At 69.8% G+C, this 56876-nt stretch carries 51 protein-coding genes and 3 pseudogenes (1 of these 54 running past the window's edge); 30 read left to right on the top strand and 24 right to left on the bottom strand.

The genetic code is table 11. The annotated features are described in order from the left end of the window. Nucleotides 1-83 carry the 3' end of an SDR family NAD(P)-dependent oxidoreductase gene (locus tag VE614_RS26700; RefSeq protein ID WP_324942362.1) on the top strand. The gene continues 682 nt to the left of window position 1, outside the view, so only the last 83 of its 765 coding nucleotides appear in the window; its start codon lies off the left edge, out of view; its stop codon occupies nt 81-83. A gap of 51 nt (nt 84-134) precedes the next feature. Here VE614_RS26700 and VE614_RS26695 read toward each other — a convergent pair whose 3' ends face one another. From VE614_RS26695 to VE614_RS26680, 4 genes are all read right to left on the bottom strand, one after another. After that, nucleotides 135-1370 carry an amidohydrolase family protein gene (locus tag VE614_RS26695; RefSeq protein ID WP_324942359.1) on the bottom strand — a complete coding sequence of 412 codons (1236 nt, stop codon included), beginning with the start codon at nt 1368-1370 and terminating at the stop codon, nt 135-137. 6 nt (nt 1371-1376) lie between these two features. Continuing rightward, complete coding sequence (locus VE614_RS26690; RefSeq protein ID WP_324942356.1) at nt 1377-2528, bottom strand: MAB_1171c family putative transporter; 1152 nt, start codon at nt 2526-2528, stop codon at nt 1377-1379. 2 nt (nt 2529-2530) lie between these two features. Next, a complete protein-coding gene (locus VE614_RS26685; protein ID WP_324942353.1) occupies nt 2531-2920 on the bottom strand; it encodes a hypothetical protein in 390 nt (129 codons plus the stop codon). Between the two features lie 220 nt (nt 2921-3140). Further along, a complete protein-coding gene (locus VE614_RS26680; RefSeq protein WP_324942350.1) occupies nt 3141-3602 on the bottom strand; it encodes a helix-turn-helix transcriptional regulator in 462 nt (153 codons plus the stop codon). Nucleotides 3603-4166: 564 nt separating this feature from the next. On the opposite strand from VE614_RS26680, the gene VE614_RS26675 reads away from it, so the two are divergent. The 22 genes from VE614_RS26675 (at nt 4167) to VE614_RS26570 (ending at nt 23062) form a co-directional block, all read left to right on the top strand. Further along, nucleotides 4167-4703 carry a GntR family transcriptional regulator gene (locus VE614_RS26675; RefSeq protein ID WP_324942347.1) on the top strand — a complete coding sequence of 179 codons (537 nt, stop codon included), beginning with the start codon at nt 4167-4169 and terminating at the stop codon, nt 4701-4703. A gap of 532 nt (nt 4704-5235) precedes the next feature. Continuing rightward, nucleotides 5236-5385 carry a hypothetical protein gene (locus VE614_RS26670; protein ID WP_324942344.1) on the top strand — a complete coding sequence of 50 codons (150 nt, stop codon included), beginning with the start codon at nt 5236-5238 and terminating at the stop codon, nt 5383-5385. A gap of 213 nt (nt 5386-5598) precedes the next feature. Continuing rightward, entirely contained in the window at nt 5599-6441 is an 843-nt protein-coding gene (locus tag VE614_RS26665) for a phosphotransferase (RefSeq protein ID WP_324942340.1), read from the top strand. A 22-nt stretch (nt 6442-6463) separates the two neighbouring features. Continuing rightward, the gene (locus VE614_RS26660) at nt 6464-7360 is read left to right on the top strand and encodes a T3SS effector HopA1 family protein (RefSeq protein WP_324942337.1); all 897 of its coding nucleotides are present in this window, start codon (nt 6464-6466) and stop codon (nt 7358-7360) included. Next, on the top strand, nt 7357-8046 hold the full coding sequence (locus VE614_RS26655) for a flavoprotein (protein ID WP_324942334.1): 690 nt from the start codon (nt 7357-7359) through the stop codon (nt 8044-8046). Before VE614_RS26660 ends, VE614_RS26655 begins: the two co-directional genes overlap by 4 nt. After that, nucleotides 7982-8563, top strand: a complete 582-nt coding sequence (locus VE614_RS26650) for a GNAT family protein (RefSeq protein WP_324942331.1) — start codon at nt 7982-7984, stop codon at nt 8561-8563. Before VE614_RS26655 ends, VE614_RS26650 begins: the two co-directional genes overlap by 65 nt. Continuing rightward, nucleotides 8560-9015: an ester cyclase gene (locus VE614_RS26645; RefSeq protein ID WP_161255698.1), complete on the top strand. Its 456-nt coding sequence runs from the start codon at nt 8560-8562 to the stop codon at nt 9013-9015. The genes VE614_RS26650 and VE614_RS26645 overlap by 4 nt, the downstream gene beginning before the upstream one ends. Next, nucleotides 9012-9941 (top strand): ketoacyl-ACP synthase III, encoded by a 930-nt coding sequence (locus VE614_RS26640; protein ID WP_324942325.1) that lies wholly within the window; start codon nt 9012-9014, stop codon nt 9939-9941. The genes VE614_RS26645 and VE614_RS26640 overlap by 4 nt, the downstream gene beginning before the upstream one ends. Before the next feature lie 11 nt (nt 9942-9952). Next, entirely contained in the window at nt 9953-11029 is a 1077-nt protein-coding gene (locus VE614_RS26635) for a medium chain dehydrogenase/reductase family protein (protein ID WP_324942322.1), read from the top strand. A 7-nt stretch (nt 11030-11036) separates the two neighbouring features. Further along, complete coding sequence (locus VE614_RS26630) at nt 11037-11867, top strand: class I SAM-dependent methyltransferase (protein WP_324942318.1); 831 nt, start codon at nt 11037-11039, stop codon at nt 11865-11867. Further along, entirely contained in the window at nt 11864-12397 is a 534-nt protein-coding gene (locus VE614_RS26625) for a DUF6624 domain-containing protein (protein ID WP_324942315.1), read from the top strand. Before VE614_RS26630 ends, VE614_RS26625 begins: the two co-directional genes overlap by 4 nt. Beyond that, nucleotides 12394-13521: a glycosyltransferase gene (locus tag VE614_RS26620; protein ID WP_324942312.1), complete on the top strand. Its 1128-nt coding sequence runs from the start codon at nt 12394-12396 to the stop codon at nt 13519-13521. Before VE614_RS26625 ends, VE614_RS26620 begins: the two co-directional genes overlap by 4 nt. Nucleotides 13522-13526: 5 nt before the next feature. Beyond that, entirely contained in the window at nt 13527-14390 is an 864-nt protein-coding gene (locus VE614_RS26615; RefSeq protein WP_324942309.1) for a phytanoyl-CoA dioxygenase family protein, read from the top strand. After that, nucleotides 14383-15384: an LLM class flavin-dependent oxidoreductase gene (locus VE614_RS26610; RefSeq protein WP_324942306.1), complete on the top strand. Its 1002-nt coding sequence runs from the start codon at nt 14383-14385 to the stop codon at nt 15382-15384. The genes VE614_RS26615 and VE614_RS26610 overlap by 8 nt, the downstream gene beginning before the upstream one ends. A gap of 125 nt (nt 15385-15509) precedes the next feature. Then, entirely contained in the window at nt 15510-16838 is a 1329-nt protein-coding gene (locus tag VE614_RS26605) for a hypothetical protein (RefSeq protein ID WP_324942303.1), read from the top strand. Further along, on the top strand, nt 16835-17905 hold the full coding sequence (locus tag VE614_RS26600) for a glucose-1-phosphate thymidylyltransferase (RefSeq protein WP_324942299.1): 1071 nt from the start codon (nt 16835-16837) through the stop codon (nt 17903-17905). Before VE614_RS26605 ends, VE614_RS26600 begins: the two co-directional genes overlap by 4 nt. Further along, on the top strand, nt 17902-18879 hold the full coding sequence (rfbB, locus tag VE614_RS26595; protein WP_324942296.1) for a dTDP-glucose 4,6-dehydratase: 978 nt from the start codon (nt 17902-17904) through the stop codon (nt 18877-18879). Before VE614_RS26600 ends, rfbB begins: the two co-directional genes overlap by 4 nt. Beyond that, nucleotides 18876-19778, top strand: coding sequence for a dTDP-4-dehydrorhamnose reductase (gene rfbD, locus VE614_RS26590; RefSeq protein WP_324942293.1), 903 nt, complete (start codon nt 18876-18878; stop codon nt 19776-19778). The genes rfbB and rfbD overlap by 4 nt, the downstream gene beginning before the upstream one ends. Next, entirely contained in the window at nt 19738-20379 is a 642-nt protein-coding gene (locus VE614_RS26585; protein WP_324942291.1) for a dTDP-4-dehydrorhamnose 3,5-epimerase family protein, read from the top strand. The genes rfbD and VE614_RS26585 overlap by 41 nt, the downstream gene beginning before the upstream one ends. Further along, nucleotides 20376-21569: a class I SAM-dependent methyltransferase gene (locus VE614_RS26580; protein ID WP_324942288.1), complete on the top strand. Its 1194-nt coding sequence runs from the start codon at nt 20376-20378 to the stop codon at nt 21567-21569. Before VE614_RS26585 ends, VE614_RS26580 begins: the two co-directional genes overlap by 4 nt. An 18-nt stretch (nt 21570-21587) precedes the next feature. Then, nucleotides 21588-22814, top strand: coding sequence for a cytochrome P450 (locus VE614_RS26575; protein ID WP_324942286.1), 1227 nt, complete (start codon nt 21588-21590; stop codon nt 22812-22814). Then, the gene (locus tag VE614_RS26570) at nt 22811-23062 is read left to right on the top strand and encodes a hypothetical protein (protein WP_324942283.1); all 252 of its coding nucleotides are present in this window, start codon (nt 22811-22813) and stop codon (nt 23060-23062) included. Before VE614_RS26575 ends, VE614_RS26570 begins: the two co-directional genes overlap by 4 nt. A 344-nt stretch (nt 23063-23406) precedes the next feature. Here the strand turns inward: VE614_RS26570 and VE614_RS26565 are convergent, their stop codons facing one another. Both VE614_RS26565 and VE614_RS26560 read right to left on the bottom strand, forming a co-directional pair. Continuing rightward, the gene (locus VE614_RS26565) at nt 23407-25854 is read right to left on the bottom strand and encodes a SpoIIE family protein phosphatase (protein WP_324942438.1); all 2448 of its coding nucleotides are present in this window, start codon (nt 25852-25854) and stop codon (nt 23407-23409) included. Between the two features lie 438 nt (nt 25855-26292). Then, nucleotides 26293-28947, bottom strand: coding sequence for an RICIN domain-containing protein (locus VE614_RS26560; RefSeq protein WP_324942280.1), 2655 nt, complete (start codon nt 28945-28947; stop codon nt 26293-26295). Nucleotides 28948-29259: 312 nt separating this feature from the next. Here VE614_RS26560 and VE614_RS26555 point away from each other — a divergent pair, with 312 nt between their 5' ends. Continuing rightward, the gene (locus VE614_RS26555; RefSeq protein WP_324942277.1) at nt 29260-29658 is read left to right on the top strand and encodes a cellulose binding domain-containing protein; all 399 of its coding nucleotides are present in this window, start codon (nt 29260-29262) and stop codon (nt 29656-29658) included. Between the two features lie 135 nt (nt 29659-29793). On the opposite strand, the gene VE614_RS26550 is transcribed toward VE614_RS26555, so the two are convergent. The 8 genes and pseudogenes from VE614_RS26550 to VE614_RS26515 all read right to left on the bottom strand — a co-directional run bounded on the left by VE614_RS26550 (nt 29794) and on the right by VE614_RS26515 (nt 40334). Beyond that, nucleotides 29794-31305, bottom strand: coding sequence for a glycoside hydrolase family 43 protein (locus VE614_RS26550; RefSeq protein WP_324942274.1), 1512 nt, complete (start codon nt 31303-31305; stop codon nt 29794-29796). Nucleotides 31306-31345: 40 nt separating this feature from the next. Beyond that, the gene (locus tag VE614_RS26545) at nt 31346-31528 is read right to left on the bottom strand and encodes a hypothetical protein (protein WP_324942271.1); all 183 of its coding nucleotides are present in this window, start codon (nt 31526-31528) and stop codon (nt 31346-31348) included. Nucleotides 31529-31634: 106 nt separating this feature from the next. Next, nucleotides 31635-33281 carry a glycoside hydrolase family 27 protein gene (locus VE614_RS26540; RefSeq protein ID WP_324942268.1) on the bottom strand — a complete coding sequence of 549 codons (1647 nt, stop codon included), beginning with the start codon at nt 33279-33281 and terminating at the stop codon, nt 31635-31637. 86 nt (nt 33282-33367) lie between these two features. After that, complete coding sequence (locus VE614_RS26535; RefSeq protein WP_414719656.1) at nt 33368-34789, bottom strand: non-reducing end alpha-L-arabinofuranosidase family hydrolase; 1422 nt, start codon at nt 34787-34789, stop codon at nt 33368-33370. A gap of 155 nt (nt 34790-34944) precedes the next feature. Next, nucleotides 34945-37251, bottom strand: coding sequence for a beta-L-arabinofuranosidase domain-containing protein (locus VE614_RS26530; RefSeq protein ID WP_324942261.1), 2307 nt, complete (start codon nt 37249-37251; stop codon nt 34945-34947). Between the two features lie 76 nt (nt 37252-37327). Beyond that, a pseudogene (locus VE614_RS33810) lies at nt 37328-37585 on the bottom strand (RICIN domain-containing protein); the annotation flags it as partial. 72 nt (nt 37586-37657) lie between these two features. Further along, complete coding sequence (locus tag VE614_RS26520) at nt 37658-38425, bottom strand: hypothetical protein (protein WP_324942258.1); 768 nt, start codon at nt 38423-38425, stop codon at nt 37658-37660. Between the two features lie 214 nt (nt 38426-38639). Then, nucleotides 38640-40334, bottom strand: coding sequence for a carbamoyltransferase N-terminal domain-containing protein (locus VE614_RS26515; RefSeq protein WP_324942255.1), 1695 nt, complete (start codon nt 40332-40334; stop codon nt 38640-38642). A 396-nt stretch (nt 40335-40730) separates the two neighbouring features. Between VE614_RS26515 and VE614_RS26510 the strand changes: the two genes are divergently transcribed. After that, nucleotides 40731-41747, top strand: coding sequence for a class I SAM-dependent methyltransferase (locus tag VE614_RS26510; RefSeq protein WP_324942253.1), 1017 nt, complete (start codon nt 40731-40733; stop codon nt 41745-41747). 37 nt (nt 41748-41784) lie between these two features. On the opposite strand, the gene VE614_RS26505 is transcribed toward VE614_RS26510, so the two are convergent. Beyond that, nucleotides 41785-43107 carry an NAD(P)/FAD-dependent oxidoreductase gene (locus VE614_RS26505; protein ID WP_324942250.1) on the bottom strand — a complete coding sequence of 441 codons (1323 nt, stop codon included), beginning with the start codon at nt 43105-43107 and terminating at the stop codon, nt 41785-41787. Between the two features lie 69 nt (nt 43108-43176). After that, complete coding sequence (locus tag VE614_RS26500) at nt 43177-44574, bottom strand: pyridoxal-dependent decarboxylase (RefSeq protein ID WP_324942247.1); 1398 nt, start codon at nt 44572-44574, stop codon at nt 43177-43179. Nucleotides 44575-44924: 350 nt separating this feature from the next. Between VE614_RS26500 and VE614_RS26495 the strand changes: the two genes are divergently transcribed. The 3 genes from VE614_RS26495 (at nt 44925) to VE614_RS26485 (ending at nt 47644) form a co-directional block, all read left to right on the top strand. Beyond that, entirely contained in the window at nt 44925-45722 is a 798-nt protein-coding gene (locus VE614_RS26495) for a phenylalanine 4-monooxygenase (RefSeq protein WP_324942244.1), read from the top strand. A 108-nt stretch (nt 45723-45830) separates the two neighbouring features. After that, nucleotides 45831-46910, top strand: coding sequence for a methyltransferase (locus VE614_RS26490; protein ID WP_324942241.1), 1080 nt, complete (start codon nt 45831-45833; stop codon nt 46908-46910). A gap of 194 nt (nt 46911-47104) precedes the next feature. Further along, nucleotides 47105-47644 carry an EF-hand domain-containing protein gene (locus VE614_RS26485; protein ID WP_324942238.1) on the top strand — a complete coding sequence of 180 codons (540 nt, stop codon included), beginning with the start codon at nt 47105-47107 and terminating at the stop codon, nt 47642-47644. A 657-nt stretch (nt 47645-48301) separates the two neighbouring features. Here the strand turns inward: VE614_RS26485 and VE614_RS26480 are convergent. The 6 genes from VE614_RS26480 to VE614_RS26455 form a co-directional block, all read right to left on the bottom strand. Next, a complete protein-coding gene (locus tag VE614_RS26480) occupies nt 48302-49282 on the bottom strand; it encodes a YihY/virulence factor BrkB family protein (RefSeq protein WP_324942434.1) in 981 nt (326 codons plus the stop codon). 316 nt (nt 49283-49598) lie between these two features. Beyond that, entirely contained in the window at nt 49599-50639 is a 1041-nt protein-coding gene (locus VE614_RS26475; RefSeq protein ID WP_324942235.1) for an acyl-CoA desaturase, read from the bottom strand. 310 nt (nt 50640-50949) lie between these two features. After that, on the bottom strand, nt 50950-51099 hold the full coding sequence (locus tag VE614_RS26470; protein WP_324942232.1) for a hypothetical protein: 150 nt from the start codon (nt 51097-51099) through the stop codon (nt 50950-50952). Nucleotides 51100-51543: 444 nt separating this feature from the next. Then, nucleotides 51544-53268, bottom strand: coding sequence for a SpoIIE family protein phosphatase (locus VE614_RS26465; protein ID WP_324942229.1), 1725 nt, complete (start codon nt 53266-53268; stop codon nt 51544-51546). 316 nt (nt 53269-53584) lie between these two features. After that, nucleotides 53585-54475 carry a YihY/virulence factor BrkB family protein gene (locus tag VE614_RS26460; RefSeq protein WP_324942226.1) on the bottom strand — a complete coding sequence of 297 codons (891 nt, stop codon included), beginning with the start codon at nt 54473-54475 and terminating at the stop codon, nt 53585-53587. A gap of 123 nt (nt 54476-54598) precedes the next feature. Further along, the gene (locus VE614_RS26455) at nt 54599-54772 is read right to left on the bottom strand and encodes a CsbD family protein (protein WP_324942223.1); all 174 of its coding nucleotides are present in this window, start codon (nt 54770-54772) and stop codon (nt 54599-54601) included. A 137-nt stretch (nt 54773-54909) separates the two neighbouring features. Here VE614_RS26455 and VE614_RS26450 point away from each other — a divergent pair, with 137 nt between their 5' ends. After that, nucleotides 54910-55080, top strand: a complete 171-nt coding sequence (locus tag VE614_RS26450; protein ID WP_324942219.1) for a hydrophobic protein — start codon at nt 54910-54912, stop codon at nt 55078-55080. 223 nt (nt 55081-55303) lie between these two features. Further along, on the top strand, nt 55304-56641 hold the full coding sequence (locus VE614_RS26445) for a PP2C family protein-serine/threonine phosphatase (RefSeq protein WP_324942432.1): 1338 nt from the start codon (nt 55304-55306) through the stop codon (nt 56639-56641). A 5-nt stretch (nt 56642-56646) separates the two neighbouring features. On the opposite strand, the pseudogene VE614_RS26440 reads toward VE614_RS26445, so the two are convergent. After that, nucleotides 56647-56757, bottom strand: a pseudogene (locus tag VE614_RS26440) (shikimate kinase); the annotation flags it as partial. After that, a pseudogene (locus VE614_RS26435) lies at nt 56757-56876 on the bottom strand (chorismate synthase); the annotation flags it as partial. The pseudogenes VE614_RS26435 and VE614_RS26440, both read right to left, overlap by 1 nt.

Here is a 56876-nt window from a genome sequence, read left to right as displayed (position 1 = left end):
CCCTGCACATCGCGACGAACCCGATGCTCAACGCAGAAACGATCCGTCTGGACGGTGCCGTCCGGATGGGATCGACCCGATAGCAGGCGGGCAACGGCACGGAGAGGGTCGGGGCCCCGGTCCGGTCCCCTCTCTCAACAGCGCGGTGCCGCCCGGGGCGGGACAGGGGCGTCCGACGCCGCTCCCGGGGGTACGTGCAGGCGACCGGCCGCCATGACGAGTCGGACGGCACGCAGAGCCTGGAGATCGTCGAACGGATCGCCGCCCACGACGAGGAGATCGGCGCGGTACCCGGGCGCGATCAGCCCGGTGTCGTGGCCGATGCCCACGGCGTCAGCGGCTCCGCACGTGGCCAGGTCGACGACCTCGGTGGCGGAGAAGCCGATGTGCTCGAAGAACTCGAGACTCGAAACGAAGTCGTCGAAGACGGCACCGGACACGCCCGCGTCCGTGCCGGCGATGAGGCGTACCCCCTGTTGGCTCATCCGGCGAAGGCCGGTGAACATCTCCTCGGCCCGCTCGGCGCCGAAACGTTCGGCGAAGCCGCGCCAGTCGGGGCTGGCCGCCGGGCACACCCGAATCCCCTTGGCCGCGATCTCGGCGACCAGGTCCTCCCGTACGTCGAAGCCGTCCTTGGTGATCCAGGTGCAGTGCTCCAGCGTGTCCACACCGGCGGCCACCGCCGCGGCGATGCCCGCGGTGCCGTGGGCGTGAGCGGCGACGGGCAGCCCGGCCCGCTTCGCCTCCTCGACCACGACGAGCAGTTCCTCGGTGGTGAACTGGGCCTCCCAGATGGGAGGACCGCCTTTGGTGATGCCTCCGCCGGTGGCCATCACCTTGATGACGTCCACGCCGCTCTCGGCGTTGCGGCGGGCCAAGTCCCGGATGGCGCTCTTCCCGTCGACCTCGCCGCCGAGGAACCAGCAGTGTCCACCCGGCCTGGTGAGGGGAGTGCCCGCGGCCAGGATGCGCGGCGCGGGGGTGGTGCCGGCCGCGAAGGCGTCGCGCAGTCGCAGCGTGAGTCCGTTGCGGTCGCCCAGGTCGCGCACCGTGGTGACGCCGGTGTTCAGCGCCCGCATCGCCCTGTCGGCCATGGCGGGCAGCAGATCGGCGTCCTCCGCCTCGCCGAGCGTGGACACCGGGTCCGTTCCGGCGTCGAATGCCAGATGGACATGGCAGTCGATCAGGCCGGGAAGCAGGGTGGCGTCCGGGTGCGCGATGCGGGGAACGTCCTCGGATGCCCTGCGCTCGACCTCCGCGCGGGGCCCGACGTCGGTGATGACGCCCTGCCGGACCAGGACCGCTCCGTCGACGACATGCCGGCCGAGGGGGCCGGTCACCACCCGGCCCGCAGTGATGAGGGCATCCATCAGAGGTCAACTCCCGTTGTGCGTGAACGTCCGTGGGGCGGCTTTCAGGGCGTCGGAGAGTGCCGTGAGCTGACGCAGGTCGTCCTCGAAGTCGTCACTGCCGGGCAGGACCACGGGGACCGCCTGGGAGGGCGCGGGGTCACCGGCGGCGTACGCGCTCAGGGCCGCGGGCAGGTGCCGTGCGGCCACGTCGAGTCCGACCTCGTCCAAGGGCTCCTGCTGCGCCGCCAGTTGCGCGATGTACGGGCTCACCCGCACCAGGCCGTCCCGGCACTCGATGACGCGCCGGTAGCAGCGGCGGTGCACCCCGGTGAGCCGCAGGGCGTCGCGCCAGGTGCCGGTCGGCGCCTTGCCGAGGGAATCCTCGGGAAACGTCTGGTGCAGCGCGGCCCACAGCGGAGTCAGGCGGTGGTAGGTGCGGTAGCGGTGGTACCACAGGCGCGCGCTCGCCCACTTGACCGCCATCGGCGGGTAGATCAGCCCCAGGACGAAGAGGGGGATCGCCAGGTCGAGCACGAGCTTGGCGCCCATGAGCACGGGTGAAGGAACCTCACTGCCGAGCCGGCGGACCACGTTGAGCGCGGCGCGGACGGAACCGGCCATCACCATGCCGGCCAGTGCGACGGCCACGATCCGCAGCCCCGTGGCCAACGGGGCGGTGGCCGAGCGGAGGTGACGCACCGTCCACCACAGGCTCATGGTGAGCGCGTAGATGAGGTAGAGCCCGGCCGCCAGGTAGAAGACGAAGACTCCGGTCAGCTGCATGTTCGCCGTGGCGTACACATGGCCGCGTTCGCCCCGCGGCGTCGCCACCATCGCCAGAGTGATGACGACGACGGTGACTCCCAGCGGGATCAGTTCCCTCCGGGCGCGCCTGCTTCCGGTGTCGCGGTCCGCCGCGGACTGGAGGAAGAACCAGCTCAGGCAGTAGAGAGCGATGAGCAGGAAGACGTTCTGCAGCAGCTTGGCGGTTCCGGTTCCGATGAGCGCGTCGAGCCATCGCGCGCCGCCCTTCGTACCCAGGGGGAAGGACAGGGACGCGCAGACGATGCACAGGGTCAATGCATGGAGCAGCTTGTCGGAGGGGGCTTTGACGAGCTGGCTGATCTTCCAGACCAGGGTCAGGCACAGGACGGCCCCGAGTACGAAGGACAGCACCGTCACATCCACCCTCGCCGGTCCACCAGGGCCGACTGCACCAGATCCGTCATGGGGTCCGCCGACTTCCGCGGGCTGACGAGATCGAGCACGGACGCCCACTCCAGGATGATGGTGGCGACGAGCTCGGCCTCGCGCTCACGTTCCTCGTCGTACGACGTGCGCCGCAGCGCGCTCATGATGACCTTCAGGGAGATGTCGGGCAGCATGTTCTGCCAGAACTCCTGGTCCGTCTCATCACTTTGGTGGCCGGCCAGGATGTGGCCCACTTCGTGCAGGATGATGTGATCTTGGTGGGCTTTGCTCGTCTCGCTCTGGAAGAAGATGTAGTCGGCCTTCTTCGTGGCGATCCAGAGGCCGAACGGGCCGGGGACCGGCAGCGAGTAGGGCATCAGATGAATGGGCCGGCCACGGTGTTCCCCCAGCAGCCGACAGAGGACATGCACCTGCAAGGGTGGCCGGATGCCCAGGGAGCGGAGAGTGCGCTTGCAGTGCCGTCGTAATTCTCGCTCTTTCAAGGAACCTCTCCGCCGACACACGCGCGTCCTGTCTGGTGTTCACCGTGGAGTCAACATCCGGCGGCGCGCGGGATGCCAGCAGGAATCTGGCCATTCACTCCTGACTTCGCCCCTGACCGTCGAGACGCTCGGCCTGCTCCAGCCGGTAGACGATGTCGAGGAGGTCCATGACCTGTTTGCGGTGCTCCGGGGAGAGCTGCCCCGCCCGCATCGCCATCAGCCTGACGTCATCGCCGTCGGACGCCTGCTCCAGCCGAGCCTGCTCCGCGGCGAGGAGCTCCAGCTGGGCCGTCATGCGAGCGGTCGTCTGATCCTCGAAGAAGTAGGCGGCGGGCACGCCGAAGAAGTCGGCCAGCGCCTCGAGGTGCTTGAGGCTGGGGTTGGTCTTCTTGCCCTTGCGCAACTGCCAGATATAGCTTTGGGAGATGGAGACGCCGGTCTCCCGGATGGCCGCAGCGACCCGCTCGTTGCTGTACTCGTGGCTCGCGTCGGGGCGGACGGTCGCGAAGAGTTGGTTGAGCTTGTCGGCGAGGCTATCGCCCGCAACCTGTGACATGGCACCCACTCCGCCGCAACTGCGGCTTCCACTCTGGTGAATTCGTGTGTCTGGGAGTGTCCTCAAGAAGGGTGAGGCCCGTCAACTCCACGGATACGGATGCGTCAGCCAAGCCCTGCGCCACGGCGTGCGCCGAGCGCCGGCCGGCCCGGTCGTCGTGGTACGAGAATCCCTGTGCGGTTGGAGCCGTGCGGCACGCCGCAATCGCGCCCTGGAACCCGAGGCCGGTCTCCCCGAGTGGGGACGAGGGAGGCCGGACGGCAGCGGTGAGTCCTGTGTCGCCGTTCAGTATGGTTCCTCAACTGGTCATCGAACTAGGCCCATTTGAGACGCTGATCAGGTGGAGTAGGGTGCCGCAACGTCCGGATCTTCCACTGTCGTGAAGACCGTTGACATCTGTATCTGGTACGTGAGTTGATGCTGGGGCATCGCACGAATCATGCCTCGGGTCGCGACTGACTCATCGCGGCGGTGCGAGGCAGGGCCTGCGCCCCGGGGGAAGACGCCTGGTGGCTCGTCTCCTGGTGAGGGCCCCGGGGGAACGGCGTGAGAGGGAAGGTGCGGATGAAATCGACACTGGGGCAGACCGAGGCCAAGGCGGGACACCTTCGACGTACCGATAGGAAAGTGCCACCTGCGTTACGCACGGACGGGGCGCCGAGTTCTTGCCGTGACTCCCCGTCCCTCACGCACCAGGCCGACCCGTTCGCATCGAACGCGGAATTGCCGGTATACGTCAAAATAAAGAACAGACTGCGGTGGGAAATCCTGACCGGTACGTACGTGGAAGGGAGTCATCTTCCATCGGCGGGTGAGCTGGGGAACACCTACGGGGCGAACAAGAACACGATACTTCGGGCCCTGCGCATGCTGCGCAGTGAGGGAATGATTGATTTCGGCCGGGGGCGAGGAGCGGTCGTCACCCACTCGGCACGCCCCGTGGATCTGGCCGATATCTCTGAACAGCTCCAAGCGGTGGTCAACCTTGCGGACGCCTCGGGCATACCCCGCTCAATGATCATCTCTGCCGTACAGCGCATACCGCGGGCGACGTCCGCGCGCGCCGTGGTGGGCCACGGGGTCCGCGCCGCCCTCACCTGACCTCGGGGGCGGCTCGACCGTAACTCCGTGGTCCGCGGCGCCGCATGTCTCCGGTGCGGACGCAGTCAGCGATCCGTACCAGTCCTTCCTGATGCCCGTCGGGTGTCGGTGACCAGTTGGTTGCCGGGACCCGGCGGGCATCGCTGCGTTCTCCCGGGAGTTGTCGGCGGGGCCCGCGGATCGCCGGTCCGGGGAAATGACGACTGGGGCTAATACAGAGGGTGAGAAAAGTGCTAGTGGAGCCAGACCGTTTTCCTGGCGGCGGGGGTCGTGAAAGTCCGGAAAACCGGCTGCCCGAGGGTGGGTTCTCGCAGGTCGGGAGATCCGGTACGGGCATCCGGACTCAAGTCCGGAGCGGCTCACGGAACGTGCTGGGAACAGGATCGCACTTGAATCGCGAGAGGCGTACGACCAAAGATGGTCGAGGCAAGCGCGGATCGTTCGAATGACGCCGGGTTTGTTTCTGCAAGAGTTCTCATCGCACTCCGCGCGTTCTGTGCTAAACGCGCGAAATCTAAGAAGGAGTTCTCCTATGAGCGCCACCGAGATCGTGGTCGAGGATGTTCTGGCCGAGCTGCTGGACGGCGACGACGTCGCGGCCCTGACCGAGCTGGAGACGGACCCGTCGCTCATGCCGACCGCCGTCGGCTCGATCATCTACACCGTCATGATCCACTGCTGATTCTGAGTCAGTGGTAGGTGGTCGGCAGGCGACAGGAACCAACGCTGCCGCTTGCCGACAACACCGTTCAACCAGTACGAGGCGGCGGTCCCTGCCCATTGCCTGGAGGGGGGCCGCCCCTTGCACAGCGAACAACTGCCCGGAACGAACCCCGGAACGCAGCTGTCCAGCACTACGCCCGCATGCTACCTGTATCTCTGGAGGCCACGCGTCATGACGGTCACCGAATCCTCGGTTCCCCTGTCCGAGGAAGAGGTCGTGCGCTGGGCCGCCGGCGTCGAGGTATCTCCAGGGGCCTCGCTCTCCCCTCAGGTCGCATCCGCTGGAAGCGGGCGTCCCGTCCTGACCGAGGTCCCTGGTCCTCGTTTCGACGCACGCGTCCGAGACGGTAGCGTGACGGGCCATCATCTACGCCACGTCGGCCGGGCGTTGGCGGTGCTCCACGCGGCGGAGCCGCCGGGCGACAGCCCCGTTGTCCTGGAGTCCCTGCCCTGGGAGCCCCTTCCCCTGCGGGTCTGGGCGGGACTGACCGGCGCGCAGCGCCAGTTGACCGGAACGCTCCACCGCGAAGAGGTGCTGCGGAACCGGGGCCGTACCGTCCAGGCTGACCTGATGGCGGGGGACGTCTGGTGCCACGGCGACGCCAGGACGAACAACATCGTCGTGGCGGGCGACACCCCGATGTTCATCGACTGGGAGTGCTCGGGGCTCGGCCGCCCCGAGGCGGACCTGGGCTCCCTGTGCGGCTCGCTGATGTTCGATGAGCTCAATCCGATGGATGCCCCCGCGGGAGCCGAGGCCCAGGCGGAACTCCGGGCGTCGCTGGGCCGGGCGACGGGGCACATACGGGTCGTCCTGGCGGCCTACCGGTCCCACAGTGATCGGCGGCTCGACCCGGCGCTACTCGGAGGCGCCGTGGGCGGCAGCCTGCTGTCCCGTGCGTTGATGCGTGCCTCGCAGACCCGCCTGGACCGGGTCGTCACGGTTCTCGCCGGCATCGGCCGCGGACTGCTGCTCGACCCCGCACGCTGGAGGGCCATCGATGCACACGCCTGAACCGACGCGGACGCCTGAACCGATGGGCACGCCTGAACCGACGCACCCGCACGACGCCGACAGGCTCGCCCGCATCCGCCGTACCGTCGGCCGGTTGCTGGACGAGGACGCACACCGGGGCATGTCCGAAACCCTGCGCGAAAGCCTCGCCGACCGGATCTACCGGACGGTCCACGCGGTACCGGGCCGACGCGGCGACGTGTTCGCCTCGGACCGGGTGGCCTACGCCGCCATGGTCGCCGAGGCCGAGCGGCGGCTCGGCGACCTGACCCATGACCGCACCGGCTTCACCCTCGTCTCGCGCGACGCCGGGCGGACCGTCGTGTCCTGCCCCGACGGCGTCGACGTGGCGCTCGACGAGCGTCACGTACGCATCTCCGCCGCGGGTGACGTGACGGTCACCGCCAGTGGGCTCTCCACCCAGGTGGGTGCCCGCTGGGTGTACTGGACACCGCCCCAGTCCGGCGACGCCATGGACGCGCGGGTCTATCTGCACGCCCGGCCCGACGACGCGCTCGACGCGTGGTCCGGCGCCGTCCGCACCCTGCACGGCGCCGGCATCGAGTTCGCGGCCAAGGTCGGCGGATCGGCCGCGATGCTCGACCGGACGGACTGCGTCGTCCTGTACTGCGCGGCGGACGACCTGGCGCGGGTCGCCTCGGCGGCCGCGGCGAACTGCGCGGACCCGGTCGAGTCCGTACCCGGATTCAGTGTGGCGCTGTACGCCGGTGTCGGTGTCGCGCTCACCCCCGAGGCGGACACGGGCGCAGTGGCCATGAGCATCGGCTACTACTGGGCCCGGACCCTGGTCGAGGCGTGGGACGCCAACGGCACCCCGGGTCTGGACGCGGTGCTCACGCGGCTGGCCCGGTCCTGGGAGCGGACGCGGCGGCAGCTGCGGGTTCCGGAGGCGGTATGACTGCCGGGCCTGCCCTTCCCCCGCCCGGGCGCCGGTCCAGACCGCCCGGAATCGAACGCATTCTGCTGATCGGCACCGGAGCGATCGGTGTGTCTCAAGTTCCGTCCTTCATCGGTCTGTTGAAGTTCGACTACGGCTTTGACGTCGCCGTGTGCCTGACCGCGGCCGGACGCGACTTCGTCTCCCCGCGGGCCCTGGCCACCCTGACGGGACGGCCGGTGGTGCCGCCCGTCTGGCCCGCCGAGAGTGGCCCCGAGCACGTGGAGTGGGCCGAGTGGGCCCAGGGAGTCATCGTCTGGCCCGCCACATTGGACTTCTTGTCCCGGTGCGCGTTCGGCCTGGCCGACAGCCTGCCTGCCGCCATCGTCCTCTCCACCACGGCCCCGGTGGTCTTCGCGCCGTCCGTCGCGGCCGGCGCGGCTCAGGGCGGGCCGCTCCGCCGCGCCCTGCGGATCCTCCGGCAGGACGGGCACGGGGTCGTCGGGCCGGTCATCGGGCACGCGGTGTCCACCGGGGAGCTGTCGCCGGGGGCATGCGCGCCCCCGGAAGCCGTCGTCGCAGAGCTGATGGCACGCCTCCGCCCAGCAACGTCCGTAACTGCCACAGAGGAGAGTGTGATCGATGTCCGGCACCCCATCCCGTCTGCTGCCGAGCGAGCTGAAGGCACGCCCCACGACGCCGGCTGACCAGCCCCTGGTCGACGAGATCTTTTCCGACGAGCGGCTCGCCGCGATGGGCGAGACCGCCTTCCCGCAAGGCTACGAGCAGGCCCGGGGGCAGCTGCTGACCCTGATGGAGCAGGGGGTGATGAAGGGCTGGTTCATCGAGCTGCCGGGGTTCGGCGTACTGTCCGCGCAGTTCTACGCGCCGACCGGCTTCGACGGCACCTGGAGCGGCGACACGGTCACCGCCCCGGGCGTCGAGACACTCGGCCGCCGAGGCATCGGCACCGCCTGCATGGCGGTGGCCCTCGACGCGCTCTTCGCCGACGAGTCTGTACAGCGCCTCTCCGGGCAGGTCGCGGTCATCAACCCCGCCGCCCTGGCCGTGTGCGACCGGATGGGCTTCACCAGGGAGGGCCTGGCCCGCTCCCACATGGTGACGCCCGCGGGCGAGCGGGTCGACGCCGTGATGATGGGTCTGCTCCGCGCGGAATGGGCCGGCGCGGCCGCCGTGGAACAGCAGCTCCTGGCGGCGTCATGAGCGCCGCCGTCTCCACCGGCGCGGCGGGCGGCATCGTCACCGGCATGCTGCACGAGATCTGGACGCTGGGCCACTTCGAGGCGGTGTCCCGCTTCATCCACCCGGACTACACGATGCTGGACGAGCGGGCCGAGGTCAGGCTGCGCGGCCGGGAGGCGTTCACCGAGACGGTCGCCGCGTTCCGGGGCCTGTTCGACGAGCCCCGGATGAACGTCAGCCACCTGATCTCCGGCCAGGACATGGTGGCGTACCGGTGGGAGTTGACCGGCCGCATCTCCGACGCCAAGCTCCTGACCCCCGCGCTCCAGGCGATCGAGCGGCACGTCCCGGACATACGGCTGATCAGTCATCGGGGACTGAGCATCGCCCACCTCGAGGACGGAATGATCCTCGAGGAGTGGACCGAGGCCGACAGCACCGCCATGAGCCAGCAGCTGGGGTGGTGGACATGACCGCGACGGGCGTCGTGTCGCTGGGTCTGCACCTGCCCGGCACCCCCGTGGGCAACGGGAGCATCGCGGCGGCCAGCGGGGCGGATCCGGCGTGGATGGAGGACCGGATCGGCATCCGGGCGCGGCACCACGCGCCCCGGCCGCAGACGGCGACGGACCTCGCCGTCGGAGCCGCCGAGAACGCGCTGGCGGGCGAAGGGGTCACCCCCGACCTCATCGTCGTGGCCACGGTGACCGCCGAGCGCCCCGTACCCTCCACCGCCTGCTTCGTCCAGGACCGCCTCGGACTGGCGGGCGTACCGGCCTTCGACGTGAACGCGGCCTGCTCGGGTTTCGTCTACGCCCTCTCCTGTGCCTACGGGATGACGCTGGCGGGCCACTTCCGTACCCCGCTGGTGATCGGCGCGGACACCTTCACCCATGTCGTCGACCCCACCGACCGGCGTACCGCGCCCCTGTTCGGCGACGGCGCCGGGGCGGTCCAACTCGGCCCCGTCCCGGACGGCTACGGAATCCTCGCGGTCGAACTGTGGGCGGAGGGCTCCCAGGCCATGTACGCGACCGTCCCCCGCGAGGGCTGGTTCACCATGGACGGGCGGAGCGTCTCCGGCGTCGTCATGGACATGGGCCCCAAGATTCTGCAGGGCGCGCTGGACCGGGCCGGGGTACGGCTCGACCAACTGGACCGCGTCATCGTGCACCAGGCCAACCCGCGCCTGGTGCGGCGGCTCGCGGACCACGTCGGGCTGGACGAGAGCACGGCACCGGCCTACGGGTCGGTCACCGGCAACACGGCGTCCGCGTCGATCCCCGTCGCGCTCGCCATGGCCGACCGTGAACGGCCCTTCCGCCGGGGGGATCTCGTGGCGCTGGTGGCTGTGGGCGCCGGCATGACAGCGGGCGCCGCAGTGCTGCGCTGGTACTAAGAGGAGCGAAAGTGAACGTCCTAGTCGCAGGTGGCGGGAGCAGTACGCCGCCCGCGGGCTGCGAGCAGGTGGCCGACATCGAGGTGCGCGGCGAGCGCGTGCGGTTCGGCCTTGCGAAGCGGCCCGACACGGCCTTCGACCGGGCCGCCGACCACAATCGCGCGTACGTGCTCATCCGGGTGCGCGCGTTCTCGCTCGGCGAGGGCCTTCCCGGGTCGCCGGAGTCCGGCCCCGCAGCGTCACGGTGGGTGGAGTTCGGGTCCGACTTCGTCGCCGACGTCCTCGCCGTGGGGTCCGCCGTCACCGCCCTGGCGCCGGGGGACCGGGTCGTTCCCGTGCTGCGGTGGCCACCCGTACGGCCCGACCCCGTGTCGGCCCTGGAGAATCCCGGTCGGGCGTCACGACAGGTGCAGCGCGTCCACCACGCCCGGCTGCTGCGCCTGCCGTCCGGCCTCGGTGACGCCGAGGCAGCGTGCCTGCCGACCGCGGGCGCCACCGCGTACGCCATGGTGCGGCGTGCCGCCGTTGCGCCTGGCGACTCGGTGCTGGTCACGGCGGCCGGTTCGGCGACGTCCCTGGCCGCTGTCCAGGCGGCCCGGCTCGCCGGCGCCCAGGTGTACGCCCTGTCGCGAAGTGGCGCGGCGGCCACCGTGCTGGAGAAGCTGGGCGTCACCCGGTCCTTCTCCTCCGCCGAGCCGGAAGACCTGGCGGAGTGCGCGGAGCTGGCTCGGCGCCTTCGGGGCTTCGACGTGATCATCGACCCGCTGTGGCGCAGCAACTTCCGGACCGCCGTGAAGTTCCTGGGGTTCTCCGGCCGGTACGTCGCGGGACACGACCCCTCGGGAGAGGACGTGGCCGCGGACTGGGCCGCGGCCACGGGAAGCCTCGTGGCGAAGAACGCGTCGTTCGCCGGGCAGCGCCTGGGCACCCGCGACGATCTCCAGGCGGCCGTCGACGACTTGACGGCCGGCCGGCTGGAGATGCCCGTCGACGCACACTTCCGGGGAGCCGACGTCGGCCCCTTCGTTCTCAGCAGCCTCGATCCGCACCGGACCGGCGGGGTCATCTATGCCTTCACGGAGGAGTGAGAAAGACATGGCGGACATTTCCAAGGACCTCTTCGGCCCGTTCGCGGGAATCGGCGCACTCGATCTGCCGAACACGAAGCTCGTCGACCCCTTCGACGGAATTCTGGGCATGTTCTACACGAAGATCGTCAACCAGGCCGAACAGGACAACGCGTGGTTCGCCGAACAGGCGGTGCCCGCCGGTCCGGGCAGGGTGCTCGACCTGTGCTGCGGCGGTGGCCGGTCGGCGGTCGAACTCGCCCGCGCAGGACACGAGGTCACCGCCGTGGACATCTCGCCCATACAGCTGGCCGCGGCCCAGAAGCGGGCCGCGGAGTTCGGCGTCACCGACCGGATGACCTTCGTACACGCGGATGTGACCACCCTCGACCTCGACCGGGTCTTCGACGCGGTGGTGATCGGCGGGCTGAGCGTGACGCTGTTCGACGGCGAAGCGCGCACGGCTCTGCTGCGCGCGGTGACACGTCATCTCGTCCCGGGCGGGCGGTTGTTGTTCGACCACGCCCCGGCCCAGCCGGACGAGCAGGAGTCCGAGAAGGTGTTCACGGTGCCGATCCGGCTGCGTGAGCGCTCCGGCTTCGTGTTGGTCGGGATGTTGCGCCGGCCCGCCGACCGGACCCAGTTCACCAACATGAGCGCCGAGTTGACGGACGGCGAAGGGCGTACCACGCGCCATCTGACCGGATTCAGGTTCTGGATCGACAGCACCGAGAGCGTCACGGCGGAACTGGGCCGGCACGGTCTGACCGTGGCCGCGGCCCACCGGGACCCGGAAGCCCGCGACACCACGTCGCCCGCCACCATGCGGGAATTCATCGTCGCCGAGACACTCCGGTGACCGCCGACCCCGCCCTCGCCGCACGGTTGCGGGAATGCGCCGTGCGCGACCAGGAGCTGGCCAAGGTCCCGGGCAAGACGGCACAGGACGTCGACCGCTGGATGCGGGTCGCGGCCGACAACGAGCGCTTCCTGTGGGACGTCCTGCAAGCCCACGGCTGGCCGGGCCACACCCTCGTCGGCGAGCAGGGATCCGCCGACGCGATGGTCATCGTCCAGCACGCCACGCGTGACCGGAAGCTCCAGCGCTTCGCCCTCGGCTGTCTCGTCGAAGCCGTCGACGCCGGTGACGCGGACCCCGCACATGTCGCCTACCTGACCGACCGCATCCACCTGCACGCCAAAGTGCCCCTGCGCTACGGCACCCAGTACACCCGTAACGAGCGGGGGCAGTACCGGCGGCTGCCGGTGGAGGACCCGGAAACGCTCGACGACCGCCGCCGGCGGGTGGGACTGGAGCCGCTGGACGTCTTCGAGCGGCGGCTCGTCGAGGTCGCCGGCGGGGAAGACGTCTTGGAGGAGCGCCCGTGAAGCCCTTGCGGATCATGGCCACCCCGAGCCCGGCCGTCGGCCACTTCTTCCCCATGGTGCCGATGCTGTGGGCCCTGCGCAGTGCCGGGCACGACGTACGGGTCGTGGTGCCGGCGTTCTTCGTGAACACGGTGCTGCAGGCCGGGCTGGCCGCCGTCGCCACCGCTCCGGTGTCGGAGGAACAGGCCCTCGACGCGCGCGACGACATTGACGACGACCACACGACCGGCACGTACCGGCGACTCGCGCGCATCGCGAACGCCATGGCGGGGGACGTCGAAAGGATCGTCGACGGGTGGCGGCCGCACCTGGTGATCTCCGACCCGATGGACTTCACCGGGCGGCGCGCCGCGGCCGAACACGGGCTGGCCCACGCGGAGCACTGGATCGGCGGATTCCTGCCGACGGAACCCCGGACGAGCGCCGCACGGCATGTCTTCGGCGCGTGGCACGAGGCGTGGCCGGGGATGGGATCGGTGCCGGACGTGGTGATCGACCCGTGTCCGCCGGGGTTCCAGAGCGCCGGTGCGCCGTCCGGGATACGTACGCGCTACGTCCCGTACAACGGGCCCTCGGCGGTGCCGGCCTGGCTGACGGACAGGGACCGGCCCCGGCGGGTGCTGATCACGCTGGGCACCATCGTGTCGCAGGGGCCCGAGGCCCACCAGTTGCTGGAGCGGACGCTCGACGCGACGGCACGGCCGGACGTCGAGGTGGTGGTGGCGGCCCGCCCGGGGACCGTGCCGCAGGAGCTCGCCCAGCGGGCGAAAGCGGTGCGGTGGCTGCCCATCGGACTGGCCGTGCAGCACTGCGACCTGATCGTCCACCACGGCGGATCGGGCACCACGATGGCCGCGCTGGCGCACGGAGTCCCGCAGGTGGTCTGCCCCTCGGTCCTGGACCAGACGGACAACGCACGGCGGCTCGAAGAGCTGGGGGCGGGGCGACTGGTCCCCGTGCCCGCGGCCCTGGCGGGTGACGGAGAGCTCGTCCGGGCCGTCGAGGACGTTCTCGGCGACCCCCGGTACGCGAAGTCGGCGGCCGTCCTGCGGGACGAGAACGACGCGGCGCCGGCCCCCGCCCGCGCCGCCGAACAGCTGCTGCGCACCATGGGTGAAAGGTGAAAGCAATGCCGACGCTGACACAGCGACAGACCGAGGGGTTCGAGAAGAACGGCTTCTTCTTTCCCGTGGAAGCCCTTACGGAGAGTGAGGCCGCCGAGCTGCGGGACACCGTGCTCCAGCACCTGGCCGATTGCCGGCGCCTGGGTGGCGCGCGGGCCGCACTCGCCTTCGGGCCGAAGGTCCATCTGCTGGCGCGGTGGGCGCACCGCCTGGTGCGGCACCCGGCGCTGCTGGAGATCGCCGAGAGCATGCTCGGCCCCGACATCCTGGTGTGGGCAACCCAGATCTTCGTCAAGGAACCCGGCGGCGCGACCGACCTCGCCTGGCACCAGGACGCGCTCACCTACGACCTGGACTCCGACGGCCGGCTGGCGGCCTTCCGGGTCTGGCTCGCCCTGACACCCACGTCCGTGGAGAACGGCACCCTGCGCTTCGCCGCGGGAACGCACCGCGACGGCATACGCACGCACCGCAGGACGTCCGGACTCAAGGGCATGATGCGCGGCGACGAAGCCGCCTTCGGCGAGTCGGAGTTCGAACGGCACGACGTGGTGCTGAGGCCGGGACAGTGCTCGCTGCACAACATGCTGGTGGTGCACGGATCCGGTCTGAACAGGACCGACGAGACCCGGGTGGCCTTCGCCATCGACTACCTGGCGCCCTCGGTGCGCCCCAGCCGCGGCCAGGACTCGGCGCTGCTGGTCCAGGGGGAGGACACCCACGGGCACTTCGTCCTCGAACAGGCCCCGCAGGACGACCTGGGCGACGAGGCCCTGGCCCTGTGCAGCGACGCCGTCCGGATGCGCATGGTCCGTCTCCAGGCGGCGGAGGAGGAGCGCAAGAAGTCGGGGGCCCTGACCCATGGCTGACCCGGCCGACCGGCCGCGCGGGGGGCGGGTGGGCGTCTACTACCCGCTCCAGCCGCGCGCCCCCCGGCAGCTCGCACCCTTCGCCCGGCTCGCCGCCCAGCAGGCGAATCGGCTCTGGATGGGCCAGTCCCTCACCCTGGACACCCACCAGACACTCGCCTACCTGCTCGGACAGGGCATCAGCCCGGCCCTCGGCGTGGGCCTGTCCCTCATGCCGCTGGCCCACCCCTACCAGGCGGCGGTCGCGGCCCGGTCGCTGGCGGCGCTGTCGGGCAAACCGCTCACCGCGGTCTTCGGCACCGGTACGCCGGCGTTCCAGCGGGCGTTGAACGGCGTGCCCTACGACAGCCCGTTGAAGGCCGCGCGGGAGTACCTCACCACGGTCTCTCGGCTGCTCAAGGGTGCGCCCGGGGAGGAGCGGGAAGCGGACGCCACCGCCGCCACCCGGCTCGACCCCTCGCTGGCCGACGTCCCCGCGGTGGAGACGGGTCTTGGCGTGCTCCGGTCCGGGATGGCCCGGCTGGCGGCGGAGCACGCGGACGTGGCGCTCACCTGGATGACCCCGCTGTCGTACGTACGGGACACCCTGCTGCCGGTGCTCGGCGGAGGGGAACCGGGCCCCCGTGTGGTCAGTGTCGTCCACGTCGTCGTACGGCGGCCCGGCCGGGACGTGGCGCGTGCCGTCCGGCTGGCCACCGGCAGCCATCTGAGCAGCCCTCATTACCAGGGGGCACTGGCCGCGGCGGGGCTGTCGCTGACCGGAAACGATCAGGACATCGCCCGGAAGCTCGTCGATCACGGTGTGGTACTTGTGGGTACTGCTGACGAAATCGCTTCAAATGTCGGCAAGTACTGGGCCGTTGGCATCGACGAGGTGGTGCTCAACCCCTGTGTGCTCGTGGCAGAAGGCCCTGCGGAAGCTCTGCGGGACCTGCTGGAGATCACCGCGGCGTGCCGGGTGGCGGCGGAGCCTCGGATGGAGGAAACACCGTGAGCGACGCGAAATTGATCACCGGGGGAGGGGCGAGCATCGGCGCGGCCGCACGGGCGCCGTGGAAGGCACTGGGCAGGGGTGAGGCTGGAACGGCGATTCCCAGCCAAGATGACAGCGCCGTCGGCGTGGGCGTGATCCTCTTCCTGTCCGCCGTGGAAATCGTCCTGGTCGACCTGATGCTGTCCGCCCCGTGGGCCCGCGTGGTGGCGCTGGCCGCCGGGCTCGCCGCCGCCTACCTGATGACCGGCTTCGCCGTCGCGCTGAGGGCCTACCCGCACCGGGTGGGGGGCGGGGTGCTCACGGTTTCCTACGGGGCCTCCTTCCACGCGCGCGTGCCGCTCAGCCTGATCGAGGAGGTGGTCGTGCGGCGCACCGTCTCCGACCAGCAGCGGACGGCCGCGATCAACGAGGGCGTGTTATCGGTCCCGGTCATGTCCACCACCAACCTGGTGCTGAAACTGCACGAGCCCGCCCGGCTCGAAGCGGGCAAGACCGTCGGAGAGGTGCGGGAGATCCGCATTCACGTGACCGACCCCGCCGCCGCCGTGACCTCGATCCGCAACGCACTGGAGGGCAACGAGCAAGCACAGGAGCAGGAGACCGCCCGGCCGCCGGCCAAGGCCCCCGGCCAGGTGCCGACGTGGCTGCGCCGCCTGCGGTGGGCCGGACTCCTCGTGCTGCTGATCGAGATCGTGCTGGTGACGACCGGGCTGCTGGACTGGCGCATCGCCGCCGGCATCCTCGTGGTCACCGAAGGCACCCTGTCCGTGCTGGGCCTGGTCTTCGGCGTTGCGTTCATCAGCCAGTACCGCGGGCTCCGGCGGACCGGCCTCGGGCGGCGGGCCGCCCTCGGCGAGGCGTTCTACTCCCTGATGCCGCCGCCGATCGCGGAGATGGTGCGCCACGAGGTCTCCGTATGGGGAATCCTCGCCCGGGCCGTCACCTTCCGTACCCAGGCCGGGCCCGGCGACACCCCCCTGGGCCGGGTCGGCTTCGCCTGGCAGTCCGGTGCCCTGGCGGTCCTGCTCGCGGCGGGCGGGGTATCGCTGCTCACCCTGGCAGGGGTGAGCGCGCTCACCATCGCCGGGACCATCGCCCTGCTGTACGCGGCCGCCGCGGCTGCCGCCTTCGCCGTGGCGGGCAGGGTGCGACCGCACACCCTGGGCCGGGACGACGTCGTCCTGCGCTGGGGCCTGCACCACAGCACGCGGATCCCTCTCACGGCCGTCAGCCGGGTCCGGGCGGCGGAGCAGCCCGACCACCGGCCGGCCGAGGACGCATTCCGCGTACCGGGCCGGGCGTCGGGCGCCCTCGAACTCCATCTCGGTGAACCGGTCGAGGTGCCCGCCCGCATGGGCGTCCTGCGGCCGGTCACCACCATCGTGGTGCCCCTCGCGGACCCCGCGGCCGCCCACGCCCTCATCGAGGCCCATCAGGTTGAGGAGGCACAGTGAAGGCCCTTGTCCTCGCAGGCGGATCCGGCACCCGCATGCGTCCCATCACGCACACGTCCGCCAAACAACTCGTCCCCGTCGCCGGCAAACCGGTGCTGTTCTACGGGCTGGAAGCCATCGCCGCGGCCGGCATCACCGACGTCGGTGTGATCGTCGGGGACACGGCCGACGCCATCACCGCCGCCATCGGCGACGGATCTCTCTTCGGTCTGCACTTCACGTACATCCACCAGGACCGTCCGCTGGGGCTGGCCCACGCGGTCGCCGTGGCCAGGGACTTCCTCGCCGACGACGACTTCGTGATGTATCTGGGCGACAATTTCCTGCTCGGCGGCATCACCGAGGTCGTCGACGACTTCCGTACGTGCGGAGACCGCGATGCGCAGATCCTGCTGAGCCGGGTGGCCGATCCGGCCGCCTTCGGCGTGGCCGAACTGGACGAGACCGGCCGCGTCGTCGGGCTGGAGGAGAAACCACGGCATCCGAAGAGCGAGCTGGCGCTGGCAGGGATCTACCTGTTCACACCGCTCATCCACGAGGCCGTGGAATCGATCCGGCCGTCCGCGCGCGGAGAACTGGAGATCACCGACGCCATCCAGTGGCTCATCGACCACGGCAGGAGGGTTCACTCGTCCGTCATCTCCGGCTACTGGAAGGACACCGGGAACGTGCCGGACATGCTGGAGGCCAACCGTTCCGTCCTGGAGACCGTCGACGCCGTCCAGGAGGGATACGTGGACGAGGCCAGCACGGTCATCGGCCGCGTCCGGATCGAGGCCGGGGCCAAGGTCATCGCCAGCCGGGTCGTCGGCCCCGCCGTCATCGGACCGGGAACCGAGGTCATCGGCTCCTACATCGGCCCGTACACCTCCGTCTCCGAGGACTGCCGCGTCGAGGACAGCGAGATCAGTTACTCCATCGTGCTCCGGGGCTGCCTGGTGACAGGCGTGCGGCGGATCGAGGAGTCACTGATCGGCCGGGACGTGGAGGTCGGGAGGTCCCCGCGCACGCCCGCGGTGCACCGGCTCGTCCTGGGCGACAACAGCAGAGTGCAGATACCGTCATGACGCCGCCCAGGATCCTGGTGACCGGGGGCGCCGGCTTCATCGGCTCCCACTACACGCGCACGTTGCTGCGGGACCCGGCCGCGTGCGTCACCGTGCTGGACGCGCTGACCTACGCGGGCAACCGGGACAACCTCCAGCCGGCGGAAGCCCACCGGGGGTTCCGGTTCGTCCACGGAGACATACGCGATGTCGCCATCGTGGACCGGCTGGTGGCCGAGAGCGACCAGATCGTCCACTTCGCGGCCGAGTCGCACGTGGACCGGTCGATCGCCGACGGCAGGGACTTCACCGAGACCAACGTCGTCGGCACCCAAACACTGCTCGACGCGGCGCGGCGCCATGGTGTGGAACGCTTCGTGCACATCTCCACCGACGAGGTGTACGGCTCCCTCCCGTCGGGCGCGGCGAGCGAGACCGCCCCGCTGCGGCCCTCGTCCCCGTACTCCGCGTCCAAGGCCGCGTCCGACCTGATGGCGCTCGCGTACCACCGCACCTACGGGCTGGATGTACGCGTCACCCGCTGCAGCAACAACTACGGCACCCACCAGTACCCCGAGAAGCTCATTCCCCGTTTCGTCACCCGCCTGTTGAGCGGCCGCACGGTTCCGCTGTTCGGGGACGGCAGCCACGTGCGGGACTGGCTGCACGTCGAGGACCACGTCCGCGGCATCGAACTGGTGCGCACCCAAGGTGCTCCCGGCGAGATCTACAACATCGGGGGTGGCACCGCCCTGACCAACAAGGAACTCACCGGGCGGCTTCTGGAGTGCTGCGGCTACGGCTGGGAGATGGTCGACCAGGTGCCGGACCGCAGGGGACACGACCAGCGGTACGCCGTCGACGACGGCAAGATCCGGGCCGAGCTGGGCTACCGGACGGCCAGGGACCTCACCACCGCGCTGGAGGAGACGGTGCGCTGGTACCGCGATCACCCGCACTGGTGGAAGCCGCTCACGGAAGCAGCCGCCCGATGAGCCGGCTGGTGACCGGGGCGGGCGGGATGCTGGGCCGGCACCTCGTCCGCCACTGCGAGGACGAGCACGTGGTCGCACTCGACCGCCGGGACCTGGACATCAGGGACGCGGACGCGGTGGACGGGGCGATCGCGCACCACCGGCCCCGGGTGGTCATCAACTGCGCGGCCTGGACGGCCACCGACGCCGCGGAGAAGGACCCCGACCCGGCGTGGCGCGTCAATGCGACGGGCACGCGCAACCTCGCTCGGGCGTGCCGCCGGAACGGGGCGATCCTTCTGCAGTTGTCCAGCGACTACGTCTTCTCCGGCCTCTCCCGCACCCCGTACCCCGAGGACGCTCCGACGGATCCGATCAACACGTACGGGCGCACCAAGGCCGCCGCGGAGAGCGCGGTGCTGGACACGCTCCCCGACACCGGGTACGTGGTGCGCGCGGCCTGGCTGTACGGCGTCGGCGGCCGCAACTTCGTGGACACGATGATCGGCCTGGAGCGCACGCGCGAGAGCGTGCGGGTCGTCAACGACCAGACGGGCCAGCCCACCTGGGCCGACGACCTGGCCGGACTCCTCACCCGCCTCGCCGGCGCCGCCGAGGCCGGCACCGCCCCGCCGGGCATCTACCACGGCACCAGCAGCGGGGAGGTCTCGTGGCACGGTCTCGCCCAGGAGGTCTTCCGGCTCCTGGGCGCGGACCCCTCGCGGGTGCTGCCCGTCACCAGCGGCGAATTCGGGCTCCCGGCCGCACGCCCCGGCTACAGCGCGCTGGGCCACGGCCGCTGGGACCAGGCGGGGATCCCTCCGCTGCGGCACTGGCGCAGCGCCCTGCACGCCGCTTTCCCCCTCCTTCAGGAGGCCCATGCGCAGAAAGGAAGAACGCGTGAATCCATCGGGAATTGAGGGCCTTCGGATCGAGAGGTCTTCCGTCCACCCGGACGACAGGGGCAGCCTCCGCGAATGGTTCCGCGCCTCGCGTTTCCGGGAGTTGACCGGACATGCCCCTTCCGTCGCCCAGGCGAATTGCACGGTCTCCAGGCGCGGCAGTATCCGGGGCATCCATTTCGCCGCCCCGGGCCAGGCCAAGAGCGTCGCGTGTGTGCACGGGGCGGTGCTCGACGTGGCCGTCGACATCCGGACCGGCTCTCCCACGTACGGGCAGTGGCACGCGGTGCGGCTGGACAGCGAGAGCCCGGCGACCGTCCATCTGTCCGAGGACCTCGGCCACGCGTTCATGGCGCTCAGCGACAACGCCGTCGTCGTCTACCTGTCCTCCACCGAGTATGAGCCGGGGCGGGCGCGCGCCATCAATCCGCTCGATCCGTGGCTGGGCATCGACTGGCCCCTGACGCCTGTCCTGTCCGATCAGGACCGCTTCGCCCCCACCCTCGCCGAGGCACGGGCGCAGGGGCTGCTGCCGACCGGGACACCGGGTGCCGGGACGCTCACGACCGGGTCACTCACCACCGGGTCACTCACCACCGGGATATGGAGGCCGGCATGACCGACATGACAGACGCCCTCATCGAAGCGGCGGACCGCGGCCGGGCCGACGTGGCCGCGACGGTGGAAGCGGCCGGCCTGCGTACCGTGGCCGCGACCCTGATCAACGAGGTGCTGTTCCGCGCGCACCTCGACGAGCTCGCCGCGGCGGAGGGCGCCGGGGAGGGTTCCGTCGTCATCACGCTGACGCACGGTGGCCAGGAGACGTCCGTACTCGTCTCCGTGGGACCCAAGGGCGTGGAGATCGCCAGGGCCGCCCACCCTGCCGACCTTCCCCCGACGGTGATCGTCCAGGACGTGTGCGAGACGGCGCTCGCCCTGTACGGGCCGCGTGAGCGCGTGTCCTCGGCCGGCCGGGAAATCCGCTGGCCGAGTCCGCGCACGATGGTTCCCCGACTGGTAAACGGCCCGGCCGTCCCCCGTCTTTTCCATGCGGTGGTGCAGCGTGTCGTGCAGGTGCTCGACCGCGACCAGCCGGCCCGTCTGACGGAACTCGCGGTCCGGCACGGTACGGACAAATGGAGTTTCCTGCACCAGTACACGCAGCACTACCAGCGCCATTTCGGTCCCCTGCGTGACCGGCGCCTGAAAATATGCGAGATCGGCGTCGGCGGATACGGCGACACCGAAGCGGGCGGCGGCTCGCTGAGCATGTGGAAGGAATTCTTTCCGCGCGGACTCGTGTATGGCGTGGACATCGCCGACAAGCGGGCGCTCGACCGGCCCCGCATCACCACGATCCAGGCGGACCAGTCCGACCCCGAAGCGCTCCGCTCGATGGCCGAAAAATACGGCCCCTTCGACATCGTCATCGACGACGGCAGTCATATGAGCCCGCATGTCATCACCACTTTCAAGACGCTCTTCCCCCGTCTCGCCGAGGACGGCATCTATGTCGTCGAGGATCTTCACGGATCGTACTGGCCGCAGCTCTTCGAGGGATCGGAAGACGATCTGAACGCTCCCGAGTTCACCGTGGGATTCCTCAAGAAAATGGTGGACGGGCTCAATCACGAAGAATTTCTCAGGAGCGAGACGCGGGTTCCCAAGCCGACCGACCGGTCGATCAAGGGAATTCACTTCTACCACAATCTCGCTTTTATCGACAAAGGTCGGAACGAGGAGGGAAGCCCGATCGCCTCTGTGCTGCGCGAGGCTCCGGGACTTCTCGGAGTCGAAGGCCTCCGGTGAATCGAAGGGATGAGGCACGTGACGGCAGCACAGGTTTCCCCGCTGTTCTCCCGGGAATGGGAGAGCGATCCCAAGCCCACCTACCGGCAACTGCACGCCGACGGCTCCATCCACCGGATCACGCTGCCGAGCGGATCGCAGGCATGGCTCGTGACGCGGTACGAGGACGCCGTGGCGGCACTGGCGAACCCTTCGCTGATCAAGGACCCGCTCCGGTTCGGCAAGCGCTCCCGCGGCATCCTCTCCCGATTGCCCGACCGGCTTCGGACGGTGTTGTTCCGCAACATCCTGGAGATGGACCCGCCCGAGCACACCCGGGTACGAAGGCTGGTGGCGCGTCCCTTCAGTGCCGCCCGCATCGGCCGCAGGCTGGCGGACGTGGAGAGCCGTGCGGTCGCGATGGTGGACGCGCTGGCCTCGCGCGAGCCCGTGGACATCGTGAGCGCGTTCTGCTCCCCGTACCCCTTGCGCATCGTCTGCGACCTGCTCGGGGTGCCGGACAGCGAGGAGAGCCGACTGCGGGTGCAGCGCTGGGCCCGGGTGCTCAACGCCGGCCACGCCGCCGACGGCGACGCGTACGTCCAGTGCGCGCAGGAGGCCATGGAACACCTGGAGGACCTGGTCGCCCTCAAACGACGCGAGCCCGGCGACGACCTGGCCAGCGCCATGGTCGCCTCCCAGGACGAGGAGGACGGCCTGAGCCTGGAGGAGATCATCGGCACGCTCTTCATGCTGATCCTCGCGGGGCACGAGTCGACCGCCCACCTGCTGAGCATGTCGCTGCTCGAACTGGCCCTGAACCCGGAGCTGCGCCGGGACCTGGCCGACCACCCCGAGCTGCTCCCCAACGCCGCGGAGGAGCTGCTGCGTTACACCTCCCCGGTCAAGCTCGCACCCTGGCGGTACGCCGCCCACGACCTGGAGCTCGCCGGTACGGACATCCGCGAGGGCGAGGGCGTGATGGTGGGGGTGGCGGCGGCGAACATGGACCCGGACACCTTCCCCGACCCGGGGCGCCTGGACGTCCGCAGGGCGGAAGCGGCCCGGCACCTCTCCTTCGGGCGGGGAATCCACTTCTGCCTGGGCGCGCAGCTGGCGAAGATGGAGACGGTCGCGGCGCTGCGCGCCGTACTGGCCCGCTTCCCGGACTTCTCGCCCGCCGTACCGGCGGACTCCATCGAATGGCAGCGCGGCGCGATGATCAGAGGACCGCTGGCCCTTCCCTTGATCTTCGAAGGCCGGTGACGGCGTTGACCCGCGGCCGCCGAGACGGAACGTCCGACCACGGCCCCGGCGCAGAGCCGGCTCTGCGCCCCGCCCTCACCGAGCCCTTCCGCGGCTCGCCCGCCGCCCACTGGGGCGACGGAGTCGCCGGGATCACAGTGCCCGCGGCCAAGCCGGCCGGCTGGATGAACGCCACTCAGGTCGAACGGGCGCTGGAGCAGAGCGAGGAGCTCGTGCCGAACCGACGTACGGCCGTGACGCTCATGTGACGCTCCGGGCGCCTGCCGGCCCTCATTCGGGACCCGAAAGCCTCTCTGGCCTGCTGCTCTACCGCCTACGTCCAGGGCAACATGTTTCCGATGACGCATCACGTGGAGTGCGTGGCGATTTTGGAGCCTGCAGTAAAGGGCCTCTGACCTGCTACTTCTCTCATTTCCCGGGCTCTGGGCGGGTCGCGCCGACATGTTTCCGTGGCTGCACGACGTAGACCTTTCCGCCAGGCGGACCACGAACGCCGACGTGAGCTACGGCGCCCTCACCGCCCGGCAACCGAATGCCGGCTACCAGATCAACGGCTACTCGGCCCATGACGACCGACTCATCGCCGACCGGCTCACCTCCCCCTGGGGAGGGTCTGCGCGCACCAGATCGTCTTGCCGTTCGTGGTGTGCCGGGTGCCCCACCCCTGGGTGAGCTGGGCGACGAGCAACAGGCCCCGGCCGCCCTCGTCGAAGGCGCGCGCCCGGCGCAGGTGCGGAGCGGTGCTGCTGGTGTCGGAGACCTCGCAGATCAGGGAGGTGTCGCGAATCAGCCGCAGCTTGATCGGCGGCTCGCCGTATCTGATGGCATTGGTGACCAGCTCACTGACGACCAGCTCGGTGACGAACGACGCCTCCTCCAGGCCCCAGGCCTCCACCTGGTCGATGGCGAACTTCCTGGCGTGCGGCACCTGCGCGGTGTCGGGCTCGACGTCCCAGTCGGCGACGTGGTGGGGATCCAGCGCGTGAGTGCGAGCGAGCAGCAGGGCGGCGTCGTCGGTACGGCGATCAGGGAGCATGGCGTCGATCACCGTGCCGCACAGGGCCTCCAGCGAGGTGGCCGGGTGGTGCAGGGCTCGCTGCAGTTCGGCGATCCGCTGGTCGACGTCGCGCTCGCGGCTTTCCACCAGTCCGTCGGTGTAGAGGGCGAGCAGGCTGCCCTCCGGCAGTTCGAGCTCGGTGGCCTCGAAGGGCAGCCCACCGATGCCGAGCGGCGGTCCCGGATGGACGGGTACAGGGGTTCTGGTGCCCTCCGGGGAGATGACCAGCGGCAGCGGATGGCCGGCGCTCGCCAGCGAGAGGCGGCGGGAGACCGGGTCGTAGACGGCGTACAGGCAGGTGGCCCCGGTCTCGCCGGTCGGCTGGAAGGGGCTGGCGGGCTGCAGGTCGCTGGCCAGGTGGAGGACCAAATCGTCCAGGTGGGTCAGCAGCTCTTCCGGCGGCAGGTCCACGTCGGCGAGGGTACGGACCGCCGTACGCAGCCGGCCCATGCTGGCCGAGGCGTGCAGGCCGTGACCGACGACATCACCCACGACCAGGGCGACCCGGGCGCCGGACAGCGGAATGACGTCGAACCAGTCACCACCCACTTCCGCGCCGGTCCCGCCGGGCAGGTAGCGGGAGGCCACCTCGACCGCCTCCTGGCTCGGCAGGCGCTGCGGCAGCAGGCTGCGTTGCAGGGTCAGCGCGGTCGTGCGCTCGCGCGAGTACCGGCGGGCGTTGTCGATGGCGACTGCCGCCTTGGCGGTCAGCTCTTCGGCGAGGATCAGGTCGTCGGCGGTGAAGGCCTCGGGCCGGTCGAGGCGGGAGAACGCGACGACGCCGAGCAGCGCGCCGCGCGCCAGGAGCGGCACGGTGATCCGGCCGGTCAGCCCGTCCTCGGCGATGGACTCGTCGATCACCGGGTTGCCAGGTGGCCAGTGGGCCGGGTCGGCGGCGAGCCCGGGCCCGAAGGCCCACTCGCCGCCCTCGCCGGGCTCAGCGGCGAGCTCAACCGTGGACCTGCCGGTGGCCATGCAGCGGGCGGCGACGGAACCGGGAGCATGCGTGACCGGTGTCGTGGGCCCCGGAGCCCGGTCGGCGTCCTCCTTCGCGCTGTGCTGGGCGGCACGGCTGAGCCCGAGCGTCTTGCCGGGGGTGCACGCGGACACTGAGGGCGGTTCCTCTCCGCGCAGCACCTCGTCGAAGAGATCCACGCTGACGAGGTCGACGAATCCCGGCACGGGGGTCGTGGCCAGTTCCTGGGCGGTGCCGATCACGTCGAGTGTCCGGCCGATGCCGCCGCTGGCCTCGTTGAGAATGAGCAGGCGCTGCCGAGCCCAGTACTCGGCGCTCATGTCGAATCCCCAGTTGGCGACCGCCAGGACCCTGCCCTCGCCGTCCCGGACGGGCCATATGCTGGTGGCCCAGGCGTTGGCGTAGTTGCTGCCGCGCGGGCGGAAGACGGTGATGAGACGCGCGGGCTCGCCCGTCCTCGCCACTTCGGCGAGCTTGTCGGTGTAGGGCTTGTCGTCCCTTTCGGGAAACAGTGTGCGGTCGAATTCGGGAAGCACCTCGCGGTACTTCTTGCCGAGCACTTGCTCCTCGGAGTGCGCGATCACCCGGCCCGAGGAGGCGTTGATCCACAGGAACCGCAGCTCAGGGTCGTAGGCGCCCAGAGCGAAGGGGCACTGCTCGAAGGCCCGGTCGGCGATCACCGGGCGGCGTCCCCAGCGCTGGGCGGTCACCACGTGACCCAGCGCCCGCCCGTCGGGGCCGAACAGCGGGTGAGCCGTCACCACGGCGTCCACCGTGGAGCCGTCCCGGTGGCGCAGGGGGACGAATCCCGTGGGGTCGGGGCCGGTCCCGTAGCCCTCGGGGAAGCCGGGTGGCGGGGGATCGACCAGCAGGTCGGTCACAGGGCGGCCGACGGTGTCCTGCGCCGTCCAGCCCAGCAGCAGGCGGCACCCCTCGCTCCAGCCCGTCACCATGCCGTCCGGGCCCACCACCACAGCGGCAGTGGGCGCGTCCTGCTTGCCGGCCATCTCCACGCGCCACGCCTCCGTCCGGACAGCCGTGCCCGTCAGGGCTGGTTTCCAGCGGCTGCTTCCAGCCTAGATCGGGTTCCGCTCCACGGCGCTCCGGCCGGTGATTCGGGGTGCCGGGTGCTACGTGCCGGAGCGACCGGGGCCGGGGGCCGGGGTCGGCGCGTCTCGAAGGACGGGGGCGACTCGTCCGCGAGCGGGTGGCGTGCCGCTCGACGAGGTCCAGCCTGCCCGGCCGCCTCCTGCAGGATCGCGAAGAACATCACCGGGGCGCAGAAGGCAGGCCCTGCCGGCCGGTGCGGAAGGCCGCGCTGCTCAGGCGCTCGCCGGCGGGCGTGAACTGGTGCAGGAACTCGTGTCAGGACGTATCGGGCGAGGTCCCTCAGCCATGGCGGGGCCGCAGGCCGGGGTGCCCGCGGCCCCGCTCGGGCGTCGGGGTCAGGACGGGTCGCCGTACTGGAGGCCGCGCCCGTTGGTGCCGACGTAGACGCGGCCGTAGGTGTCGGGGTCGCCGGTGATGACGCCGACGCCGCCGATGGCGCCCCACTGGTGTGCCTTGTCGTTGACGCGGAGCCAGGTGGCGCCCTTGTCGGTGGAGCGGAAGACTCCGGTGACGTCCTTGACGGTGCCGATCAGGTACAGGGCCTGGTAGCTGGTGCCCGGCTTGGCTTTGCCGAAGCCGAGGGCGGAGGCGGACCGCACCGTCTTGAGCGTGGTGAAGGTGCGGCCGCCGTCGGTGGAGTGCAGCAGCCCCTTGCCACCGCCTGCGATCCACAGGTCCCCGGCGATGCCGGGGACGGCCTTGAGCCGGCCGTCGGCGGGCAGGTTGTCGGCGCGGGCGGTGAACGTCGCGCCACCGTCGGTGCTGGCGTAGAGCGTGCCGCCGGACAGCGAGTAGAAGGTTCTGGCCGAGGAGCGGTCGGCGACGACCACGGCGCCGGTGCCCAGACCGCTGACCTTCGACCAGCTCGCCCCCTTGTCGGTCGAGCGGTACGGGGCCTGACCGGCTTGGGTCCAGACGATGGCGGAGCCGTCCGCCGCGAGCGCGACATGGCCGTCCTGGGCACTGGCCACCGGCTCTGCCTTGAAGCCGTTCCAGCTGCGGCCGCCGTCGGTGGAGTAGGCGCCGTCCTGCGCCCCGCCCCGGCCGACGCGGACCATCATCGAGGGTTTGGACTGGGCGAAGTCGATGTCGGTGCTGTTGGTCATCATCGGGTTCTTCAGCCGCCCGGCGGGCACCCTGGCCAGGGAACCGTGGAGGAAACCGCCCTGGTCGCCCATGGCGGTGATGACGGTGGCGCCGCCGGGCGGGGCGATCGCGTCCATCAGCGCGGTCTCCTCCAGTCCGCGGGCTCCCACGGTCCAGTGGCTGGTGCCGCCGCTGTCGGAGGCATTGGCGTCCTTGCTGCGCCAGATGCCGTTGCCGGTGCCGTACAGCACATGCCCGGAGTTGAAGGGATCGATGGCCAGGGCGGTCATCCAGTGCCCGGTGTGGGTGCCGAGGTAAGGAGCGGCGGAGGCGTTGCGCACCGATTTGTCGGCCAGTGCCTTCCAGGTCGTGCCGCCGTCGGTGCTGCGGTAGATCTCGTCCTCGGGCCACCAGCGGCCGAGGGTGGTGACCATCACCGTGGAGGGCTTGCGCGGGTCGACGGCCAGACCGGAGAACCCGTAGCTGCCCTGGGACGGGGAGATGTTCTTCCACGCCCCGCGGTCCGGCGTGTACTTCCACACCGAGCCCGCCGTCACGCCGTTGGGTCCGAGGTTGTTGGTGTACGTCAGGTACAGGGAGCCGTCACCGGAGAGCACGCCGTGCTGCGGCAGCTGGCCGGTGGGCTGCCCGGAGACGGCCTGCCACGTGCCGCCGCCGTCGCTGGAGCGGTACAGGGAGGTGGACCGGTCGGCGACGCCGACGTAGATCGTCTTGCTGCCGGCCGGGCCGTACGTCACGAAGGAGATGCCGGCGCCGCTGCTCGCCCCGTCCTTGACGGGGAACGAGGAGACCTGGCGCCAGGTCTTGCCGTAGTCGGTGCTGCGCCACAGGCCGTTCTTGCGGGTGCCGAGGAGCAGGGTGCCGTGGTTCGCGGGGTCGATCACGAGCCGCTCGCCCGCCCCGCGGCCGTCCTCGTTGCCGCCCAGTTTGAAGGGCAGATCGGTGCGCTGGAAGGTGCGGCCCCGGTCGGTGGAGCGCAGGATCGCGCCGTTGCCCGCCCACTGGTTGGTGTAGGTGCCCGCCGCGAGGTAGAGCCGCCTGGGGTCGACGGGGTCGGTCGCGATTGCATCGATGCCCAGCAGGTTCCAGTCCTGCTCGCCGAGCCAGTCGGTCAGCGGGATCCACTGCTCGGCCCCGGTGTCCCAGCGGTAGGCGCCGCCCATGTCGGTGCGTGCGTACAGCAGGCCCTTCTCGCGCGGGTTGAACACCAGCCCGGTGACATAACCGCCGCCCACCACCTGGGCGTTCTTCCACACATACGGTCCGGCGGCAGCCGTGGTCTGCGCCCCGCCGGTCCCGGACACCCGGGTCTCGGGCGTCTTCACCAGCTTCCACTGCTGGTCGGTGCTGCCCCGGCTCGGATACTGAATGACCGCCGCGCCCTGGGCCGTGGAGCCACCGGAGATATCCAGGACCTGGCCGCTCCTGCGGGAGGTCAAGGTGACGGCGTCGGAACCGCTCACCTCGTCGATCCGCCACTCCTGCGAGGTGGCGGAACTGTCGGTCTGCTGCTCCGCGGCGGCCCCCTGGGCGGTCGAGTTGCCCACGATGCCCAGCACTTTGCCGCTGTTGCGGTTGACGAGCTCGTAGTAGCCGTCCCCGGCGGGCTTCAGCCGCCACTGCTGGTTGGCACTGTTCTGGTCGGTCCACTGCTGGATACGGGTGCCGTCGGCGGTGGAGAAGCCGTTGACGTCCAGCACCTTGCCGCTGCGCACGGAAACCAGCCGGTAGTAGGCATCGCCGTCGACCGTCGCGGCCTGTGAGTCCTCCTGCGCGTACAGGAGGTACGGCACGAGTACGGCGGGCACGCCGAGCAGCAGACCGGTGGCGGTCCAGCGGCGGCGGTGACGCCCGCGGCGCCCGCCGGTCGTGGGGTTGGTCATGGGGAGGCGTTCTCCTTGCATACTGTTCAACAGTGGAAAGCCGGATCCCGGCCACCGGAACTGGCCGGATCCGCTTCCTTGTTGTCACAGACTCCGCGCCGGGTTGCCGCGAGCCGGGAACTCTTTCAGGTCACCTCGTGGCGCGGTAGGCAGGCGGAGGCGCTGAGGGGGCGTCCCTGAGCCGGGAGTGGCCCTGAGGAGCACGCATGAGACAACAGGTTCTGGTCCTCCACCTCTCCATGTCGGCGCTCGACCGCGACATGGAGAGGTGGTCCCGCTACGACGGGATCGGCGGGCCCGTCCGCTGATCCGGTGCCGGAACCGCGCCCGAGCGGCCCCGGATCAGTAGCCGCAGACAAACTTCGAACGCCTCTCGTGGCGTGGCCGGCACCGCACTGGGCCGCGGCCAGGAACACCCCGCTCACGGCCTCCGGCACTGCTGCCGCGCCCCCCGGATGCGCCGCGATCGACGGCTGGTCCCTTGTCTTCACCCCGCCCGACGGCCAGACCGTCACCTCCGGCTGGAACGCGGACTGCTCTCCCGCCTCCGGCCGGGTGACGGCCAGGAACACTTCCCACAACGCCACCATCGCTCCGGGCGCGTCGGTCGCCAGCGGCTTCCAGGCGGCCCACACCGGCGATTGCGCCCCGCCGAGCTCCTGCACCCTCAACGGCATTGCCTGTGCTGTCACGGGGAGCGCATCGAAGTGACCAGGTGGTTCGGTCGGAGACATCAAAGCCGGACGGCACGCAGGCGTCCGGCGCCGGTCACATCACGTCTTGAGGCGGGTGGTGCCGGAAACCGGTGGTGGTGACGCGCTGCGGCTCATCCAGGGGGTGGCCGGTTCAGCGGTCCAGGGGCTCGTAGTCGAACCAGTCGAAGTGGACGGTGCCTTCGGCGGCGTACATGCCGATGACCCGGCCGGTGAAGCCGCCGGCGACCTCGGTCGACAGGTAGCGGCCGTCGAGGGTCGCGAGCTCAGTGAACGTGCCGTCGGATTGTTCGACGCCGAGGGAGACCGTGTCGGGTCCGGTGCACGGTCCGTGCGGAGGCGGTGGGTCCGTGATGGTGACGGCGAGGACCAGTGGCCCGGCGGGTACGGAGCGTTCGGCCACGACCGCGCGCAGGGAGCCGACGCGCACGATCACCCGTACGTCCGTCCCGGATGCCTCGATCGCGTAGTGGTGTCGCTCGTCCAGCCGGACGGCGAGGCCGCCGCGTCCCTGCTCCGGGTCGACCAGGGTGCGTGCCCGGCAGGTGAGGTGCTGCTGGCGGCGGCCGGTGAACACCGCGTCAGGCTCGTCCAGGGAGCCGCCCCGCGCGCGGAGCGTCAGCCATCCGGGGCGCTCCTTGGTGGTGCAGAGCTCGGTGGGGCGGTCCCGCACGGAGATCCAGGTCGGCCCGAGTGCGCTGAGCTCGAAGTCCTCGCGCCCTTCCTCGACGGGGGCGGGGGAGAGCGGCCACGGGAGCGTGGAGAGGTCCGTGGTGACCTCGCCGACGACGGGCCAGTCGTCCTCCCAGGTCACGGGTGTCAGAAAGGTCTCCCGGCCGAGCACGTGCCAGCCGGGCGTGCCGCCGCGCGGCCGTACGCCGAGGAAGACCATCCACCACGAGCCGTCGGGGCCCTGTACCAGGTCGGCGTGGCCGGTGTTCTGCACGGGGTGGTCGGTGCCGCGGTGGGTGAGGATCGGGTTGGCCGGGCACGGCTCGAACGGTCCGTTGGGCGTACGGCCGCGGGCGATCGACACGCCGTGGCCGCGTTCGGTGCCGCCCTCGGCGATTAGCAGGTACCAGTAGGCGCCGATCCGGTACAGGTGCGGAGCCTCCGGGGCCTTCGCGCCGGGGCCGCCGGACCAGAGCTTGTGCGGTGCGCCGTACGTCTGTCCGGTGGACGGGTCGATACGGACCTGCGCGACCCCGGCGACGGTGCACCAGCAGATACCGTCCTCGTCCCAGGCCAGGTCGGGATCGATACCGGGCACGCCCGGCGCGGGGATCGGATCCGACCACGGTCCGGCCGGGTCGGTCGCCGTGACGATCAGGTTGCCGCCGCCCTCGCTGCAGTTGGTGACGATCAGCCAGAAACGGCCGTCGTGATGGCGCAGCGTAGGGGCGTAGATCCCACCGGATGACGGCATGCCGGCCGGCAGACGCAACTGCTCCGGCCGGTCCAGTACGTTGCCGATCTGCCGCCAGCGCACCAGGTCACGGCTGTGGAAGAGGGGTACGCCGGGGAAGTACTCGAAGCTGGAGCAGGCGAGGTAGTAGTCGTCGCCGACCCGGCAGATGCTCGGGTCGGGGTGGAACCCGGGGAGCACGGGGTTGGCGGCGGGGGCGGGCCGGTTCTGAGCGGGCACTCTCGGTTCTCCTTTCGTCGGGTGGGCGGCAGGGCGGCGCTCAGGGAGCGTCCGACTCCGTGCGGGTGATGCGGAGCAGCGCCGCGGACGGCGCGGTGGGCAGGGTCAGGGTGAGGCCGGCCGTGTCCGGGTTCCAGGCGGCAACGGCCTGATGTGCGGCGGGGTGCAGCGGCAGGCTGCTGGAGGCCGCGGTGCAGACCGTGGAGATGCCCGCTTCCTCCACGGTCTGCCGTTCGCGCTCGAAGTCCCGGTCCCGGTGCAGGAGGGGCAGTCCCCGCAGCTTGATCCGCTGTCGTGGGACTGCCCTCTTCCGCCCGGACGTCTGCCGGTTACGGGAGCGTGGTCCACTTCTGGTTGTTCTGGCCGTTGCAGGTCCACAGGACGACCGGGGTCCCGTTGGCGGTTCCGGCCCCGTTGGCGTCGAGGCACAGCCCGGCACGGACGTTGCGGATCGACCCGTCGGAACCGACGGTCCACTTCTGGTTGTTCTGGCCGTTGCAGGGCCAGATGATGACCGGCGTGCCATTGGTGGTGCCCTGGTTGGAGGCGTCCAGGCACTTGTCGCCGTAGACGCGGATCTCGCCGCCGGCCCAGGTGGTCCACAGCTGGTTGGCGGCCTTGTGGCAGTCCCAGATCAGCGTCTTGGTCCCGGCCGCCGTGGCGGCACCGTCCACGTCCAGGCAGCGGCCGGATCCGGTACCGCGCAGGCGTGCGGTGGTGGAGGCCAGGGCGCTGCCGCCGGTCACCTTGAACACGGCGACACCGTGCGCGGGGACGCTGGCCGAAATCTGCCCGGAGGTAGTCGACGTGCCGCCGGTCCACAGGTCGGTGAGGGTGAACGAGCCCCCGGAACGGCCTACTTGTGCGGCCGTGGTGGTGACGGTCGCGGTGTTGCTGCCTCGGTTGAACAGGCCGACCGCGACGGAGCCGTCGGACAGGGGCTTGGCGAACACCTCGGTGTCGCCGTCGTCGCGGACCCGGCGTCCGCCCGCGCCCAGCGAGTCCTGGTTGACCGCGAGCAGGCGCGGGTTGCGCAGGATGGCGCTCACGTCGGCGGACATGGTGCGGATGTCGTTGCCGGCCATGAGCGGCGCACTCATGAGTGCCCACAGGGCGAAGTGGGAGCGGGACTCGGTCAGGGACAGGCCGGGGCGGCCGACGACCAGCATGTCGGGGTCGTTCCAGTGTCCGGGACCCGACTGCGCGGCCAGGGGCGCGGTGACGTCCAGGACGTTGCCGACGCCCATCGGGTAGCTGTTGGTGTTGTTGTTCTGCCAGATGTCGAGCAGGTCCTCGGTCGTCCGCCACAGGTCGGCGACCTCGCCCCAGTTGTATTTGTCGCCGGTGGGGGAGTGGAAGCTGTTGGGGTTGATGCTGTAGACGATCGGACGGCCGGTGGCGCGCAGGGCGTCACGCATGAGGGTGAACTGTGCGATCTGCTCGCTGAGGGTGCCGCTGCCGGAGCACCAGTCGTACTTGAGGTAGTCCACGCCCCAGGAGGCGAACGTGGTGGCGTCCTGCCTCTCGTGGCCCTTGCTGCCCGTGGAGCCGGGGTAGGTGCCCACGCCCTGGGCGCACGTCTTCTCGTTCGGGGCCTGGTAGATGCCGAACTTCAGGCCCTTGCTGTGGATGTAGTCGCCGAGCGCCTTCATGCCGCTGGGGAACTTGGTGGGGTTGGCCCGCAGGTTGCCGGCCGCGTCACGCTGGGGGTCGAACCAGCAGTCGTCGACCACCACGTACCGGTATCCGGCGTCCCGCATACCCGAGGACACCATCGCGTCGGCGGCCTCGCGGACCTGCGCCTCGGTGATCCCGCACCCGAAGCTGTTCCAGCTGTTCCAGCCCAGCGGAGGGGTGAGCGCGGGGCTGCCCGGTGCGGCCCCGGCGTTCGTGCCGACGGAGGCGGTGACGGTGGCGGTGAGCGTCAGTGCGGTGGCTGTGAGGAGACGCAGCAGTCGTCTGTGTATGGGAACCATGGGAGGTCCTTCCTGGGAGGCGGAGCGGAAGCTGCTTTGCTTCCCCAAGGGGCGAGTTCACGAGCCTGTGATCATGTGCGCGCAGGTCAGCGTTGCAGGGTGAGCAGGCCCGGCCGGTACGGCAGCTTCAGGTAGTCGGTGCCGTTCGAGTTGGGGTCCCTGCCCTGGTAGAGGAACTGCAGGTTGCAGGGGTCGATGGTCATGGTCTGGTCGGGGTTGCTGCGGACCAGGTCACCGTGGCTGATGTCGTTGGTCCAGGTGGCACCGCTGTTGGCCTTGCCCGCGAAGGGGTTGCTCTCGGTGGCGGCCTGCGGGGTCCACGGACCGTTCAGGCCGGAGGCCGTGAACGAGCGGAAGAAGCGCTGCTCAGTCGCACCCCGAGCCTCAACGATCATGAGGTACTGGTTCTGGCCCTGGACCTTGTAGACCTCCGGCGCCTCGAACAGGTTCTTCTCCGTGTCGCTCATGACCGTCGTGTACGACGAGCCGAAGCTGCTCGGGAAGTTCCCGATCGGCATGGTCGACTTGAAGATGCCGCCCTTGTCATTGGCGAAGAACAGGTACATGTTCTGGTCGTCGGCGATCACGGTCGGGTCGATCGGGCCGCCGGTGGGGAGGCTGCCGGTGAACAGCTCCTGCGGCGCGGACCAGCCGTTGGGGTTGGTGGGGTCGCTCGACGTGCGGTAGGTGAAGGGCCAGGCGGTACCCCACCCGTTCGAGACCAGCACCCATATCTTCTTGGGCGCGAAGTAGAAGAGTTTGGGCGCCACCGCGGATCCGCTGATCCTGGTCTGGCCGGCCGAGGCCATGTCCGACCAGTTCGTGAAGGGCCGGAACGTCATCGCGCCCCACGACGATCCGTCAGAGACGGTCGCGTAGACCAGGTGCTGGCCGTTGTACGTCACGGTGGTGAAGTCCTTGAGCGCCACCCAGCCGTTCGCCGGCTGCGCCAGCGGACCGGTCGACGTCCATCGGTATGTCGACGGAAGGGGACACGAGTTGGGCGTCCCGGACAGGCCGGTCCACTTCTGGTTGTTGCCGCCGTTGCAGTTCCAGAGCTGCACCGCCGTGCCGTTGGCCGTAGCACCGCCGCTGACGTCCAGACACAGCCCGGACTCCACGGCGACGATCGTGCCGTCGGCGTTCACCCGCCACTTCTGGTTCGTACCGCCGTTGCAGGACCAGATCACCGGCCGGGTACCGGCCGTGGTCGCGTGGCCCGGGACATCCAGGCACTTGTTGCCGTAGACCGTCAGCTGGTTGTTGTCCGTCAGCGTCCACTGCTGGTTGGTCCCGCGGTGGCAGTCCCAGATCTGCAGGTTCGTGCCGTCGGTCTGGGCGGCACCCGGTACATCGAGACACCGGTTGGAACCGACACCGCGCACGGCGCCGGTGGTGGCCGCCTGAGCCGGATTGGCGACGAGCGTCGCCGCCGACGCGACCAGGGCCGCGAGCACCACGGACAGATGTCTGCGGCTGAATCGTAGTCTGCGCAATGCGGGCCTCATTCGTTGAGTGAGCGTTTCCGTACGGCCTCGGCAGAGGCTGTTCGGACTGTCGATGTGCTACACCTCCACCTCTTTTGTTCTCGATATCGAACGAAGGTCGAGAGATCGAGCATGGTGGAGGATGGAGAGCGACCAGGATGTGCTTCCGCGGAGGTCTAGTTCCTCACGACGCGCCACCGGTTGTCGGCAGTGCCGTCGTCCGAGTCCTGGACTGCGAACGCACCCACAGCGGTGGAGTTGTTCGCGATGGCGAGCAACTTGCCGCTGTTCTCGTTGCGGATCTTGTAGGTTCCGTCTGCCTGGTCGACCAGCGTCCATCGGTGGTCGGCGGTGCCGTTGTCCGACCACTGCAGGACGGTCGCGCCGGCTGCCGTGGACATGCCCTGGACGCCGAGCACCTTGCCGCTGTGAGCATTGCGGAAGCGGACCGCGTTTCCGTCGGTGATCATGTGCCAGTCGTGGTCGGCGGTGCCGTTGTCCGACCACTGCAGAGCGCGGCCACCGTCGGCCGTGGACATGTTCTGGATGCCCAGCACGAGACCGCTGCCCACGTTGACCAGACGGAAGGTGCCGCTGGCGTTCCAGTAGACGGTGTAGTTGTGGCCGTGCGCGTCGTGGAACGGGCCCAGGTTGACGGTGGAGCCGTTGGCGGTGGCAGTGAAGGCGAGCGAACTGCTGCTGGTTCGTGTGATCGAGGCCGTGTTCAGCGTCGGGAGGGAGCTGAGCGAGGAGTCACCGTAGTTGCCGGACAGGACCACCGGGCCGTAGGTGATCGCGGCGACGTTCGCGTTGTCGTTGGCCGCTCGCATGACGATCCGCATGGGCAGGCGGACGGTGACCGTGTCGCCGGAGACCCACGAGCGACTCAGGGTCGCGTAGCCGCCGGGGGTGGTGCTGACGTTCTGCGCGACGCCGTTGACGCTGATGGTGGCCCCGGTGGTCCAGCCCGGGATGCGGATGCGCATCGCCCAGGTTCCGCTGACGTTGCCGGTGACCTGCAGGGTCGTGGTGTCGCTGACGGGGTACGACGTGGTCTGGGTGACCGTGATTCCGCGCTCCGACCAGGTGAGCACCGAGGGCACGAACAGGTTCACGATCAGCGTGTTGTCACTGCGGAAATAGATGGAGTCCATCAGCCTGGTGTGCATCTCCAGGCCCGTGCCCTGGCAGCACCAGAAGGTGCCGTAGTCGGTGCTCCAGGTGCCGCCGCCCCACGCCGGGCCCACCCCGCGTCGGCCTCCCGGGTTGAGCGGAGTGAAGTAGGTGACGTGGCCGTGGTCGTCGGCCGGGTTCTGCTGGCCGATCATCTGGTTGAGCCACGCCCGCTCGTAGTAGTCGAACAGCGCGACCCGGTTCGGGTCCAGCGCGAACAGCTCCCGGGTGAGGGTGAGCATGTTGAAGGTGTTGCAGCTTTCGCACGTGTCCTTGTTCAGGTAGCCGGCGATGGCGTTCGGGGCGCGGAAGTGCTCCGCCTGGCTGTTGCCGCCGATGGCGTAGGTGTGCGCGTTGACGGTGAGGTTCCAGGCGTTGGTGGCGATGTCCCGGTACCGGGTCGTGCCGGTGGCCTTGTACTCCCGGGCGGCCCCGATCCACTTGGGCACCTGGGTATTGGCGTGCAGTCCACCCAGCTGGTCCTGGCCGGACGCCAGGGGGTCGAACACCGCGGCGTGGTCGAACCGCTGGGCGACGGTGAGCCACCGCGCGTCGCCTGTCTGCTGGTAGAGGTCGGTCAGCACGGTGTTCATGCCGCCGAACTCGGTCTGCAGCATGGCCTGCATCTGCTGGCCGCTCAGCCTGCCGGTGCGCCGGTCGACCCATCCGGCCAGGGCGAGCAGCACGTCACGGGCCTGTGTGCTGCCGATGTGACGCCACACGTCCAGCAGGCCGGCGAGGGTCTTGTGGATGGTGTAGTACGGCACATTGCCGTTGCTCAGGGTCCGCTGCTCGAGAGCGGTGAAGTCGGACTCGGGGTAGCCGGAGAGGTACCCGGCGTTGAAACCGGCGGCGCCGTTGTTGGCCTGGCATTTCGCTAGCTCCGCGACCATGTAGGTGGCCTTGTCCCGGCAGACGGTGTCCCCGGTCACGGCGTACAGCTGTGCCCAGGCCGTGAGGAAGTGCCCTTGGATGTGGGTGCGGAAGGGGAAGTTCGGTGCGTCCCAGCCGCCGGTGGCGGCGGCGCCGTTGGTGGAGAGCCGGTGGTTGGCGCGGAAGTTGTACAGCAGCCGGTCGACATCGACGAACCGCAGATAGTTCCGCGTTCGGTTCTGGTTGTCCAGCCACCGGCTTGCGGTGAGCCGGACCTGGCCGAGTTCGAAGGGGTGCGCCAAGACCCCTATGTCGGCCCTTGCGGGAGGAACGGCCGCCTGCGCGGGAGATGCGCCCATGAAGGATCCCGTGGCAGATGCGGCGACCGTGGCCCCGGCTACTTGCAGCAGGCGCCGTCTGCTGACGAAGGAAGACATCTTGCACCTTTCGATGACGAGAGAGCGATTGCTTGGTCGTTGACACCTTGGTGCGGTTGACCAGGACGAAGTCGCCCCCGGCCTGCGGGCGCAACTGCCACTGCTGGCTCGTCCGGCCGTCGGCGGTCATCTGTACGACCGCCGCGCCGTCCGCCGTCGAGGACCGCCTTGTCGAGCACCTTGCCGCTGCGGACACAGGCGATGGTGTGGTAGCCGTCCCTGTGGACTGGAAGGCCCACTGCTGGTTCGACGCGCCGGTGTCGGGCCACCGGTTGACGGCGGCGCCATCCGCGTTCGACGCACGGTGGACGTCGGCGACCGTGCCGTTGCGCACGCTGACGCACGTGTGGACCCTGGTGGGCGCCCTGGTGTGCCGTTCGGGTTGTAGGTGCAGAGGCCGACCCGGTCACCGCGGTGTCCGCCCCAGGTGAGCTGGTAGGTGCCGCCGAACGAGGGAAAGACGCTTCCGCCGAGGCTGCAGGAGAACCGGCTGACCCTGTCGACGTCCCAAGCTGTTCATCCGGTTCCGGTTCAACTCCGGTCCGGTCCGGGTGACATCGTCGACCGCGCCGCCGAGCGTGCGCCGGATGCAGTCCCAGTCGCTGAAGTCGCCCGGGAGGATGGGATTGACGTAGGTGCCGTCGCCCTGGTCGCCCCATGTGCCGGCCGGAGGTACGCCCGCCGCCGCTCTGCTCGGGGGCAGCAGGCCCGGCAGCACGGGCGCCCCGGCGCCGACCGCGGCGAGCCGGCCGAGCTGTCGGCTGGTGATGTCCAAGAACCGTCCTTTTCCAGAAGTCATCGCGTGGACGGGCGGTTTCCCCACGCGAAACACCGCCTGGACCTCAAGGGCGTCGAGGTCCGGTGTCCAGGCGGTGGGGTTGGGGAAGGGCTCGCGCCTGGAAAGCGCGCGGTTCGGGGCATGGGGGGTGGGTTCCTTCCGGAGGCGGGACCGCTCTCGCACGCGATGACCGATATTCCGAACGTAGGTCGAATTGCCGGACGGGGTCGGCGCCGAACGTAAAGGGTTTCCCGTGCGGAAGTCAATGTGTGTGACAGTGCGGCTTCTTCGATATCCGGGCGGCGCGAAATGCACCGAACGGTACTCGTCGGAAACATTGACGGAACCACGGCCCAAACCTATCTTCTGCTCGAAGTTCCGCAGGTTGTTCGCCATGTCGAACAATCGCACCCTCGTCACGGCGATCGGCCCAGCGGACCGGCCGACACCACCAACTGGACGGGGAACACGATCGGTTTCGCCCGGAGCACTGACCGGGTGAACTGGACGTTCCTCCGGCGCCGTCGGCCTGGAGTCCTGTCGCTGCCGGAGCCCGCGCCGGGCCGGGGACGGCAGCGACAGGTGGGCAGTCGGGCAGTGTTGCGCACAGTCACCGGCGGGAGTACAGACGCCCGTCCGACCAGAGCAGGTCCGCGCGGCCCCAGCGGGCCGCCGCGCGTACATCGGGGAAGAACCCGCACCCCTTGTCGTTGGCACTGGTGTTGCACAGCACCGGTACGCCGCTGAGCCGCTCGTACTCCGTGAGCACCGTCGCCAGCAGCGGGTTGTCGCGCTCGGTCACGGTCTGCAGCCGGGCCGTGCCGTCGAGGTGGACGACGGCCGGGATCTTTTCGTGCCACCCGGGGCGCACCGCGTGATCGAAGAGCATGTACGGGTCCGGACAGCCGGGGGAGAAGATCCCGGGTGCCCGGTGTTCCAGGCAGATGGGGGCGACCGGACGGTAGTCGGCGCGGTCCTTGATGACGTTGAGCCGGTCCTTCGTCTTGGGGTCGGTGGCCGGGGCGAGGATGCTGCGGGCGCCGAGCGCGCGGGGCCCCAGCTCGGCCCGGCCGTTGAGGACCACGACCGGCTCCGCGGTCTCGTGGAGCACCTTGGCGAGCCCGGCGGCGTCGCATGGCTCCCATGTCCACCCCGGCACGTCGGTCACCGGCAGCAGCCGGGGGCCGCGGAACACGTCCCAGTCCAGGGCGGTTCTGCTCTCCTGACACACCATTTCCGCGACCGCCGTGCCGATCGCGGCGCCGGAGTCGTTCGGAAATGGCGGAATCCATACCTCGCGGAAGAGACCGCTGGACCTGATCAGACTGTTCCACTTGATGTTGAGGGCGCACCCGCCCGACAGGCACAGATTAGGGCTGCGTACGTCAGGCGCGAGTTCCGCCACGCGCTCGCGCAGCGCGGTCAGCAGCCTGGCGCCGAGATAGCCCTGGAACGTTGCGATGAAGTCGGCGTCCGAGCCGCCCGGCCATACCGCGGCACGGTGGTCGCGGCACCACTCGGCCAACTCGATCCCGGTGTCGAACGTGAGTGGAATGCGGTCCAGTCGGGTGGCGAAAACTCGGTACAGGTCCGGCTCGTCCCGTCCCAGGGCGGCATACGCCATCGCCTTGCCGGCCACATCGAGGTTCCGGGGTACTGCGGCGTTGCTGACCTCCTGTGCGTCCTGTCGCGCCGCCGCCGCCGCCGCGGAGCGGAACGGGTCCCACTGGGCGCAGTAGTCGGCGAAGGCGTTTCCGTAGACGGGGAAGAGGGGCCCCAGGCTCCGGACCCGGAACGGGGCGGTGTCCACCCGGTACAGCCGGGGGACGGTGCCGCCGTCCCAGACCATCGCCAGTGCGGACTCGCCGCGGGCGGCGAACGGGCTGGTGCAGTAGGCGCCGAGCACATGCTGCGTCACGTGATGGTAGCTGGCGTACCGGACGACGCTGTCGCCCAGCGGCATGCCGTCGAACTCGTAGCGGCTCAGTGCCGGCCCGGCGGGGCCGTCCTCCTCGCTGTACGGCGCGACCTCGAGCGCCAAGGGCCGCCCGTGGTTCGTGACTTCCCGCAGCACCGGTGCGGGCTCGCCCGGTGCCGCCATCCACCCGTCGACGACGAAGGCATCGATGTCGCGCAGTCTCACGCCCTGCCCGGCCAGGACTTCCTCGACGACCTCCAACCGATCCAGCGGCTGGAAGCGCGGATTGCCGTCCAGTTTCTCCATCTCGATGCTGCACAACAACGTGCCGTCCTCGATGACGGCAACCCCGCCGTCATGGGTGAGCTTCAGCCCGCAGATCAGCATTGCTTACAGTCTCTCTTCTCTGAGGTGTTTCGTCTGAGCATGCACGCCTCATCGGCGAGGAGGCGGGTCACGGGATGGTCAGGCCTCACTCAAGAACGGGTCACGAATTCCCCGTTTTCCGAGAATCTGGGCAGCGGGCCGCTTCAGGGTGCTGAACTGCGATGACATGATGAGCGGGAGCCTGTAGCGGTGTGCCCGTGAGCAGGTACTTAAAGTTTCGGAACTGCCGGATTCGTCCGACTGGCCGAATACCGTGACCCGGATTTCGTGCTGTTCCGAGCCCATTTCTGTGGCGGTTGAAGGGCCTGGTTTAGGCTGCCCGGCAGGCTCCGGGAAACCCTGGCGCTTTCTGGTACGGCACTTCGAATCCGACAGCAGGAAGGTGTGGGACCCGACATGACGACAAGCGACGTCGCAAGCCTCTACGAGGAATTTCCCTTCCCGTCCCCGGCCGAGGACGCTCCGCTCATGGACATGATCGCCGACCAACTCCCCTTCGTTCTGCGCGACTCGGAACTGGAGGGCTGGGAGGTGCTCGACGCCGGGTGCGGAACCGGCTCCATCCTGCTGGCACTCGCCCGGCGTTACCCCCGGGCCCGGTTCACGGGGGTGGACGCCTGCCGCCGCTCCATCGAGATCGCGCGGCGGAGCGCCGAGTGGTACGGGATCACCAACGTCGAACTCGTGCACGGCAGCATGCCCGAACTGGATCTGCGGCGCCGGTTCGACCTCGTGGTCTGCTGCGGAGTCCTGCACCATCTCCCCTCGCCGCGGGCCGGGTTGCAGTGGCTCACCGAGCACATGGCGGACGACGGATTGATCCATCTGTGGCTGTACGACGCGGTCGGTGAACACAGCCGGATGCTGGACCGGGAGCTCGTGCAACTGCTCACGCCGTCCGGCAGCCACCAGGACGGGCTCGCCACCATCCGTGACCTCGGACTCGAACTGTCCCTCGCGGACTATGGCTTCCCCGTCGGCTGGACCGGTACCCCGCTCAGCGCGGCCGAACAGGACGTCGCGGACGCCGACGCCTACCTCAACCCTGTTGTCCTGCCGATGCGCTTCGCCGACATGCCCGAGTTGTTCGCGGGCCTGCCCGTGACCTGGCTGGCCGCGGACCGGGTCTACCACCCGGGCGGCATCGGCCTCGTCGATCTCGCGGGCAAACGAGCGGAAACCGACGGTGGCGCAGTGTTCGTACGCCCCGAGGACCTCGTCGACCGACCGGCCCTGCGGGACCGCATCCGCGAGCTGGGGAACCTCGACCGTTTGCGGCTGATCGAGTTGCGGCTGCGGCCGACCGGCTTCGAGGTCATCGCGGGTCGGGGCGCCGGACTCGACCGCTGCGTACCCCGTATCGCGGGCAATCTGCTGCCGTTCGGCGACGGACCGGGGCCCGGCGTCCGCTGAGCGCCGAGCACTCGGATCGGGCTCGCTCCGCGCCGCATCAGACATGAGGAGTGGCGACGGGGTCTTCCAGCAGAGCGCGAGTGTGGGCGGCGGCCCGCATGCCGGTTTCGACGGCGCCGTCCATCCACAGGGCGTTGAAGCTGGTGGAGGTGTCGCCTCCGGCGAAGGCGATGCGGCCTTCGGGGGCGCTGATGGCGGGCCCGTGTGTGGTGAGCCAGCCGGGGCGGTAGGCGATCCAGGTGCCGCGCGCGTAAGGGTCGTGGTTCCAGTCGTGGCTGTGCACCGCTGTGACACGGGCCGCGGGCGCGTAGGCGGCCAGGGCCTTTTGTGCCCCGCCCAGCGTGTACAGGTCGGGGGAGGCCACGGGGTCGCCGAAGCCGGTGAGCAGGCTGCCCTGGTCGGTGACCCTTTCGGTGCGGATCCACTGGAATCCGTCCGGGCTGCCTGCGGCGAAGAAGTGCGGCTCGGGCAGTCCCTCGGCCAGCAGCCAGACCTTGGCGAAGTGACCGGCGTGCCCCTGGGAGGTGACGGCCTGCTTCGCGGGGTGCAGGGCCGGGTGGAAGTCGATGCCCCGCCAGCAGTTCAGCGGAGTGGCGACGATCGCGGTGCGAGCGAGGAATCGCTCGGCGGCCTCGGTGATGACCTCCACGTGGTCGGCGGTCCGGGTGGCACGGCGAACGGGTGAGGAGAGGTGGACCTCGGCGCCGGCGTCGGCGATGAGGGCGTCCAGGAGGGCCTTCGTCCCGTCACGGAAGCTGTCGAGGACATCGAGGGCCAGCGTCTGCTGCGCGAACGGGGTGTAGCGGGTGGCGATCTCGCCGAGGAGGTACAGGGCGGAGATCTCGTCGGCGGGGGCCCCGTAGTGCACCGACGCCTGTTGACTGAGGGTGGCGAGCGCTGGGGCGGACAGGCCGAGCGTGGTCAGGTACTGCCGGACCGACACGTCGAGGGGACGGGTGCGGTCGGGGTCGTGGAGGTGGGGGTGGGCGGCCTGGGCGGTTTCGGTGATGCGCCGGACGGCCTCATCGATTTCGGCGCCGTAGCCGGGAGGCAGGGCCTGCGGGTCGGTGTGGCGAACACCGTCGACGACCAGGCTGCTGACGGTCGTGCTGGGGCTCTGGACGACGGGCAGTCGATAGCGATCGGCTTCGGCGTAGATGTGGCGGAAGGTGTCACGGCGGCCCAGCCACATGCCGCCGAGGTCGACAGGTGTGCCGGTGTCGGGGAAGGTGCTGGTCCAGGTGCGTCCCCCGAGGCGGTCGCGCGCTTCCAGCAGCACCACGGAGTGCCCTGCTGTCCCCAGTTCGCGGGCGGCGGTGGCGCCGGAGATGCCACCGCCGATGATGATCACGTCGTGCATGCGTGCTCCTGAAGGGTCGGCCGAGGTTCAGGCGTGCGGTGCGAAGCGGCTCGGTTGCCTCGCCGGGGGTCAGGGTGCGGCCTCGGCGGCCACCGCGGCGGTGATCCGGTCCCAGGCCAGTCGCACATGCCGCTGCTCCGTGCACGGCGCGCCGATGGCCATGCGCAGCAGGACCCGGCCGCCGGCCTTGGTGTGGGTGAGGTACAGGTCGCCGGAGTCGTTGAGCCGTTGCATCACCCGCAGGGTGGCGGCGTCCGCCTCGGTGTCGGGCAGCTGAGGCCACAGCGGGCGGAAGCAGACCAGGCCCAGCGGGTGGTGCGGGTGCAGGTGGAATGCCGTGTCGGCCTCGATCCACCCCGCCAGCTGCCGCGCCAGGCCGATGCCGCTGCGGATGTGAGCCCGCAGCCCCTGCGCGCCGTACCAGCGGATCACCGACCACAGCTTGAGCGCTCGGAAGCGGCGGCCGAGCGGGATCTGCCAGTCGCGGTAGTCGATGACCTCGCCCGAGGCGGTGGCCTGGTTGCGCAGGTACTCGGGGAGGACCGAGAGCGCGCCCACCAGCGGTGCGCGGTCGGCCACCCACAGCGCGGTGCAGTCGAAGTTGGTGAGCATCCACTTGTGCGGGTTGGTGACGTAGGAGTCGGCGTACTGAGCCAGTCCGTCGTTGAGCCACCGCAGTTCCGGGCACACCGCCGCCACGCCCGCATAGGCGGCGTCCACGTGCAGCCAGACGTTGTTGCGGCGGCACACCGCGCCGATCTCGGGCACCGGGTCGATCGCGGTGGTGGAGGTGGTGCCGACGGTTGCGCATACCAGCAGCGGAACGGCGCCGGCCGCGCGGTCCTGGGCGATCATCCTCTCCAGGCAGGCCGGGTCCATCGCCAGGCTCCGCTGATCGACGTCCACCACCCGCACGGCAGCCGTGCCGATTCCACAGATCCGTGCGGCTTTTTCCAGCGAGGAGTGGGTCTGTGAGCTGGTGTAGATCGTGTACCGCGCGGTGATGCCGTCCCGCCCCGGCTTCCCACCGCCGGCTCGGTGCAGCGCCGCGACGACCGCCACCAGCGAAGCACTGGACGCCGAGTCCTGGATGACGCCGTTGCCCCGGAACGTGTCCGGCAGCCCCAGCAGCTGCACCAGCCAGTCCATCACACGGGTCTCGAGCTCGGTGCAGGCCGGACTGGTCGCCCACAGCATGCCCTGAACGCCCAGCCCGGACGAGAGAAGGTCGCCCAGAATCGCCGGGCCGCTGGCGTTGGCCGGGAAGTACGCAAAGAACGAAGGATGCTGCCAGTGCGTGACGCCCGGCAGCAGCACCCGGTCCAGGTCCGCCAGCACCCCCTCGAACCCCTCGCCGGTCTCCGGTGGGCTCTGCGGCAGTGCCTCCAGCACTTCACCCGGTGCGACCCCCGATCTCACCGGGTACGACTCGATCTTCTCCTGGTAGGCGGCGATCCGGTCGATCACCTGCCGACCGTAACGACGGAACTCATCCGGCGTCATATGCCCACGCACGTCACTGTTTCCCGACACCGTACTCCAAATGGCCTGGCGCACATTCGCGGCCCGCCTCCCGTCAGAGGCCGGAAGGTTTTTCATTTCATAGCGCTCGGCAACCTCCGCGCGAATGACCGCGGTTCTCCAGTCAAGCAGGGATGGCGCGAAACCCGGGTCCGGGGCGGTGAAGTTCACTCTATTCGGTCGACTGATGAGGAAGTCGGATCGCCGACGTGAGATCCTTCCAGCGAGCGCCCTGAGCGGGAAATATATTCGTTCGCAAGGACCTGAAACCAGTGGAACGGGGTCGGCGGCCAGCCATGAGTCGTGCGAGTGAGCACCATGTGCATGCGGGTGGGCGACTTGATGAGCCCTGCACCCGGCGCAGGAAAGAAATTGCGGAGGCGATCCGCAGGGCGGGCGGGCTCAACTCGCACCCGGTGACTTACAGCGCCGAGGAAGACCTGCTGTGGGCCACGATGGCGTCGAGGCTCAACGCCCTTCACCCCCGCGTCGCCAGTTCGCGCTACCTCCGGGCCAAGGAGCGACTGCCGCTGCCCGTCACCCACACGCCCAGGATCGACGACCTCGGGCAACGCCTCGACAGCCTCACGGGGTTCCGGCTGCTCCCGGTCGACGGGCTGGCCCCGGCCAAGGAGTTCTACGGGCGCTTCGCCGACGACATCTTCTCGACGACCATGTACCTGCGCTGCCCCAGCCGGCCCCACTACAGCCCTGAGCCCGACATGCTGCACGAGCTTGTCGGGCACGTCGTCATGCTGGCCGACCCGCTGTTCGCCGATCTTTACCGGCTGTTCGGCAAAGTCGCGAACAACGTCACCAGCGAGCAGGAACTCCAGGCAATCAGCCAGGTCTTCTGGTTCACGATGGAGACAGGGCTTGTGCAGGAGGACGGCCGGGCCAAAGCGTACGGGGCGGCTCTCCTGTCGTCGAGCGGAGAACTCGCCAAGATCGACACCTGTCGGGTCGAGAAATTCTCCATTCAGAGAATGATCGAATCGGATTACGACATCTCCACTTATCAAGGCAAGCTGTTCATCGCACAATCCATCGATGAGATGGCTGACGAGATCCGCTCCTTCTTGGCGCGTGCTTGAAATAAAACATCTACGGGTAAGGCTGGGGTGTCGGTGGCGGCTGGCCGTCAAAGGTGAATTCCAATTCGGCTTCATGGTCGATGCGTGGCGGGAGGTGGTGGCGAACCGATGATCATCACGAATGTCGGAAGTCGGTCACACGATGGCGGAGCACATGTTCACGATCCAGCTGCGGTGCGGCTGGTGGAGATCACCCTGGGGTTCTGGATTGGGCAGGCCGTGGGCGCGTTCGCACGCCTGGGTATCGCGGACGCATTCGCCGGCAGGCAGCGGACCGCGGACGATCTGGCAGCCCGAAGCGACTGCGATCCCCAAGGACTGCTCCGGTTGCTGAGATCGCTGACCGGTGTCGGGGTCGTCCGTGAGGTCTCGCCCGGCGTCTTCGCCCTCGACGAACTGGGGCAGCATCTGCGCACCGACCATCCCCAGTCCATGCGAGACCTCGCGGTGCTGCAGAGCGAGCCGTGGATGTGGCGCGTCTTCGAGCAGCTCCAGCATGCGGTCACCACCGGCGCCGCCCCCATCAAGAACGTCCTCGGGACCGACCATTACTGGACCTGGCTGCACGGCCGGCCTGAGGCGCGGCTTGTGTTCGACGCCGGGATGGTGTCGGTGGCCAAGGCTCTCCAGATCCCCACCGCGCTCTCCTATGACTACCGGGAGGTACGCCGGATCGTCGACGTCGGCGGCGGCCTGGGACAGGTGCTGACCGCCATCCTCACCGCACACCCGCACATCAGCGGCACGCTGTTCGACCAGCCGGCCACCGTCCCCGACGCCCGGCGGGCGCTCGCGGACGCGGGGCTGGCGGAGCGTTGTGCCGTGGTGGGGGGTGACATGTTCCAGGCCGTGCCCGAGGGTGGCGACACCTATCTGCTGTCGTTCGTGCTGATGGACTGGGACGACGAACGCGCGGTGCGGCTGTTGCGCAATGTGGCCGCGGCCCTCCCCGCCTACGGACGGGTCCTGGTCCTCGACTGTCTGGTGGACCGCGGCACCGACGCCAGCTCGTCGGGGCACCGCTTCCACATGGGCCGCACGGTCGACCTGTTCCAGATGTGCATGGGAAGTGCCCGGGTCCGCAGCCGCGCGGAGTTCGAAGACCTCTACGCCGACGCTGGGCTGCGGCTTCATGCGCTCCACCTGCCCCAGGCCCCGGTCAGCCTGATGGAGGTAACCCTCGCTTGAGAGGGTGCTCGGTTCACCTGTCGATGTTCGCTGGCTGAGCGGGAAACACCGCCGACGACTTGTGTCGCACCGGATGCGGCTCATGAGACTCCGTGATTGCATGGACTCACTGAGCACGGAGCGTGTTCGCTTGCGTGCGGACCGTGATTTCCTGGTTCGCGTCGCCCCCACGTAGCCCATGGAAAGGTACCGTCATGGTTGCCACCGCGATCCTGCACAAGTCTCACCGCGTCTTCGACGCGATCGACGAGGACGGCAACGGCGTCATCACCGCGGACGACTTCGAGCGCATTGCTGAGCGCCTCGTCCGGTCGTTCGACGAGGCGTCGCCGGCCGCCGCCGAAGTCCGCAACACCTACACCAAGTGCTGGCAGAGGCTCGCTGAGCTGGCCGACAGCGACGGCGACGGCCAGGTCACGAAGCAGGAGTTCGAGACGGCCTTCGCCGACGCTCAGCAGAACAGGTTCATGCAGGTCATCGACGAGGCCCTCGACGCCGAATTCAACCTCGCGGACGCCGATGGGGACGGCGTCCTCAGCCGTGACGAGGTCAGCCGCATGCTGCGCGCTTACGGCGTGCCGCAGTCCGACATGAACCAGGCCGTCGCGGGGCTGGACCAGGACGGTGACGGACAGGTGTCCCGCACCGAGTACCGCACGGCGATGCGCGAGTACTACCTCAGCGACGACCCCGCCGCGCCGAGCACCCCGATCTTCGGCCGCATCCGCGGCTGACCTGCTGCCGCAGCGACACACGGGCGCCCGCCCGGCCTCTGGCCGGGCGGGCGCCCGGACGTGCGGGAAGCGGGCCGGCGCACCCTGGGTCGCCGGATGCCCGGATGGGACGTACGAGGGTCGACTCCCGTCCATCACCGGCCACGATCCTCGACCCAGACGATGAAACGGGACACTTCGGCGTCGTCGTCCGAGTGCGTCTTCACGGGCCACGCGCTTACGGATCAGCAGGCCGGCGGCGGCCGACCGGTCGAAGAACTCGGTCGTGCTGGTGGTGTCGGCCACCGCCGGCCGTGCGGTCTTCCGCAGCTCCTCGCGCGCGAGGTTCGGCGAGCGCCCGGTGAACGGAGGCGACCGCGGGGGTGCTGTCCGGGTTCCTGCCAGTCTTGGTGGTCAGTTTTTTCACGATCTCCGGGACGGCGGCGCAGCGGGCCTTCAGTGCGAGGGCCAGCGGGAAGGAGTCGTCGCGATGAGCGACGCGGGTCATGAGTCAGAGTGGTTCGTGTCGGCGGTCAAGTATTGCTCCCCTGGTCGACGGCTTGAGGGCCGTAGTTCCCCACGCGGAGGCTGTCGACGAGGGCGTTCGGCTCAGAAAGCACGTGGGGGCGGACTCTCACGAGTTCGAATCTCATACCCGCCGCAGCTACCGCGCCCGGATCACGGGCCGTGTGCTGGAGGCGGCGTGCGGTGCGGTGCTGTCGGTACGCCGCTGTCGGCCGGCGCCCGCTGTGATGCGTCGCCGGCTGCGGGGCTGATCCCGGGCTGCGGGCCCTCACCCTCGGCTGTCTCGCCGGACCGTACCGCCATTTCGCTCTCTGTCGCTGTCCAGGCGGCGCAGTACAGCAGCAGCCTGGCCATGAGGTTGATCCACAACACAACGGCGACCGGCACGGCGAAAGCGCCGTACATGCTCTTCCCCGCGACACCCTGCAGATAGCCGGTCAGCAACCACTTGAGCAGTTCGAAGCCGACCGCACCGATCAGACCGGCCACCACGACCGCACGCCGACGGGGATGCACCCGCGCCAGCCGGGTAAGCAGGTAGACCAGCAGCAGGAAATCGACCAGCAGGGCGATGGCCAGACCCGCGAAGAACAGCAGGGCCCGTCCCACCCCGCCCTCCATCCCGACCTTGTCGGCGGCCCAGCCAACCGCGATATTCGCGAACACCGAACTGCCGATCGCGAGGAGCCCGACCACGCCGAGACCGACCAGCACCCCGGTGTCCTTGATCTTCAGCAGGATCGGATTCCCCGGGTCCTGTTCCTCCTCCCACACCGCGCGCAGGCACCCGCGCAGGGCGCCGACCCAGTTGACCCCGATCACGAGCAGCAGCATGCCCGCGATGAGGCCGACGGCTCCGGCATGCGCGACGAGACTGTCCAGGTCCAGCAGGTCCGAAAGGCCCGGCGCCTGGTCGGCGATCTTGTCCTGGAGTTTCCCGAGCTGGTCCTCGCTCAGCAGCTTGGCGCCGATCGCCGCGCCCACGGTGATCAGCGGAAAGAGGGCGACGAAACTCGTGAAGGCGATGGCGGCTGCGAGCCGTGCCCAGTGGACCGTGACCAGCCGCTCGAACGCCCGCCACACGTGCGTACGCCTCAGCCGTGCGATGCCAGGCAGCCTCGGCAGCCAATCCATGAAGAACACCTACTCCCAGCGTACCCAGGGCGAGAGCGGAGGCATCCAGCAGCGAAGCCCCTGCACGAGGCGCCAGGACCCTCCGCACCTCGCGGCGCAGCGGACGCGCTGTGGCCGTGCCGACCCGGTCGCCCGCGCTCCCAGGTGTACTTGGACTTGTGGCAGGAGCCGTTGTCGGTCAGCACGGGTTCGATGGCGATGCCGTGGTCCCGAAGAACTCCTGGGCCCACGGCCAGAAGGCAGCGGCGGTGTGCTCGTGCTGTCGGACCGGGATGCGGTGCACGGTCGAGGCCGACAGGCCAGTGATCGATACGCCCTAGGCGTGTGCGCGGTTGTGCCGGAGGGGGGCTCCTGCCTGGTGGAGGCTGGTGAGTGCCTGTCGGTAGGAGGCGACCAGCCCGGTCTCCAGGTAGTCCACGCCCAGCTCCTCGCAGTGGTGCCGGACGAGGGTCCGGGCCTTGCGCAGGTTGGGGCTGGGCATGCTGGGGAAGAGGTGATGTTCGATCTGGTGGTTCAGCCCGCCCAGTGCGATGTCGGTGAACCAGCCGCCGTTCACGTTGCGTGAGGTGAGCACCTGACGGCGCAGGAAGTCCGGACGGTCCCCGCTCTTGATGATCGGCATGCCCTTGTGGTTGGGAGCGAAGAGGGAACCGAGGTAGAGCCCGAACAGGCCCTGGTGGACGGCGAGGAAGGCGATCGCCATGCCGGGCGGCAGGACCCAGAACAGGGCCGTCAGGAACGCCACGCAGTGCGCGGACAACAGGACGCCGTCGAGCACCCGGTGCTTGAGCGAGCGGTTGGCGACCGCCCTCCCGCTCGACACGTGCAGGTTCAAGCCCTCCAGCGTGAGGAGGGGAAAGAACAGGAACGCCTGCCAGCGGCCGATGAGGCGGGGGAGTCCCGTGGCGGCGCGGGCCTGGTCCTGGGACCAGACCAGCAGGTTGGGGTCGACGTCGGGGTCGAGGTCCTCATTGTTGGGGTTGGCGTGGTGACGGGTGTGCTTGTCCTGCCACCAGCCGTACCCCATCCCGATGCTCGCTCCGGCGATCCGTCCGGACACCTCGCTGGCCCGGCGTCGGCGGAACACCTGACGATGGGCCACGTCATGGGCGACCAGGGCCACTTGTCCGAAGACGATGGCGAGGAAGGCGGCGACCGCCAGCGTCCACCAGGAGCGGCCGACGAGTGCGAAGGCGATCCATCCGGTGGCGTAGAGCCCGCCCACCGCGGTGATCCGGAACGTGTAATAGCCGGGGCGGCGCCCCAGCAGTCCGGCATCCGCGATCTTTCTCGACAGCCGGGCGAAGTCGCTGCCGGAGCTTTCGGAACGAGGGGCGTGGACCGTGACACTGGTCATGGTGTGAAACTCTCTGCGAGGTGGGCCGGTGGCCTTGGAGCCGCCCTGGGAGCCTTTGAGACCGGTGGTGGCGGACACCGCACCGAACGGCGCGTCCGCGGGGTCAGCCGGCCGTACCACAAGCCCTCGGAACGAGCCGGGTTCCCCACCGGGCGGATCTCACTCGGTCGCGGTCGGGGTCTTCACGACCGGTCCTTCTGCTGGTGACGGGTGATGCCGGAGACGCGGGAGGAAGAGCGGGTGGTGTGGCCGGTGCGGTGGTGATCACGGGCTTCTCTCTGACGAGTCGGTGGGTGAGGCGTGGTTCGGCTCAGGCGAGCCGACGGGCGGCGCGGCGGTTCGGGGTGGGCCGGCGGACCTCGGTCACCCAGCCGAGGCGTTCGAGGAGACGGGTCGTGGCAGCCGATGGCGTGATCCGCCCCCCGGTCGGCACCGTGTCGTGTGCTGGTGGGTCGGGCACGACAGGCTCCTCGGCCTCGGGGCGGGGGGCCTTTCCCCTTCTCTCTCCTGGCCGAGGCGAGAACTCCCGGAGGGCGCCGCCGATTGATCGGCTGCTGCCGTGGCCATGGGAGTCCCCGCTCGTGGGGCGAAGCAGAGAGAGCGGGAAAGGAGGGCGTACGCGGCGGTTGCCGGTCTGCGGTGACCGCCGGTTGTGGCAGTGCTCGTCCGGACCGGGAGGGGGGACGGCGGGGCGGCGGCGGATGCGGGAACCGTCCCGGGCGATGAGCCACCGATGGGCACCGGGGGTGCGCCGGTCGTTACCGGCGTGCTTGGTGCCCTCGGTCTCCTCAGTCTACTCCTCGGAGAGTGAAAGTGGAGTCACGGTCCGTGACGACCTTCGTTCGGAAGACCCCGCCCGGGCCGTCACCCGTCGACGGTTCCCGGGAGTTGAACGCCACGCTCCTTACGACGGCGGCATGCGCAGGCCGAGGAGGGCCACGTCGTCGGAGCTGCCGGGAGGCATGCGGGCGAGCACCTGGTCGCACAGCGCGTCCAGTGGTTCCTGGGCGAGCGCGAGGGCGTCCCGGCGCAGCCGGCTCAGGCCCGTGTCGAGGTCGCTGCCCGGAGTCTCGATCAGGCCGTCGGTGTACAGCAGCAGGGTGGAGCCCAGCGGCAGGGGCTCTGTGGCGTTCGGCCGGCTCGCGTCGGCGACCGGGCCGGCACCGAGGAGGAGTCCTTGGCCGGCCTCCAGGTAGCGCGCCGTTCCGTCCGTGGTGAGCAGAAGGGGAGGCGGATGTCCCGCGCTGGTCCACCGGAGCGTCCACGGCCCGGTGTCCGGGTCGCCTTCGACCTGGGCGAGGACCAGGGTGGCCAGCGGGACGGTGGTGATGACGGGCATGGCGGCGTCGAGACGGCCGACGACGGCACCGGGCGGACCGGTGTGGTCCCAGGCCAGCGAGCGCAGGATGCCGTGCAGTTGCGCCATTCCGGCCGCCGCCGTCAGATCGTGGCCCACGACATCGCCGATGACCAGCGCGAGCGTGCCGTCCTTCAGCGCGAACGCGTCGTACCAGTCGCCGCCGACCTGGGAGCCGGCGGGGGCGGGCTGGTAGCGGGCGGCCAGCCGGAGACGGCCGTGCCGGGGCAGCGGTGCGAGCAGGTTGCGCTGCATGGCCTCGGCGACGGCACGCTGACGGCCGAACCGGCGGGCGTTGTCGATCACCAGGCCGACCCGGCGACCGATGTCGCCCACCACCTCCAGGTCAGCGGGGTCGAAGGGATGTACGGGGTCGGTGCGCACCACCGTCAGCGCCCCGGTGATCCCTCGTTCGGCGCCGAGTGGCACCGTGACGGCGGACGTCGCGCCGATGGCCCTCAGGAAGTCGGTGTGGAAGGAGTCCAAGGACGACTCGCCGCCGCTCGGCGCGGTGGCTTCCACCGGTCCCTGGAGTACGGGATCACCGCCGGTCAGTACCTGGACCAAGGGCGAGCCCCCCACCACATCGTCCTCGGGGAGACGCTCCTGCCGGCCCTCGAATGCGGCTTCCCGGCCCCCGGGACCGGTCACCGCCACACGCTGAACCTCCCCGGTACCGGTCCGGAGATCCACTGCCGCCCAGTCGGCGAGGCGGGGTACCAGCAGGAGGCCCAGACGGGCCAGAGCCTCGTCGGTCTCCAACGTCTGCCCGAGTATGTCCGTGATCTCCGCGACCAGGGTCAGTCGCTCGGTGAGATCCTCCAGCGCACGGGTGCGGGCCGTTCGTTCCCGACGGACGCCGCGCTCCCCGGTGGCATCCGTGAACAGGACGGCCATGCCTGTGACGGAGCCGCTGTCCGTCAAGGGCGAGACGGTCCAGGCGATCTTCACCAGGCGGCCGTCTCCCCGCCGCCGGCAACCGCCGCCCTCCCCGCGTGCCGCGCTCCTCCCGCCCAGCGCTCGGAGCAGTCGGCACTGATCCTGCGGAAGACTGCCACCGTCCGCGTCCCCGTGCAGCAGATCGTGTACGTCCTCACCACGCATCGCCTCGGCGGTGCGCCCCACCAGCTGCTCGGCCGCCGGGTTGACCGCGACGACGCGTCCAGCGGTGTCCGCCACGATCAGGGCCACGCCGAGCCGGCCGACGACCTGCCACCAGAAATCCCGCTCGGCCGCGAACCGCCATACCTCGTCTTCCGCCTCACTGAGCACCGGATCCTCCACCAGGTCGCCTCTCTTCGATGCTCTCCCGGCCCGTGTCCGCCCGCACGGTGGTACGAGGCACCGGCGGCGCGAGCCGGACCACAGCGCCCTCTGTCCTCCAGTCGTACTCCCCGGGCCCTTCCCGGAGGCCGCTGAGAAGGCGTCCGACCTGCGGTTCCCGAGGCCGGTCGGCCCGTGGCGGCCCTCAGCAGGTCGGATACGCCGCGAGAGGCGCTGGTGTGCGTCGCCCACACAGGGTGGCGTGTGCCCGCAGCGGAGCGGAACGCGCGCCGCGTCCATGGCACCTGGGGCGGTGGTCAGGTGCCTACCTGGACGTGACGGCGACCGTCTCCTTCTCCTCGCACAGTTCCTCCTGCACCGGCTTCGCAAGCTCTGCGTTGAACTGGGCGCCGACCAGAAGAGCCAGGTTGGACAGCCAGAGCCAGACCAGGAAGACCACGACGCCCGCCAGTGAGCCGTACAGGCGGTGATAGGTGCCGACGTGGGAGGTGTAGAAGGCGAAGCCGAGCGAAGCGGCCAGCAGGAGCATCACCGCCAGTGCGCCGCCGGGCGCCATCCTCCTGACGGGGCGGGAGGACGCCGGGCCCGAACGGTACAGGACGAGCACCAGTGCGACGGCGACCACGGCCACGACCGGCCACCGCAGTGTGTACCAGGCGTCCTGCGGCCCGGTACCCAGATGCATCACCCGGCCCAGACGCCGGGCCAGGCTGCCGGTCAGAAACAACGCGAGGGTCGACGTGAGAAGCAGGGAGATCAGGACGAGGGCCGTGGCGAGGACGCGCGGAGCGGTGCGCCAGACCGGCCGGTGCGCGCTGACCTGGTGCATGGCGTGCAACGCCCGGCGGAAGACGCTCAGATAGCTGCATCCCGACCACAGGGCTCCCGCTCCTCCGAAGAAGATCAGCGTCCACGCGGCTGACGACTGTCCGGCCATCTCCCGCAGCGTGCTGCGCAGCAGGACGCGGGACGCGACCGGAGCGGCCTGCGACATGCGGTCGATGATCTCGGGTTTGGCCGTGGGCATGGTCAGACCCAGGATCGAGAGGATCACCAGCAGCAGGGGAAACAGGGCCAGGACCGCGTAATAGGTCAGCGCAGCGGCCCAGTCCGTGACGTCGTCGTTCCAGACGGCCACCGGCGTCCGGCGCAGTGCCGCCCACCATCGAGCCGTGTGACCGTCTCCGTCATCCATGACGCGGATGTTCCCGCCTTCGGGTCAGCGTACGGGGGAAAGGCGGTGATGCCGCCGAAAGGGGGCCTGCCCGGAATTACTCCGGGCAGGCCCCTTTTTTCAGATTTTCGGTGGGGAGCGTGGTCAGCGCTTGAACGCGTCCTTGACCTTTTCCTTGGCCTCGCGGACATCGCCCGTGCTCTTTTCCGCCTGTCCCTCAGCGGCCATCCGGTCGTTGCCGGTGGCGTTCCCCAGGGCTTCCTTGGCCTTGCCCTCCGCCTGCTCGATCTTCGCCTTGGCCTTCTCGTCGGCAGTCATGGAAGAGCACCTCCTGATAGATCTTTCCGCTGTCGCGGTAACCCGCTTGTGCCCCGGCGTTCCTTCCATAAACGAAGGGTCATGTACGAATGACGGAAGATTTGCGGGACAGACGAGCGTGCAGGAGGTTGATAGACATGGTCCCTTTGCTGCTTGTTCTGCTTCTCGCACTGCTCCTCTTCGGCGCCGGGTTCGCCGTCAAGATCCTCTGGTGGGTTGCTGTCGTCGTCCTGGTGCTGTGGCTTCTCGGCTTCGTCATGCGTTCCACCACGGCCGGTGGTGGCCGAGGCCGCTGGTACCGATGGTGATCTGACCCGCACACGTCCCCTCGTCACGGGGCCCGGCCGACATGTCGGCCGGGCCCCGTGCGCGTGCCGGACGCACAGGTGATCGGGGCCGATCCGTAAGCGGTGTCCCCCTGAGCGCCGTGAGGGAGTACGCGGCCCGTATGGGTGCGGGAGAGGAGTAACCGGGCAAACGAAGCCCGTGCGCGCCCATGCGCGAATGGGGGCCGAGGCAGAAAGGGGTGCTCTGGTGAGTGACGCGGATCGGGATGCCGGCGGGCGGCGAATGCTGACCGGGCTGCTGGCCGCCAGCCACCTGATGCCACTGGAGTCGCTGCCGGCGAACACGGCCGAGCACGCGCGGGCGGCGGGTTTCTCCCAGGTGCTGATCTACCTGGGTGACCTGCAGCGCAGGGTGCTTCGGCTGCTGACCGGCAAGGGCCTGGACGCCGGACAGGAAACGGGCGGCGAGGACGCCGAGCTGAGGATGGAGGGCACCCTGGCGGGACGGGCCTACCAGCTCGGTCACATCGTGCCGGGCGATCCGGCGCGGCCCGGACCGGGACGGGGCCGGACGGTGGCCGGGCAGTGGTGGGTGCCGCTGCTGAACGGTGCCGAGCGCCTGGGCGTGCTGCGGGTCACCGCCGAGATGGACGACGAACGGGCCAGGGAGGACATGAGCCGTCTGGCCTCGCTGGTGGCGCTGATCGTGCACAGCAAGCACGGCAGCAGTGACTCCTTCGCCCGTCTGACGCGGAGCGGGCCGATGAACATCGCCGCCGAGATGCAGTGGCACCTGATGCAGCCGCACTCGTATGCGGACGGCCGAGTCGTGATCTCGGCTTCAATGGAACCGGCTTACCAGACCAGCGGGGACGCCTTCGACTACTCCACTGCCGGTGACGTGGTACATCTGGCGATCTTCGACGCCATGGGCCATGACACGGCGGCCGGGCTGAGTGCCAACCTGGCGATGGCCACCTGCCGTAACAGCCGCCGTCATGGGGCCGGGCTGGTGGAGATCACCGAACGGATCGAGGAAGCGCTCATCGAGCAGTACGGGCAGCAGCGCTACGTCACCGGTATCCAGGCCGACCTGGACACCTCCACCGGTGTGCTGTCCTGGGTCAACCGCGGTCACCACCCGCCGATCCTGATCCGCGGCAACCGCGGGCATACGGTTCTCTCCAGCCGCCCCGCCCACCCCATGGGCACCGGCCTGGGCCTGAAGGCCACCGTCTGCCGTGAGCGGCTGGAGCCGGGGGACCGGATCGTGCTGTACACCGACGGCATCACCGAAGCCCGCACAGCCGGCGGCGCCGAGTTCGGCCTGGAGCGGTTCACCGACTTCATCCTGCGCCACCAGGCAGACGGTCTGCCCGTCCCCGAGACCCTGCGCCGCCTCACCCGCGCTGTCCTGCGGCACCATGACGGACGCCTCCGCGACGATGCCACCATCCTGCTGTGCGAATGGCTCGGCCCGGCCGCATCCACCGCCAAGGCAGCGGATCTCGTCGGCATCCACACCCCTCAGCCCCTCCAGCCCGCCTCAGACCCGTACCACGGACAGAAGCGAGCGCCGTGAGCGGTGTCGCCGTGGGTGTCCCGGCAGCCGACCCCGAGCTGTTCGGCGGCCAACCGCCCGACGGTGGACTTGCCGACGCCCATCGGGCCGACCGGGACGACGACAGGACCCGTGCTCATCGGATGTGCAGGTTGTCGAGGTACGACCGCACGTTGCGGCGGGTCTCGGTGACGCTGTCCCCGCCGAACTTCTCCGCCACCGCGTCCGCCAGCACCAGCGCGACCATCGCCTCGGC

Source organism: Streptomyces sp. (genome assembly GCF_035645055.1).
In the GTDB taxonomy this organism is placed as follows: Bacteria; Actinomycetota; Actinomycetes; order Streptomycetales; family Streptomycetaceae; genus Streptomyces.
This window is presented reverse-complemented; position numbering and strand designations above follow the sequence as displayed.

What these genes read in the sequence shown, in the direction of transcription:
- VE614_RS26695 (WP_324942359.1), bottom strand. Translation starts at nt 1,370, where the DNA reads ATGGATGCCCTCATCACTGCGGGCCGGGTGGTGACCGGCCCCCTCGGC.
- VE614_RS26685 (WP_324942353.1), bottom strand. Translation starts at nt 2,920, where the DNA reads ATGCCCTACTCGCTGCCGGTCCCCGGCCCGTTCGGCCTCTGGATCGCC.
- VE614_RS26680 (WP_324942350.1), bottom strand. Translation starts at nt 3,602, where the DNA reads ATGTCACAGGTTGCGGGCGATAGCCTCGCCGACAAGCTCAACCAACTC.
- VE614_RS26675 (WP_324942347.1), top strand. Translation starts at nt 4,167, where the DNA reads ATGAAATCGACACTGGGGCAGACCGAGGCCAAGGCGGGACACCTTCGA.
- VE614_RS26670 (WP_324942344.1), top strand. Translation starts at nt 5,236, where the DNA reads ATGAGCGCCACCGAGATCGTGGTCGAGGATGTTCTGGCCGAGCTGCTG.
- VE614_RS26665 (WP_324942340.1), top strand. Translation starts at nt 5,599, where the DNA reads ATGACGGTCACCGAATCCTCGGTTCCCCTGTCCGAGGAAGAGGTCGTG.
- VE614_RS26660 (WP_324942337.1), top strand. Translation starts at nt 6,464, where the DNA reads ATGGGCACGCCTGAACCGACGCACCCGCACGACGCCGACAGGCTCGCC.
- VE614_RS26655 (WP_324942334.1), top strand. Translation starts at nt 7,357, where the DNA reads ATGACTGCCGGGCCTGCCCTTCCCCCGCCCGGGCGCCGGTCCAGACCG.
- VE614_RS26650 (WP_324942331.1), top strand. Translation starts at nt 7,982, where the DNA reads ATGTCCGGCACCCCATCCCGTCTGCTGCCGAGCGAGCTGAAGGCACGC.
- VE614_RS26645 (WP_161255698.1), top strand. Translation starts at nt 8,560, where the DNA reads ATGAGCGCCGCCGTCTCCACCGGCGCGGCGGGCGGCATCGTCACCGGC.
- VE614_RS26640 (WP_324942325.1), top strand. Translation starts at nt 9,012, where the DNA reads ATGACCGCGACGGGCGTCGTGTCGCTGGGTCTGCACCTGCCCGGCACC.
- VE614_RS26630 (WP_324942318.1), top strand. Translation starts at nt 11,037, where the DNA reads ATGGCGGACATTTCCAAGGACCTCTTCGGCCCGTTCGCGGGAATCGGC.
- VE614_RS26615 (WP_324942309.1), top strand. Translation starts at nt 13,527, where the DNA reads ATGCCGACGCTGACACAGCGACAGACCGAGGGGTTCGAGAAGAACGGC.
- VE614_RS26610 (WP_324942306.1), top strand. Translation starts at nt 14,383, where the DNA reads ATGGCTGACCCGGCCGACCGGCCGCGCGGGGGGCGGGTGGGCGTCTAC.
- rfbB (WP_324942296.1), top strand. Translation starts at nt 17,902, where the DNA reads ATGACGCCGCCCAGGATCCTGGTGACCGGGGGCGCCGGCTTCATCGGC.
- rfbD (WP_324942293.1), top strand. Translation starts at nt 18,876, where the DNA reads ATGAGCCGGCTGGTGACCGGGGCGGGCGGGATGCTGGGCCGGCACCTC.
- VE614_RS26585 (WP_324942291.1), top strand. Translation starts at nt 19,738, where the DNA reads ATGCGCAGAAAGGAAGAACGCGTGAATCCATCGGGAATTGAGGGCCTT.
- VE614_RS26580 (WP_324942288.1), top strand. Translation starts at nt 20,376, where the DNA reads ATGACCGACATGACAGACGCCCTCATCGAAGCGGCGGACCGCGGCCGG.
- VE614_RS26565 (WP_324942438.1), bottom strand. Translation starts at nt 25,854, where the DNA reads ATGGCCGGCAAGCAGGACGCGCCCACTGCCGCTGTGGTGGTGGGCCCG.
- VE614_RS26560 (WP_324942280.1), bottom strand. Translation starts at nt 28,947, where the DNA reads ATGACCAACCCCACGACCGGCGGGCGCCGCGGGCGTCACCGCCGCCGC.
- VE614_RS26540 (WP_324942268.1), bottom strand. Translation starts at nt 33,281, where the DNA reads ATGGTTCCCATACACAGACGACTGCTGCGTCTCCTCACAGCCACCGCA.
- VE614_RS26535 (WP_414719656.1), bottom strand. Translation starts at nt 34,789, where the DNA reads ATGAGGCCCGCATTGCGCAGACTACGATTCAGCCGCAGACATCTGTCC.
- VE614_RS26530 (WP_324942261.1), bottom strand. Translation starts at nt 37,251, where the DNA reads ATGTCTTCCTTCGTCAGCAGACGGCGCCTGCTGCAAGTAGCCGGGGCC.
- VE614_RS26520 (WP_324942258.1), bottom strand. Translation starts at nt 38,425, where the DNA reads ATGGCGAACAACCTGCGGAACTTCGAGCAGAAGATAGGTTTGGGCCGT.
- VE614_RS26515 (WP_324942255.1), bottom strand. Translation starts at nt 40,334, where the DNA reads ATGCTGATCTGCGGGCTGAAGCTCACCCATGACGGCGGGGTTGCCGTC.
- VE614_RS26510 (WP_324942253.1), top strand. Translation starts at nt 40,731, where the DNA reads ATGACGACAAGCGACGTCGCAAGCCTCTACGAGGAATTTCCCTTCCCG.
- VE614_RS26505 (WP_324942250.1), bottom strand. Translation starts at nt 43,107, where the DNA reads ATGCACGACGTGATCATCATCGGCGGTGGCATCTCCGGCGCCACCGCC.
- VE614_RS26495 (WP_324942244.1), top strand. Translation starts at nt 44,925, where the DNA reads ATGAGTCGTGCGAGTGAGCACCATGTGCATGCGGGTGGGCGACTTGAT.
- VE614_RS26490 (WP_324942241.1), top strand. Translation starts at nt 45,831, where the DNA reads ATGATCATCACGAATGTCGGAAGTCGGTCACACGATGGCGGAGCACAT.
- VE614_RS26485 (WP_324942238.1), top strand. Translation starts at nt 47,105, where the DNA reads ATGGTTGCCACCGCGATCCTGCACAAGTCTCACCGCGTCTTCGACGCG.
- VE614_RS26480 (WP_324942434.1), bottom strand. Translation starts at nt 49,282, where the DNA reads ATGGATTGGCTGCCGAGGCTGCCTGGCATCGCACGGCTGAGGCGTACG.
- VE614_RS26475 (WP_324942235.1), bottom strand. Translation starts at nt 50,639, where the DNA reads ATGACCAGTGTCACGGTCCACGCCCCTCGTTCCGAAAGCTCCGGCAGC.
- VE614_RS26460 (WP_324942226.1), bottom strand. Translation starts at nt 54,475, where the DNA reads ATGGATGACGGAGACGGTCACACGGCTCGATGGTGGGCGGCACTGCGC.
- VE614_RS26455 (WP_324942223.1), bottom strand. Translation starts at nt 54,772, where the DNA reads ATGACTGCCGACGAGAAGGCCAAGGCGAAGATCGAGCAGGCGGAGGGC.
- VE614_RS26450 (WP_324942219.1), top strand. Translation starts at nt 54,910, where the DNA reads ATGGTCCCTTTGCTGCTTGTTCTGCTTCTCGCACTGCTCCTCTTCGGC.